The following is a 57671-nucleotide window of genomic DNA, read 5'->3' on the forward strand; positions in this document are numbered from 1 at the left end:
CACCAATCTCCAGAACAAAAAAAAGGAAACCGACACCTTGAATTATGTTTTGGCAAAACCCAATGGAGAATGGCTTGGTACAGGCTTTGGTGATACAAAGGAAACGTTGTTTCAGTATAAATTGAATTATAAATTTCCAGGAAAAGGAAAATATGAAATCGGGCTGACTCAGGCTATGAGGAATGACAACCTTCCGGGAATTGAAGATATTGGGGTAAAATTAGAAACGGCTAAACCGTAATCATAAATGGAAGAAAACAGAAAAAATACAGGAAATAAAGGGAAAACTTTCCCTCTGCCTCCCAAGCAAAAGAAAAATACCTCTTGGAAAAAATGGGTTTCATTTATTTGGATTGGGCTCATTGCAGTAGTATTAGGAATTTCAGGCCTTTTCTTCGCTGTTTCTCAAGGTTTCCTTGGAGAAATGCCGGATGTAAAAGAACTTGAAAATCCGGATATCTTTGTCGCTTCTGAAATCATCTCTTCAGATGGCGTTACTCTGGGTAAGTTTGAAAAAGAAAAAACGCAGCCTATTGTTTACAAAGATCTTCCTCCCTATCTTATTTATGCATTACAAGCTAAAGAAGATGAACGTTTTAAAGAACATTCAGGAATTGACCTATACTCTATTGCCAGAGCCGTTGCATACGGAGGGGGGCGTGGAGGAGGTTCTACCATTACCCAACAGCTGGCAAAGCTCCTTTTCACGGGAACAGCTTCTCAAAACAAAGTAGAAAGAGCTTTCCAAAAGCTTAAAGAATGGGTAGTGGCAGTAAGTCTTGAAAAGAGATATACAAAGGAAGAAATCATCACCCTTTATTTCAACAAATTCGATTTCCTTTTCAATGCAAATGGTGTTGAAATGGCTTCCAGGGTCTATTTTAATAAAAAAACCTCGGAGCTTACCCTGCCTGAAGCGGCCACTTTTGTAGCCATGCTTGAAAACCCAAGAAAAAACAATCCTTACCGATACCCTGAAAAGGCAAAGGAAAGAAGGAATGTTGTATTGGATCAAATGCAGAAAACCGGATATATTGATGCTGCTACGTATGAAAAAGCAATCAATACTCCTGTGGAAGTAGACTTCCACCCTATTAAAAGTATCACTGACGGATATTCCGCGTATTATAAGTTTTACCTGAGAAAGGAAATTGACAAATACCTGGCAGGATATGAAAAAGAAACCGGCAAAAAACTAAACCTTTATAAAGACGGTTTAAAAATATATGTTACTCTTGATTCTAAAATGCAGAAGTATGCCGAAGAATCAATCAAAGAACACTTAACAGATCTTCAAAAGAGATTTGACGCTGAACAAAGAGGCAGAAAAAACAGACCATTCTACTATCTTACAGATAAACAGATCAGCCAGGTAATGCTTCAGGCCATGAAAAGAACCGGCCGATATAAGCTATTAAAAGCTGATGGTATGCCTGAGGATTCTATTATGATGGAGTTTAAAAAACCTATCAAAACATCCCGATTTACATGGAGTGGAGAGGAAGAAGTGGAAATGTCACCTTGGGATTCTATCAGATACCACAAGCAGATTGCACAGGCTGGACTAATGTCTATGGTTCCGGGAACCGGAGAAATCAAAGCCTGGGTAGGAGGTATCGATTGGCAGCACTTCCAATATGACCACATCAAACAAGGTAAGAGACAGGTAGGATCTACCTTCAAACCTTTCGTATATGCTACAGCGATCATGAAACTTGGAATGACCCCTTGTTCAACAGTTTCCAACGGAACTTATGATCACAATGGATGGCATGTACCGGGAAGAGGAGGAATGCTTACTTTAAAAGACGGTTTAGCACACTCTCAAAACCCGATTGCAGCAAGACTGATTGAGATGACGGGCGTAGACGCAGTAATCCAGACCGCTAGAGATCTTGGAGTAACGGAAGACATCCCAAGAAACAATACAATTGCCCTTGGTTCATCAGATATTACCATCTATGAAATGCTAGGTGCTTACAGTACTTTTGCCAATTATGGAAATCACAACAAACCGGAAATGATCTGGAGAATTGAAGATGCCAACGGAAGAGTAATCAAAGAAGTAAATGTTGAGCCGAAAGAAGTCATGAACCCATTATACGCTTACACCATGATTGAATTGATGAAAGGTGTTGCACAGTACGGAACAGCTTCAGGAGAACTTGGAAGAAGAGGGATTTCAAAAGGTGTAGAGATTGCAGCCAAAACAGGTACCACACAGAACAACTCTGATGGATGGTTTATGGGGATTACTCCTAAGCTAGCAACCGGAGCATGGGTTGGATGGGAAGACAGAGCAACTCACTTCTTTGGAACCGGTGAAGGACAGGGAGCTAGAATGGCATTACCAATTTGGGCTATCTATATGAAAAAGGTATGGGCAGATAAAACCCTGGGAGTATCACCGGATGATAAGTTCATTAAACCTTCAGACTGGAAAGACGGTTGCTCAAACCTTAAGGGCTTAAGCGGAGGCTATGGAGATGATGGAAGTCTTCAAACAATCGACGAAATTAAAAACCCTAGAGCAGCAGACCCTACTCCTAAGAAAACTACAGAAAAGAAAGAGGAAAACATCAATGAGAATCTTCACTCTAACGATGAGGTAGATTTTAATAAATAAATTCTCTTTTAGAAATACACAAGACCTTTCAAATTATTGAAAGGTCTTTTCTTTTATAATTAATACCTTTGAGGTATGAATATCGAACGTATCAGACAGCCTTTCATCAAGAAATTTCCAGGGGATTTTTCCGGTAACCTTATACAGAGAAATACTCCCAAGGTTTTATTTGCTACCATTAGCCCAGCAGGATTTGATCATCCGAAATTAATAGCCTTCAACAAAACGCTTTCGGAAGAAATAGGACTAGGAGCTTTTGAAGAAAAAGATCTGGATTTTCTGGTTGGAAACAGACTTCCCGAAAACATTCAAACCTATGCCACAGCTTATGCCGGCCATCAGTTTGGAAACTGGGCAGGACAGCTTGGAGACGGAAGAGCGATTCTGGCCGGAGAAATTGAAAATGACTTAGGCAAAAAAACAGAACTGCAATGGAAAGGAGCTGGTGCAACCCCTTACTCGCGACATGCAGACGGAAGAGCCGTATTAAGATCTTCTGTACGGGAATACCTGATGAGTGAAGCAATGTATCATCTGGGAGTTCCTACTACAAGAGCCTTAAGTCTTGCTTTTACAGGAGAAGACGTGATTCGTGATATAATGTATAACGGAAATCCTCAACTGGAAAAAGGAGCTGTGGTCATACGAACCGCTGAAAGCTTTCTCCGTTTTGGACATTTTGAGCTCATGTCTGCCCAAGGGGAATATAAAACCTTACAGGAACTGGTAGATTTTACCATTGAGAATTATTTTCCTGAAGTGACCTCGTCAGGCATACAGAGATATAAAGATTTTTTTGAAAACGTCTGTACAAGAACTGCCAATTTAGCTGTTGAATGGTTCAGAGTAGGCTTTGTGCACGGAGTAATGAATACAGACAATATGTCTATCTTAGGATTAACCATAGATTACGGACCTTATTCGATGATGGATGAATACGATTTGAATTTTACTCCCAATACAACGGATCTTCCGGGAAGAAGATATGCTTTTGGAAAACAAGGTCAGATTGCCCAATGGAATCTCTGGCAGCTTGCCAATGCTCTTCATCCTTTAATTAAAGATGAGAAATTTTTAGAAGACACCTTAAATCATTTTGGAACCCGTTTCTGGAAAAGCCACGATACAATGCTTTGTGCAAAATTCGGTTTTGATGAGTTGCTTAAAGATGATGAAGATTTTTTTACCAACTGGCAGGGTTTGATGCAGGAATTACAGCTGGATTACACTTTATTTTTCAATTATCTAGAAAAATCAACTTCAACTGCTGATGTAAAAGACTTCTTTAACCGTGTTTCCTACAGTCTTCTAAATGATGAAAAACTGAAAAAACTGGAGGATTTTCTTACTACATACAACTCAAGGCTAAGCCTAAACACTGTTTCAAGGGAACAGTCTTTAGCTATAATGAAAAAAACAAACCCTAAATTCACATTAAGAAACTATCTTCTCTATGAATGTATTGAAGAGATCAGTATTGGGAAAACAAGCATGCTTGAAAAACTAACAGATGCACTAGAAAACCCTTATGAGGAAAGGCATCCGGAGTTTTCAGCCAAACGCCCAAACAGCTATGATGACATTACCGGATGTTCTACACTTTCCTGTAGTTCTTAGTGAAAAGCTAATATTTTTCTTTATTTGTTGAATATTCATTATGCTATTAAAATATTTTTCCTAATTTTAGAAAAAAAATATTCTCATGAAAAGAACTCTATTATCTTTTGCATTATTAGCAAGCTTTTATAGCAGCGCGCAGACAGTACTGTCTGAAAGTTTTGAAGGAACCTTCCCACCTACAGGATGGACAAGATCAGCAACTTTAGCCTCAAGACCATGGGGACCGTCTAATGTAGCTAGTACTTTCCCATCAAGTGGAGCAGCAGCAGTAACAACCTATTCCATTAATGGAACAACTTCTGCTGCAATAGACTATTCAGCATCAAACAATGTTGCCAACCTGATAAGCCCATCTTTCAGCTTGGTAGGAACAACAAATCCTGCATTAAAATTTAAAGTGGTAGTAGGATGGTCTTATATGATCGATTTAGACAACGGAAACCTCATTGCACAGATATCAACAAATGGTGGAACCACATGGACAACTCTTTGGGATGAAGATACAGAAGCAGGTTTCACAGATGATGGAGATGGAAACGAAGCTACAGATTTATACAACACTGTACAAGTTCAAAAAGATTTATCTGCTTATGCTGGACAGGCAAATGTTCAAATAAGATTCCAATACACAGCAACAGATGCTGATGCAGTTTCTTTAGATGACGTTCAGGTTCTTACCAGCGGTACATTAGCCACTCATGAAGCCGTTTCAAAAAAAGCATCTTTAGACATCTATCCTAATCCTACTAAAGGAGAAATCAATATCAAAACTGATAAAAAAATAAAAGCTACTTCGGTTTTTGATATGACAGGAAAATCATTACTACAGACAAATTCCGAAAATCCAAATATATCTTCATTCCCAAAAGGGACATACTTAGTAAAGGTGGTATTTACGGACGGAAGTACTTCTACAAGAAAAGTAGTAAAAAACTAAGCGATTTAAATTTATATAATCTTAGAAGCTCACCTAATATGGTGAGCTTTTTATTTCTACTTTTGCAAAAAATCTGACCCGTGTCTTTGATCAAAACAAAACTTATTCATTTTTTAAAGCTGGTATTTCCTTCCACTTATACAGAAGTGGCCGTTTTTTTATTTTTTATCACCTGCTATGGAATCCTCGGATCTTACATAGCCCTCAACTACAGAATAATATTTGACAGCAGAATTCCATGGGATGCGTACTTTAGTTTTGATAACAAATCCATTCTTATGACCGGAGGAAGCTTCGAGAGACACCCCCTGTCCTATTATTTTTTCAATTGGATCAGAGAATTTTCACTTTTTATTTCAGGAGGTAAAATGGATGCTAATTTCAGGCTTACACTGGCATGGCTTAGCAACATCATCATCACATTGAATATTGTTCAGGTTTTTAAATACTTAAAAAATATTATCAGACTTCCTTTATCACTTAATGTACTCATCATCCTGTTTTTTGGTGTTTTTTCAACGAATATCATCCTGTCATTCACTCCTGAAAACTTCACTTACACTCTATTCTTACTTAGCCTATACAACCACTATGCGGCCATCAAACTAAGAAAACAGGAAAAAACACCCACAGCAGCGTTATCACTGGCAGTCATTGGCATTGGAGGCCTTACTATAACCAATCTTGTCAAGGTTTTTATTCCGGTATTTTTTGAAAAAGGTCTTTTCAGGGATTGGAGAAAAGTAGGTAATGCAGTACTAAGGGGAGCTATCGCCATTATTTGCTACGCACTACTCTACCTGAACCGAATTGATTTTAAGTATCAGAATATCTTTTCAAAAACCAACCAACAGTATGAAAAATTCTCTAATGTAGAATCCATACCGACCTGGGATATGATCCTTTCTTTCTTTTTTGGCGGTAATATTTTATTCCCAAGTTTTATCATCTCTGATAAACACAATATGAAAGGCTTTTCCTTTAAAGCACTTTATATGGAGTCGTATTCATCAGTGTTTTCATATATTTTCGTAGGGATATTACTGGCACTGATAAGTTGGAGTTATTGTAAGAATTTTAAAAACAAATGGGTCCAGATTATTATGATCTCATTTTTTGTTGATATGATCATCCACTGTGTTATGAGATTCGGTCTTCACACCTCCTATATCTATGGAGGGCACTTTGTTTTTGTCTACCCACTGCTGATAGGATGGCTTTTCTATGCTTACAGATCATCACCCAGAATATCAGCATTTTTAACATTAACCGTTGCTCTGCTCTTTGTTTACCTACTAACCAACAACTGGTATAGAATGTCTGAGTTTTTCTGGTTCCTGGAAACCTATTACCAATAAAAAAGGCTGAGAATAGTTTCTCAGCCTTTTTAGTATTTGAAATCAAATCTCCCTTATTTTGCTTCTGCACAGAAAATTCTGTACTGTACGGCAACCGCAGATTTGAAATATTCTCTGATTCTTGAAAGGTCACCCGCAGCGCTTTGCTTTGTAAAGTAACTTCCAGCTAAAATTTTATAATTTGGTCTTAAAGAAGCATCCGTTTCCACCTTAAGATTGGGGAATCTTTTTCGGAAATAAGCCTTCACCTCATTAGCTTCCTCATTGCTTTTCACTGTTGTAATCTGAATTTTAAATCCTAAAATTCTAGGATTTTTTTTACAAATTTCAGCATTGGTAAGCTCTCGATTTGGAACATAAATTTTAGGTGGCTTCGTAATTCCTCCGGTAGAAATACCATTATCGGTATTATTAGAATCTTTAGTTGGAACATTGTTCGCAACTTTGGAACATTTACCTTCAATTCCTTCCAAGGCAGCATTAATTTTTGAATCCATTGTCATGACAAGCTCCGTTCCCGAAAGCGTGTCCTTTTTAACAACTTGCTGTGCTTCAATATTATAAAATCCTAATAATGATAATATTGAAAATATTTTGATCAGATTTCTCATTTAAACTTGTTTCCGCAAATTTATACAAATTAAAAAACTATACCAAACAGGTTATTTAGAATCAATACAAATTAACCTTAAATGACATTTTCCCCTTTTTATATGCCGTTAAATTAGTGTTAAAAATATTATTTTTGCGGGATTGATATGTTCAATAATTTTACTAACATAAGATAATTTAAATGATTAGTTGGAGAAAGCATTATAAAAAAACGTTGATCGCAATAGGCTTATTGCTATCAACCAGTGCTTCATTTTACGGGCAAGACGGCGATCCTAAAAACGGAGAGAAACTTTTCAAAGCGAATTGTACTGCATGCCACGCGCTGGACAAACAGGTTATTGGACCACCATTAAAAGGGGTTGTAGAACGTGTAAAGACAGAGGGCGGTGTAGACAAAGATTGGCTTCACAAGTGGATCAAAGACAACAAAGCTCTTAGAGCTTCTGGGGATAAATACGCCAATGAGATTTTTGAAAAGTATAATAAGACTGAGATGTTACAGTTTCCTAATCTTACAGAGAAGGATATTGATGACATTTTAGCTTTCACTACTAATCCTCCGGCTCCGGAAGAGAAAAAACCGGAAGCAACTCCTGCAACTGGCGCAGCCGCGGCAGCACCTGCAGACAAAACTACTACAAACATTGTCATCATTTCTCTTTTAGCGATTGCAGGTTTATTAGTTTGGATCTTGGTAAAACTAAGACAACTGGTAACACTGGGTCAGTCTGAAGAATTAGCGGGTCTTAATGAAACAAGAGTTCGTTCGTTCAAGGAAATGTATGAGAAGTTCCACTACGTAGGTAAGATAGCTTTAACTATTCTTGCTATTCTTGCAGCTTACGGAGTATGGAACTGGTTAATGTGGATCGGGGTGTACAAAGGGTACAAACCAGAACAACCTATCTATTTCTCTCACAAAATTCACGCTGGAGAACAGAAAATTGACTGTCAGTTATGTCACTCTAGTGCTAAATACGGGAAAGTATCTGAAATTCCTTCTATGAACGTTTGTATGAACTGTCACAGAACAATTTCTGAATACAACGCAGATCATTACATGGAGCCAGGAAAAGACAAGGCATTCTATGACGGAGAAATCCAGAAGATCTATGCTGCAACAGGTTGGGATCCTGCAAAACAACAGTACACAGGAAAAACACAGCCGGTTGAATGGACAAGAATCCACAACATGCCAGACTTCGTGTACTTCAACCACTCCCAACACGTAGTAGCTGGTGAGCAAGCAATCATCAATTCTTTCAACAAAAAGAATCCAGACAACAAAATTGATGTTGTATGTAAAGCTTGTCACGGAAAAATTGATACAATGAATGTTGTTCAAATGGCTAACGACTTTACTATGGGATGGTGTATTGAGTGCCACAGAACTACTGAAGTTGATATGAACAACGGTTATAATAAAGAGTACTTCAAGAATCTACATGACAAGTTGAAAAAACAATATCCTAAGGATGGAGGTAAAATCACTGTAGATGCTATTGGAGGTCTTGAGTGTGGTAAATGTCATTATTAATAACTAAAAAATTAGAAGTATAAATGGCTTCAAACAAAATACAATTCAGAAGTATTCATGAACTTAAAGATCCAGCTTTAAATAATAAGCTGGCTCAGAAAGAGTTTCAGGAAGAAATTCCGGTAGAAGATTTCCTTGGAGATGCTGAGAACAACGGATCAAGTACTTCAAGAAGAGATTTCCTAAAGCTTTTAGGATTCTCTACAGCAGCAGTTACATTAGCTGCCTGCGAAGCTCCGGTAATCAAAACAATTCCTTATGTGGTAAAGCCACATGATATTATTCCGGGAGTACCCAATTATTACGCTTCCACTTATTTTGATGGTTTCGACTTTGCCAGTGTTTTAGTAAAGACTCGTGAAGGTAGACCTATCAAAATTGATCCAAACCCAGCAGCTGGTGATTTAGGTAAAACTAACGCAAGAGCTCAGGCAAGTGTACTTTCTCTTTATGATAATGATAAAGTAAAGCAGCCTAAACTGGATGGTAAGGACGAAACTTTCGATAAAGTAGACAGCTTTGTTCTTAAAGGATTGGAAGATGCGAAAGCTGCAGGTAAAAAGATTGTGCTTTTGTCACACTCTTTTGCTTCACCAACTTTCAAAAAGCTATTTGCTGAATTCAAAGCAAAATATCCTACAGCAGAATTAGTAACCTATGATGCTTTCCCTTACTCTGCGTCTCTGGATGCAGCTCAGGAGGTATTCGGACAGAGAGCATTACCAGTATATGACCTTAAAGGTTCTGAATTGGTAGTTTCTTTCCAGGCTGATTTCTTAGGAGACTATAATGCTTCAAGCTTAGAAACTTCTTACGCAGCAGCAAGAAAACCAGGTCCAAACATGTTGAGACACATTCAGGTGGAATCCAATATGTCATTGACAGGTGCTAATGCTGACTCAAGATACAGATTAAAGCCAAGTGCTGTAAACAAAACTTTAGTTGAAGTTTACAATGCAATCGTAGGTGGTGGTACTTCTGATAAGACGGCTACTGAAATTGCTAATGAACTTAAAGCAAAAGGCAGCAAAGCTGTTGTTTTAGCTGACAGTTCTAAAGGAGCACAGGTTTTAGCACACTTAATCAACCAAAAATTAGGTTCAGTAGCTTTCACTGGTAAAGCGAACTTCCTGAAAGAATTTGATAAAGCAAGATATCAGGAATTCTTAGGATGGGTAAATGCAGGTCAGGTTGGCGTATTGATCGCAAACAATGTAGACCCTATCTACTCTCATCCAAAAGGAGAAGATTTCAAAAAATCTTTATCAAAAGTTGCTTGTGTAGTAGCTGTTGCTGATAAGAAAAATGAAATGTACAAAGCAGCAAAAGCTGTAATTCCTGTAGCTAACTGGCTAGAATCTTGGGGTGATATTGAACCTCAGACAGGCGTATATTCATTAATGCAGCCTACGATCCAGAAAATCTATAAATCAAGACAGATTGAAGAATCTTTATTGGTTTGGAAGAATGGAAAAAACAATGCTGCTAATAACTACTATGATTATTTAAAAGCTAGCTCAGCTTCTATCTTAGGTGCTACTTCTTTCAATAAGGCTTTATATAACGGTATTGTTACTTCTAACAACGCAACAACATTATCTTATGCAGGTGGAAACGCTGCACAGGCGGTTGCTGAATTAGGAAACTTTAAAGCTTCTGAATTAGAATTGGTATTATATACTAAGACTTCAATGGGAGATGGTACTCAGGCAAACAACCCTTGGTTGCAGGAATTACCGGATCCTCTTACCAGAATGTCTTGGGATAACTACTTGACAATTTCTCCTAAAGATGCAGAGAAATTTGCGATTGATAACGATCTTAATGCAAGAATGCAGTTGGATGGTTCTATCGTAAACCTTACTGTAAACGGAGTAACAATAAAAGATGTTCCTGTATTCATTCAACCTGGTCAGGCAGAAGGATCTGTAGGTCTAGCGCTTGGTTATGGTAAAAAGAACTCAGGAGCTACTGCAGATACAGGGGTAAATGCTTATCCATTATTTGATGGTTCTAACCTGGTTCTTTCAGGAGTTAAAATTGAAAAGACAGGAGAAGATCACGAATTTGCAGGTATCCAGCTTCAAAACACCTTAATGGGACGTTACGAAATTGCTAAGGAAGTTCCTTTAGCTGAATTCATCAACGTACCTTTTGATGACGAGCACAAAGGATGGAACAAGCCTTTGGAATACCACACAATCAGTGGAGCACTTCCAGCAAGAAAAATTGACCTTTGGGATGCTTTTGATGATACAGATGGTCCTCACTTCAACTTATCTATCGACTTAAACTCTTGTACAGGTTGTGGAGCTTGCGTTATTGCATGTCAGGCTGAAAACAACGTTCCTGTAGTAGGTAAAGAAGAGGTAAGAATGTCCAGAGATATGTATTGGTTAAGAATTGACCGTTACTATTCTTCAAGACAGAAAGTAGAGGTATATGAAGGATTAAAAGAAGGAATGGCTGTACCAGAATTATACGGTACTGCTTTCAATAAAGAAGGAGGTGCATTAAATCACCCTGCAGACAATCCGGATGTAATCTTCCAGCCTGTAATGTGTCAGCACTGTAACCACGCTCCATGTGAAACTGTATGTCCGGTTGCGGCTACTTCACACGGTAAGCAAGGTCAAAACCATATGGCTTACAACAGATGTATCGGTACCAGATATTGTGCAAACAACTGTCCGTACAAAGTAAGACGTTTTAACTGGTTTACGTATAACCTAAATGACAAGTTCGACTTCAACATGAACAACGATTTAGGAAGAATGGTACTTAACCCAGACGTAGTTGTAAGAACTAGAGGGGTAATGGAGAAATGTTCACTATGTATTCAGGAAACTCAGGCTACTATTTTAGCAGCTAAGAGAGACAACAGAAAAGTAACAGATGCTGAGTTTAAAAACTCTTGTGCTTGTGCTGCTGCTTGTTCTACTGGAGCAATGACGTTCGGAGACATGAATGACAAAGAATCTGAAGTTAGAGATTTATATTCTAGCAACAGAAGATATTATTTACTAGAGGAGATCGGAACCAAACCAAACGTGTTCTATCATACTAAAGTAAGAAACAGAGTAGAAAAATAAAGTTTAAATAATAAATAGGTAAAAAATGTCAGGACATTACGAAGCTCCGATAAGGGAACCTCTGATTATTGGTCACAAAACTTATCACGATATCACAGAAGATATTGCACGACCTATCGAAGAAAGAGCAGGTAAATTATGGTGGATTTCATTATATGCTGCGCTAGTTCTATTCATCTATGGATTCGGCTGTATCGCTTATACTATCGGGACAGGTATTGGAGCATGGGGGCTTAACAGAACTATTAACTGGGGTTGGGATATTACCAACTTCGTATGGTGGGTAGGTATCGGTCACGCCGGGACCCTAATCTCAGCAGTATTATTATTATTTAGACAGAGATGGAGAATGTCTGTAAACAGATCTGCAGAGGCGATGACGATCTTTGCGGTTGTACAGGCAGCAATCTTCCCTGTAATTCACATGGGTAGAGTTTGGGTTGGATACTGGGTATTCCCTTTACCAAACCAGTTCGGTTCTCTTTGGGGGAACTTTAACTCTCCTCTATTATGGGACGTATTTGCGATCTCAACTTATTTCTCAGTATCAACTGTATTCTGGTTTATGGGATTAATCCCTGACTTTGCAATGATCAGAGATAGAGCAAAAACTCCTTGGACTAAGAAGATTTATACTTTCTTAGCTTTCGGTTGGGGTGGTAAAGCAAAACACTGGCAGAGATTCGAAGAACTTTCTTTGGTTCTTGCAGGTTTAGCAACTCCACTTGTATTCTCGGTACACACAACGGTATCTTTTGACTTCGCAACTTCAGTTATTAAAGGATGGCACTCTACAATTTACCCTCCTTACTTCGTAGCTGGTGCGATCTTCTCAGGATTCGCAATGGTACAGACCCTATTGTTGATCGCTAGAAAAGTTTGTCACCTTGAAGATTATATTACCATGTATCATATCGAAATTATGAACATCGTAATCGTTTTAACAGGGGGTATGGTAACGGTAGCCTATGCTACTGAATATTTCATCGGATGGTATTCTGGATCAAGATTTGAAGACTTTACATACCTTTCACCAGGTGCTGCAGTAGGACCTTACTGGTGGGCTTTCTGGTCATTGATTATCTGTAACCTTGTTGTTCCTGCATCTTTCTGGTTCAAGAAAGCAAGAACCAATATTATCTGGACATTCATTGTTGCATTGATCATTAACATCGGTATGTGGTTTGAGCGTTTCGATATCATCGTTATCAACCTTTCAAGAGATTACTTACCAGGATCTTGGACTATGTTTAAACCAACGATCATTGATGTGGGTGTATACTTAGGAACAATCGGATTCTTCTCTGTATTATTCTTACTATACGCAAGAACATTCCCTGTAATTGCACAGGCTGAATTAAAATCGATTCTGAAAATTTCAGGTGAAACTTATAAAGCAAAAGAAGGAGATGAGCACCACTAAAATTGTATACGGACTTTATGCTGACGACGACGATTTAATGAACGGCGTTAAAGCATTCAACGATAAAGGAATCAAAATAAACGAAGTATATACTCCGTTTCCGGTTCACGGACTAGACAAAGCTTTAGGATTAAAGAAAACAAGAATTTCTGATGCGGCCTTTCTATATGCTCTTTATGGTGTTACTATCGGTGCTACGGTTACCTGGTATGTAATGAACCATGACTGGCCTCAGAATATTGGTGGTAAACCAGCTTTTGACTGGGCACACAATATGCCGGCATTCGTAGTTCCAATGTTCGAATTAATGGTATTCTGTGCAGCTCACATGATGTCTTTAACTTTCTTAGTTAGAAACAAAATGTATCCAGGAGCTCCTGCTCAGAACCCGGATCCAAGAACTACTGATGATAAATTCATGATGGAATTTGTAACTGAAGATGTAGAATCTGTAAAACAGTTACTTATTGAAACTGGAGTTGAAGAAATAACTGTTAAAGATGCTTAAAATGAAAAAGAATGTATTAAAAATTACAGCAGTTTTAGGTTTAACTACAGTTTTACTTAACTCTTGCGGACCAAAAGACAATGCACCATTGGTATATTTCCCGGACATGTATTTCCCGGTAGCTTATGACCCATTGATGAAAGCTCAGGATGCATACTCAGATCATGAGAATGAAATCCCTGCGTTTGTAAAAAACAGCTTTGCAACTGGTCTTGCTCCCGTAGAAGGTTCAGTGGCTCAAAATAAAGACGGAATCTTTGAAGAAGGTTTACTTCCTAAAAATGTAGATCAATACAATGCAGGATATGACGCTTCCAAGAAGATGACAACTTCTCCTCTTAATCCGGCAAACGCTGATAAAGATATTGAAAGAGGAAAAATGTTGTTTGACCGTACTTGTGCTGCATGTCACGGAACAGGAGGTGATGGACAAGGTCCAATCGTACAAACAGGTGCTTTCTCTGGTGTACCGAACTATGCTGATAGAGAAATTACTGTAGGATCTGTTCATTATGTATTAACAAACGGTAGAAATGCAATGGGATCTTATGCGGGACAATTGAACGCAGGAGACAGATGGAGAGTGGCAATGTATGTGATGAGTGCTTTCAAAAAAGGAGCAGCAGCACCGGCAGCAGCTACAGCAGCGGCGCCAGCAACTGAAACGACTACCGAAACTAAAAAATAAGAAAAGAAATGTATAGTTTTTCACCAAAATTAAAATCAACTTCTATAATACTTCTTGTTGTAGGTTTAGTTCTGTTTGGTATTGGTTTCTTTATGAATAAAGGACTTTCTACTGAGAAAATAGAACAAATGATGGAAGCTGTTCATGCTTCAGGTCATAATGCTCCTACCCACTCAAGTGAAATGGTTGGACCACAGGATCACGCAGCTCATTTAGAGCATGCTGAGCTTCAGGTTCACAACCAGCCATTAGCATCGCTGCACTTTGTAGCAGTCTTTTTCTTTGGAGTAAGTTGTGCTGTATTGTTTTTCTACTGTATTCAGCATGCTGCCCACGCTGGTTGGCCAATTATTATTACAAGAGTAATGGAAGCTATTGCTTCTTATATTCCTTACGGAGGTGCAATTCTGGTTATTATGATGATATTGAATATCACTCACAATGGCCACCTATTCCACTGGATGGATCCGGAATTAACGAATCCTGAATCTGCACACTTTGACGTAATTTTATTCGAAAAGAAAAGATTCTTAAATATACCTTTCTATGCTATCAGAACGATCATTTATGTAGTAGGTGCTTCATTCTTTGCATGGAAACTGAAAGCTCAGTCTAAAAAAGTAGATGAAACTAAATCTAAAGTTGAGTATCAAATGCTTTACAGATGGGCAGTAGGATATATTGCATTCTTCGGATTTGCTTCTGCTGCTTGGGCTTGGGACTGGTTGATGTCTATTGACCCTCACTGGTATTCTACAATGTATATCTGGTATTCAATGGTTAGCTGCCTTTCAAGTGGTATTGCTGTAATCATTCTATTAAGTGTTTATCTTAAGAAAAATGGTTTCTTACCACAGTTCAATGACAACCACTTACACGATTTAGGAGTATTCCTTTTCGCTACAAGTATGCTTTGGACATATACATGGTTCGCTCAGTTCATGCTTTACTGGTATGCCAACGTTCCGGAAGAGGTTAACTACTTCTTTGGAAGATTCCAACACTATGGAACTACATTCTTGCCAATGCTTATTGTAAACTTCTTATTACCACTATTGGTATTAGTGAGCAGCAGCATCAAGAGAAACTACAAAGTAGTAACGGTAATGGCTGTAGTAGTTATTTTAGGACACATCCTAGATTACTTCAACATGGTAATGCCTGGAACGGTAGGACCATACTGGAACACTCCTGAAGTATTCTTATTAATCTTGGGAGCTCTCCTATTCGTAGTTGGATTGTTTATGTTTACTGTACTTTCTGCTTTATCTAAATTGAAGCTGATCCCTACAGGAAACCCTTACTTACACGAATCTGAAATTTATGAGTATCCTTTCTAAGGACTTGTAACAAAATAAAATTATAAAAGACTGATTGTTAAACAATCAGTCTTTTTTTATGCCGTCAGCCCAATTGCTGCCCTTTTAAGATTCATTTCCTGCATATTCATAAGCCTGATGACTAACCCCAATAACAGTATTATGAAAAAAGTGTATCTGGTTTACCTGCTATTCTGTATGGTCTCCATTTTTACCCATGCCCAGACCATTACTTTCGTTTCCGAAAAAAGCAACATTCCTCTTCCAAAGGTTTCGGTTTTCGGCAGAGACGGTAGTATACTCGCCTACTCTGATATTGATGGGAAAATTGATAAACAATCCTTATCCCCGGCTCAGGAAAAATTCCAGCTGGTCTATAATAATTTTCTGGTGGCCACACTCTCCTATTCAGATTTTGACCAGCCTGTTATTAAGATCAATGATCAGGTAAAAGAAATAGAAACGGTAGTCATTAAAAATAATAAACCTGCAAAATATATCCTTATCAAAGGGAATTTTAATTCTTATGTTACGGTCAACAATAAACTGAATGCCTATGCCGATGGAATTGTAACCTATACTTTCGATAATAAAACGAAAAAGCTAAAAAGCAGTCATGTGGAACAATATCGAGTGTACAGACTTATAGATCCTAAGAAAGAAAAGAACCAGACCGCTTTTTGGGATTATGGAAGCTCATTAGGAATCCCCAATATGAAAAAAGTGGGAACCCTTGATGAATATAAAAAGAAAAACATAAAAATTAAGGAACTTAAAGGCAGCAGCAAAGATGAAATTGAGGTTACCGGTGAATACCTGCAGCAAAAAGAATTTGCCCTATTCGGATTCCGTTTTTTTGATCTGAGAGGAATTCAGAATATCGCTTTTGAAAAGAATTCTCAAAAAACACTCAAAGATCTACTGGAATTTAATGAAATCCTTTTTATTAAATTAAAACATAAAAGTGAGGAAAACTACAATCAGGTTATTTCCTACCAAAACTTTTATCCTTCAGAAATGAACTTCAGTGATAGTAATGATATGGATGAAGTAAAGTTTAATAAAGACTATAGCAACTATAAAACCCAGTATTGGCAGGATCCGTCATTCCCTAATATGCAGACTATCTTCAGTTCATTTTTTAAGGACGATTTGAAGGAAAAACAAAATAAAAAATAAAATCCACTATTAATAAAGGTTTTATTAAATTTGCAACAAACCAAATAAAAATGAAAAAGTTTTCTTTTCTACTTGTTTTCAGTCTGTTGCTTTTTACAGCATGTAAGAAAGATCATGTAGATGCTACGAATACTAAAACGCTGCAGTCAAGTATCAATGATATGACCTCCAGCTTATCAACCATTAAACAGATTAAGTTTAATGAAGCTCTTTATATTCTTAAGACATTCGGTGTAGAAGCAGATGGGGATGTGAACGAGCTAAAAGCACTTGGAAAACTGATTGACGGAAAAAAAGTGCCTGAAATCCTGACACTGGCAGACGAAATTGCACAGAAAAATGGAATCGAATGGGCAAGTACCAGCCCGCCTTCATTGGGAGAAATGAATATCTTCGGAGATGATAAAGCTAAAGAAAGTGATCCTAATGATGTAAAAGCAGGAGCACTAAGCCTTGTTACAAGACCCATGGGTGATGACGGAGCAGGAGCTCCTACCTCTATCCAGATCGTTCCAAGACTTGTAGATGCTGCAGGAAATCCGGTATCATTTACAGGAGCAGGGCTAGAGGCAACACTGGAGGTTTTCAGCAACGGAGTGAGACTTTCTACAGCCAAAAACCTGATGCAGGATAATAACTTTAAAGGATTTAATCTTAAATTCTCCTCTATTCCGGCGGCAAAAGTAGTTGATAATAAAATAGACATCACTGTTTCAGTAAAAACAACGGCAAAAACATTCAAGATGTCAAAAATAGGGCTTGATGTAAATGCTGCTGCCCTGAAAGTGCCTGCTGTTCCTAAAACGGATACTACAGCAGTAACTCAGCAGCCAAGCGCTGTGGTAGATCCAAATAATCCTTCAACTACACCCACCACTACAGAACCAGGTACTGCAACTCCAACAGCACCGGCAGCTCCAAAGCAACCTACCGCGGATCCTAAAAATACAGTAAGCAAGTTTTTGAATAGTGTAAGCTCTCAAAACTTAAAAGCAGCATATGATGCCTCCAATAACCCAAGCTGGGGAAGCTATGAGTCTTTCTCAAACCCTACTTCAGGTTTTGGATCTGTAAAAAATGTAAGCGTAAAGAACATCACGACAAGCGCTACCAATCCTAACGGAGCCAGTGTCAATGCAACGTATGACGTAACCGATAAAAACGGTAAAACGACTTCATTAAAAGTAACTTTCGGACTTAAAAATGTAAACGGAGACTGGAAAATTTCCAGCTATAAAATAAACCCATAAATGGCTTCAGCAGAACTGATCAAAAGACTAGAAGAAACAATTGAAAATTTCCCTGACTTTCCAATACCAGGAATACAGTTTAAGGATATTTCACCCATTTTTTTAGACCCAAAACTATATGAAGATGTAATAGCCGATTTGGTTACCTTCAGCAAAGGAAAAATAGACGCTGTATGCGGAATAGAAAGCCGAGGTTACCTTTTTGGAATCGCCATTGCAGTAGCACTGGAAGTACCTTTTATTCTCATCAGAAAAAAAGGAAAACTTCCGCCCCCAATTATTTCAGAGAAATATGACCTGGAATATGGTACTGCTGAAATAGAAACCCGTGAAGGGCAAATCAAGAAAGGACAGAGAATACTGATACATGACGATTTACTGGCTACCGGAGGGACTACTGAAGCAGCAGCCAAATTGGTGGAAAAGCAAGGAGCAATCGCTTCTCAGTTCAGTTTCCTTATTGGTTTAAAAGGCCTGGGAGGAAATGAAAAACTTGAAAAGTTCGGTGCCGAGATCTATCATATCTTAGAATACTAAGGACTTTATAGCATAAATTATCCGACTCCGCTCTGCAGGACAACATCAACAAAAGGTTGGTTTAAAAAAGTCTTGCAGAGCGGAGTCGAAGCATTTTTATGATAAACAGATACTATTTCATAACATTTGCATAATAATACTGATAAAGTATTTTGTAAATCATTCAGAAACAATTAAATTTGCAGTTCAATTTTTAAAAACTTATGGCAAAATTGGGAAAGAATGCTCAGAATGAGCAAGAAGGTAAAGAAACGGTTGAGTTCTTTAAAGACCTTGACAGAGAGGCTTTAAACACTGAGAGATTTCTTGAAAAATATTCAAAACCTTTAGGGATTGTATTTGGAGTTTTAATCTTAGGAGTTTTAGGATTCTTCGGATACAAGCAATTTGTAGTTGCTCCTAAGAATGTTGAAGCTGTAAAAAGTTTCCTTGCTGCTCAAAAAAACCTGGTAGAAGGTAAAGATAAAGAAGCTTTAGGTGGAAAATCTGCTGCAAATCCTGGTTTTGTAGGTACATACAATGATTATTCCGGGACTAGTGTAGGACAACTTTCTGCTTACAATGCCGGATTATTGAAATTTAAAGAAGGAAAATTCCAGGAATCTTACGACCTTTTAGATAAGTTTTCATCTGATAACAAAACGTTAATGGCAATGAAATACGGAGCTATGGCGGATGCTAAATCAGGTCTTAACAAAAACGATGAGGCTTTAGCTTTATTGGATAAGGCAGCAACAGCGTCTAATGATCCTTACACTACTTATTTCTTCACAAGAAAAGCAGGGATCGTAGCATTAGGATTAAAGAAAAATCCGGAAGCTAAAAAATACTTCTCAGCAATTGACGAGAAATATCAGGACTATGACAACGGAATGTCTGATTCTTATATTGAAATGACTAAATATTATTAAAAATGGCAACAGTTAATCTTTCCGATTACAAGCCACTTCATATAACTAATGCCGAAGATTTTTCTATCGGCATTGTTTTTTCTGAGTGGAATGACTTTGTAACGTACAATCTTCGTGATGCAGCTTTAGAAATACTTGAAAAAGAAGGGGTAAAACCTGAAAACATCAAACTTTTTCCTGTTCCCGGAGCTTTTGAATTGAACTATGCAAGCATGCAGCTTTGCAAAGAAAGAAAATATGATGCAGTGATATCCATCGGATGCGTGATCCGTGGGGAAACCCCTCACTTCGACTATGTGTGCTCTGCAGTAGCACAGGGAATCAAAGACTGTAACATCATGACGGATACTCCTACAATATTCTGCGTATTGACTGACGACACCAAAGAACAGTCTATTGCCAGAAGTGGTGGTGACTTAGGAAACAAAGGCGTTGAAGCAGCAGTAACCGCTTTAAGAATGATTGATTTCAAAAAGAAATTATCAGATAAAAAAGGAAATATCGGATTCGGACATTCCTAATTTGATTCCCCCTTCACGATATACAGGACTATTTTTAATAGTCCTTTTTTATTGAATTGATGCAAAAACATATAGAACAGTTGAAAAATAAATAGGCTGAAAATTTATTTTTTCAATTCATAAATCTTACTCATAAACGCTATATTTTTATTTTTTTCTGTTAAAACTTAGACACAAAAACTATCTTTGTGTAAACTACTATAGACAGTATCTCTATGTTTTTAAAAAAAATAAAACCGTTCCTATATTTAGGAGTTTTCTATCTTATTATTTCGTTAATAATAAGAACAGTATTCTTTTTTCACCCTATTACCACAGCTAGTTTTGGGTTTTTTGAAATAATAAAAGTCTTGTTAGTTGGTCTTTTGAATGATTTCTTTGTCTTCATACTGGCCAGTGCATTACTGGCGCTCTACTTTTTATTTCTCTCCAATTCAAAATATAAAAAGCCCTACGGCTATATTATTTTTGGGATATTAGTCTTGTTTTTCCTTTATATATGGCTCATTCCGAACAATATTTTCAAGCAGTACGGAGGTTCTGTAACAGAAGTTGCGCTAGCGTTTGTAGGAATAAAGACTTTTTTCTTTGGGCTCATGCTCTTCCTTCCCACTCAAAGGATTAAGATTCGTAACACATTATACTTTATTACCCTTTTATTATATGTACTTTCCATCATCTTTAATGGAGTAAGTGAATACTTCTTCTATAATGAATTCGGAGTACGTTATAACTTCATAGCAGTAGATTATCTGATTTACACCAATGAAGTGATTGGGAATATTATGGAAAGCTACCCTGTAGTTCCATTATTTTCAGCAATACTTATAGTAACCTTATCTATTACCTGGTTCATTTATAAAAAAACAAAAAATGAGCTTCTGGAACTTCCCAATTTCAAAGAAAAAATGATTTTGCTGGGCTCCTATGCTGTTCTTTGTGGAATTAGCTTATTAGTGATCCCATCATTAATGCAGATAAAGTCTGACAATGTTTTTGCGGATGAAATTGAAGCGAATGGAATTCCTAAGTTCTATTGGGCCTTTACCCATAATGAGCTCGATTATTTCCAGTTTTATTCACAGATCAATCAACAGCAGGCAGAAAAGAATTTCTTAAGCCAGTATTCGCCGCCTGTACTGGCAAGGAATATTGTGGCTGAACAGCCCGAGCTAAAGAAAAATGTAGTCCTGATTTCCATAGAAAGTCTTTCTGCAGATTTTATGGAGCATTATGGAAATACTCAAAAAATCACCCCGTTCTTAGACAGTCTGGCAGAGAAGTCATTGATGTTCACGAATCTCTATGCTACAGGAAACAGAACCGTACGCGGTCTGGAAGCTTTAACTCTTTGTATTCCTCCTACAGCAGGAGAAAGTATTATTAAAAGAGATGATAACAAAAACAAATTTACAACAGGAAATGTTTTCAAGTCTAAGGGCTATGATGTTAAGTTTCTCTATGGAGGATACAGCTATTTTGATAATATGCAGGACTTCTTCGGAGGAAACGGGTATGGTATTGTAGACCGAAATAATTTTAAACCTGAAGAAATCAGTTTTGCCAATGTTTGGGGTGTTGCTGATGAAGATATGGCTAAAAAAGCAATCCAGGTGATGAATGCCGAAGCAAAATCAGGAAAACCGTTTTTTAATCATTGGATGACCGTTTCCAATCACAGACCCTTCACTTACCCTGATGGAAGAATTGATATTCCGGGGACATCAAAATCCCGTGAAGGTGGTGTAAAATATACAGATTATTCCCTTAAACTGTTCTTTGATATGGCTAAAAAGCAGGATTGGTACAAAAATACAGTCTTTGTTATCATTGCTGACCATTGTGCTTCCAGTGCAGGGAAAACAGAACTCCCAATGGATAAATACAGAATTCCTGCAATGGTCTTCTCGGAAGGATTTATCGAGCCTCAAAAGTTTAATTCACTGATGTCTCAGATCGATATAATGCCTACTGTTTTAGGACTTCTGAATTTCAGTTATCAGTCTAAGTTTCTGGGTCAGGATGTTTTCAAAAAAGAATTCCAGCCTAAAGCGTATGTTGCCACCTATCAGGATCTGGGCTTTATAAAAGACGGACATCTAACGGTAATTTCTCCGGTGAAAAAGGCAAAACAATATTCTTTAGAACTGGAAAAAAGTGATCTTGCACCGGAATTTAAGCTGTATTATAACGAAAAACTATTGAAGAATACCGATCAGAAACTGATAGATGAAACGATTTCAGCCTATCAGTCTACCTCCTATTGGCTAAAAACAAAACAGCTGAACAGATAAAAACTTGATATATTTTTAAAATATTGATTGATATAGTTTTAACTTAAATTAATTAAATTTACCCATAAAATTATTAGTATGAAATGGACAGACGACAGAGGCGGAAACGTTGATGACCGCCGTGGTTCCGGAGGCGGAGGAGGTGGTATGATCGTAGGCGGCGGACTCGGAACTTTAATTATAGCAGCAATTGTGTTCTTTTTAGGAGGAGACCCTTCCGGTATATTGAATTCCGGCAGCGTACAGTCTTCAGGAAATTCCGGTGAAAAAAGAGAACTTACGGCCAATGAAAAACAGATCGGTGAAATGGTCGATATGATGGCCAAATGGAATATTTTAACCTGGGATCAGATCTTTAAAGAAAATGGGATGACCTATTCTGCACCAGAAGTAGTCCTTTTTGAAAATACGACAAGATCTGCATGTGGTGTGGCAGAATCTGCAATGGGACCTTTCTATTGCCCGGCTGATCAGAAAGTATATATGGACATGAGTTTCTTCAATGAACTTCAACAGAGATTTGGAGCAAAGGTTACCGAATTTACAGTGGCTTATGTTCTTGCTCATGAAGTAGGACATCATGTACAAACTCTTTTGGGTACAACACAAAAAGTAGATGCCCTCAGAAGAAGCGGAAGATATTCAGAAGCAGAGATGAACAGAGTCTCTGTGGCTACAGAGTTACAAGCCGATTTTTATGCCGGAGTCTGGGCCAAGAAAACAGATGACTCCAAACATATTCTGGAACCTGGAGATATACAGTCTGCTATAGATGCAGCACAGGCTGTGGGAGATGACAATATCCAAAAAAGAGCTCAGGGGTATGTTAATCAGGAAAGTTTTACCCACGGATCATCAGCACAACGTAAAGAATGGTTTATGAAGGGGTATAATAGTGGTGATATCAGACAAGGAGACACTTTCAACCAGCTTTTAAAATAAACTGACAGAATAAAAATAAAAAAATCCCTGAAGAAAATTTCTTCAGGGATTTTTATTTATTGTAATTCAATGGGATTACTATTTTTCTTAGCTTCTTCTTTTACCCTCTCTTCCATTCTTTTTTTCATATCAGCAGGATTTTGGTTTCCACCTCCGCCCGGGCCTCTTCCTCCTCCAACTCTCATCGTAGTGGCGAATCCACCTTGTCCTCCGCTTTGACTCATAAAGGCCGCAGGATCAGATTTGAACTTCTGCTGCTGCTTTATAAAATCAGTTCTTTTCACTTTTATCGGAGTTCCAAACTGGTTCAGGACAGGAAATTCAGCAATTTTAAAATTTTTCATCAAATCGAAAGAATAATCTCCTTTATCATCTTCTACTTTTACAATCAGTCCCGGAAGCCCGCCGAACTTATAGGGGCCATCCTGATATGGAAGATCCGTAGTAAACCAGGCAGTCCATTTTCTTCCGGCAAAATCAGTTTCAGCTTTTTGAACTTTATACTCCCCAATTTTTGTAGTTTCTGAGGAAATTTTCCAGTTCAGAGGTCTGTCTTCTTCATAAGAATAGCTATCCCTTCCTATTCTGTCTTTCAGGTAAGTCTTCTGATTCGTTTTATCTTTTTCTACAGAATAGCTGATATTCGTTCTCAAATTTTCCATCTGATCCCTACTCACACTTCCTCTTCCGCCACCTCCCTGAAATGCTTTTTGCATAATAGAGTCCCTTTTGATTCTGTTTTCAGAGTAAAAGACTGATTTTTCAGGAGAAATATCCAAATAGGCGTTTTCAGTTTTAATATCCGCTTTATTTTCTGCATCAGGTTTCATAGTTACCTGATACACAAATCTGTTGGTTTGTGCAGAGACATGCTGTATAAAGAATGCCAAAGCAATAATACCTAATTTTTTCATTTATATTTTTTTATTTTAATTCAATAGGATTTTGGATTGAGCCACTTCCAAAAGAAAAATGTTCTGCTCCTTGATTTTGCTGTACAGGAGAATCCTGATGATTTCCACCCATACCTCCACGCATTCCTCCGCCCGGGTGGCCACCGCCTCTCATTCCTCCTCCGTGTCTTCCTTCTCTATTAAAACCCATATTCTCGCCGCCATTATTTCCAGCCATAGATTTTCTGTTTTTATTAGACTCTAGTTCCAAAGCTGCTTTATCTCCGTGGAAATTAGTTCTTGTACTTTGTTTTGCATCAGCATGTATAGGCTCCTCAAAAGCATCCTTAATCTGGATTTTCTTAACAAGATCGAACTTAAAATCTCCTTTATCATCTTCCAGTTTCACAATCAACCCCGGTAATCCCGAGAATTTGTACGGACCATCAGAAATAGCAATATCTTTCGTAAACCAGGCAGTCCAACTCCTTCCTCCAAAATTGACAACAGCTTTTTGAGCAGGATATCCATTCTGTTTTTCTACAGTTTGGGTTATTTCCCATTTCAAAGGTCTGTCTTCCTGATAATAAATTTGTTTACCGGCAGCTTTCTCATAATAATATACTTTTTGCTCCGGAATATTCTTTGAAACAAAATATTCAAAAAAAGTAGGTTCAATATGTCTCTTCCCTTCCTGTTTTGGAAAATCTTTATCTCCTTTTCTATTATTTTCTTTTATTTCCGATCTAAAAGAATTTAAAAGAGAATCTTTTTTCAATTTATTTTCACTGACAAATAAAGAACGGTTTCCTTTAATATCTAAAAAAGTTTTTTCAATTTTCATGCTCACCAGATTAATTGAATCCGGGTTCACAGAAGTTTCATAGATATACCTTGTAGTCTGTCCATAAGACGCTACCATTAAAAACAATACAAAAAAAATTAATACTTTTTGTTTCATTGTTCATTTTATTTATAGATGAAAAATAGAATTCAAGGTTAAAAGTATTCAGGTCTTTGAGAGAAAATTTATACATCTTTAACACTAATCCCAGGAATTAAAATGTCGTATTAAGATCAGAATCATTAAAATAGATATCTTCGATTTGAGATTGCGGAAATTAGTTCGTATTTTTGCCTAATTAAATCATTCTAAATAAATACAATGATAAAAGTATCAGATTACGCAAAGGAAAAAGCCATTCAGCTGATGACAGAAGGTGGTTTTAACCCTGCTGAAGATTATATAAGAGTTGGTGTTAAAAGCGGCGGATGCTCTGGTTTAGAGTATGTTTTAAAGTTTGACAACCAAAAAACAGACACAGATCAGATTTTTGAAGATAATGACATTAAAATTGTTATTGATAAAAAATCTATCTTATACTTAGCAGGAACAACTCTTGAGTACTCAGGAGGATTGAACGGAAAAGGGTTTGTATTTAACAACCCGAATGCATCCAGAACATGTGGATGTGGAGAATCATTTAGTCTTTAGAGAAAAGACATTAGATACTAGAAATCAGAAATCAACCTGAAATCTAAAATCTGAAATAAAAAAAAATAATGAGTAAATATACTGAAGACGATTTAAGAGTCGATCTAGAAAATAAAAAATATGAATTCGGTTGGGAAACGAAGATTGATTATGAAGACTTCCCAATTGGTTTGAATGAGGATATCGTCCGTGCTATCTCTGCAAAAAAAGAAGAGCCTGAATGGATGACTGAATGGCGTTTGGAATCTTTCAAAATCTGGCTAAAAATGGTGGAGCCCGAGTGGGCAAACATCAAATATGAAAAGCCGGATTTTCAAGCAATCCGTTACTATGCTGCTCCAAAGGCAAAACCTGAATTGGAAAGCCTTGACGAAGTGGACCCGGAATTATTGAAAACTTTCGCAAAGCTAGGGATTAATATCGAAGAGCAGAAAAGACTTTCAGGAGTAGCTGTAGATATTGTAATAGACTCAGTTTCTGTGAAAACCACTTTCCAGGATACATTGGCTGAAAAAGGAATTATTTTCTGTTCTATTTCTGAGGCCATTAAAAACCATCCTGATTTAGTAAGAAAATATCTTGGAAAAGTAGTTCCAAGAGGAGATAACTTTTATGCAGCATTGAATTCCGCAGTATTTTCTGACGGAAGTTTCTGCTATATTCCTAAGGGAGTAAGATGCCCAATGGAACTTTCCACGTATTTCCGTATCAACCAGGCAGGAACAGGCCAGTTTGAAAGAACTCTTGTCATTGCTGATGAAGGAAGTTATGTTTCTTATCTTGAAGGATGTACTGCGCCGTCAAGAGATGAAAACCAGCTTCACGCTGCGGTTGTAGAGCTTATTGCAATGGATGATGCAGAGATCAAATACTCAACTGTTCAGAACTGGTATCCGGGTAATGAAGAAGGAAAAGGAGGTGTTTTCAACTTTGTGACAAAAAGAGGACTTTGCGAAAGAAATGCAAAAATTTCTTGGACACAGGTGGAAACAGGTTCTGCAGTAACATGGAAATATCCATCTTGTATTCTGAAAGGTGACGGATCAATCGGAGAGTTCTACTCTATCGCTGTGACAAACAATCACCAATATGCAGATACAGGTACAAAAATGATCCACATTGGAAAAAATACCAAGTCAACGATCATTTCAAAAGGTATTTCTGCAGGAAAATCTCAAAACTCATACAGAGGATTGGTAAAAGTAATGCCTACTGCTAAAGGGGCAAGAAACTTCTCTCAATGTGACTCTTTATTGATGGGTAATGAATGTGGGGCACATACCTTCCCTTATATTGAAATCAAAGATCCTACGGCACAGCTCGAGCACGAAGCAACGACTTCGAAAATCGGAGAAGATCAGATTTTCTACTGTAACCAAAGAGGTATTGATACGGAAAGAGCAATTGCCCTGATCGTTAATGGTTTCAGCAAAGAAGTTTTAAATAAACTTCCAATGGAATTTGCTATCGAAGCACAGAAATTATTAGAAATTTCATTAGAAGGTTCAGTTGGATAGTCCACTGAGAAAATGGTCTCTATGAAAAAGTTTTTATTGTTATTTTTTGGATTCATTTTCTTGGCCTTTTCTGCTCAGGAAAAGACGGGATTTCAACTTTCAAGTCATATTCTTGACATTTCGCAGGGACAACCTGCAGGAAATGTAAAAATTGAACTGGAGAAATATAATGAAACAACCCAGCAATGGGTTTCTATAGGTAAAAAGCAAACTGATAATAATGGCAGGGTTTCAGATTTTTTACCATACCAAAAGAGCAATAATTACGGAAAATACAAACTCGTATTCTTTGTAGAAGATTATTATAAAAACAAAAAAATAGAAAGCTTCTATCCGTCTATTGAGGTAATATTCCAGATAAAAAATAACGAACATTATCATGTTCCTATTACTTTATCACCATTTGGATATTCCACATACAGAGGAAGCTAATACAATTATAAAAAGAAAAAGTTAGCAAGAATGTTACAAATAAAAGACCTTCACGCCAAAATTGAAGATGGCGCAGAAATATTAAAAGGTATTAATCTTGAAATAAAGCCGGGCGAAGTTCACGCTATCATGGGGCCAAACGGAGCTGGTAAATCCACACTTTCTTCTGTAATCGCAGGAAAAGAGGATTATGAAGTAACTGGTGGAGAAATCCTTTTCCAGGGTGAAGATATCAGTGAAGATGCTCCTGAAGACAGAGCTCACAAAGGAATCTTCCTTTCTTTCCAGTATCCAGTGGAAATTCCGGGAGTTTCTGTAACGAACTTTATCAAGGCTGCTTTAAACGAAACCAGAAAAGCAAACGGACTGGGAGAGATGCCGGCAAAAGAAATGCTTGCTCTCATTCGTGAAAAGTCTGAAAAATTAGGGATCAAAAAAGATTTCCTTTCAAGATCATTAAACGAGGGATTCTCCGGAGGTGAAAAGAAAAGAAATGAGATCTTCCAGATGATGATGCTTAATCCTAAACTGGCTATTCTTGATGAAACAGATTCAGGATTAGACATTGATGCATTAAGAATTGTAGCAGATGGGGTGAATCACTTTAAAAATGAAGGAAATGCAGTTCTTTTGATTACACACTATCAAAGATTGCTTAACTATATTCAACCTGACTTTGTTCACGTTTTAGCCAATGGAAAAATCATCAAAACAGGTGATAAATCTTTAGCGTTAGAACTTGAAGAAAAGGGTTACGACTGGCTGCTTAACTAATTTGAAGTTTGCGATTTGAGATTTGAAATTATGGCAACTATAAATAATTTTGAAGATTTAGAAATATGGAAAAGATCCAGAGAATTATGCCAGAAAGTTTTCATCTCACTCGTACAAAATTCAAATTGCAGTCTAAACATTAAAAATCAAATAGACCGTTCATCGGCTTCTGTAATGGATAACATTGCAGAAGGTTTTGAAAGGGAGGGAAATAAAGAATTTATCAATTTTCTATCTATGTCAAAAGGTTCATGTGGTGAAGTAAGATCTCAATTAATCAGAGCATTTGATAGAAATTTTATTACCGAAAATGAATTTAATGATTTGAAAAAGGATTATACGGATTTATCAAAGATGATTTCCGGCTTTATAAGATATTTAAAAACTATCGAACATAATGGCAATAAATTTAACCATCCGTAATTTCAAATCTCAAATCTCAAATTTCAAATAAACAATGAGTTTAAACGAACAAATTTTAAATAATCATAACGAATTTCTCAGTACACTTCGTCACCGTTTTTTGGATGAAACGAGAGTTCAGGCTTTAGGAAAGTTTGCAGAAACAGGTTTTCCTACCAAAAAAGACGAAGAGTTTAAATATACCAACCTAAGGGAGATCACTGAGAAAGACTACAATTTCTTTCCAAAAGAGAACCATAACATCACCAAAGAGCAGTTTGACCAACTGCATTTAGGAGAAGAAAATTTTGACTGGATCGTTTTTGTAAACGGGCAGCTTCATAAGGAACTTTCTAAGGTTTCTATTGAAAATGCAGAGTTCCTTTCATTCAATTATGCATTGAATGACGAGCAGCATAAAGAAGTTTTCGATCAGTACTTTAACAGCATTGCAGCTAAGGATTTGGCTTTCACCAATTTAAATCTTGCTTACTGCAAATATGGATTCTTTTTAAAAGTTCCTAAAAATGTGGTGATTGAAAAACCTATTCATATTTTCTATATTTCTCAGAATCAGGAAGAAAATACATTCTACAATACAAGAAACCTATTGATTGTAGAAGAGGGAGCAAAAGTGGAAGTGATTGAAAGTCACCATAATTTTGACAGTACTTATGTATTGACCAATTCCGTAACGGAGATCTTTACTTATCCAAATGCAAAAGCAGATTGGCATAAACTTCAGAACGATAACAATACCTCATATCTTATTGATAATACCTTTGCAAAACAGGAGAAAGACAGCTTAACCACTGTAAATACATTCTCTTTTGGAGGTAAATTGGTAAGAAATAACCTGGATTTCATTCATAATGGATCAAATATCAATTCATTCATGAACGGAATTACCATCATCGGAAAAGACCAGCTGGTAGACCACCATACCGCAGTTCACCACAATTTTCCAAACTGTGAAAGTTATCAGAACTACAAGGGTATCTTTGATGGCAATGCCCACGGAGTTTTCAACGGGAAAGTTTTTGTTGACAAAATTGCCCAGAAAACGAATGCCTATCAGCAAAACAACAATGTTTTATTAAGTGAAGGGGCAAGTATTGATACAAAACCTCAGTTGGAGATCTTTGCAGATGACGTAAAATGTTCTCACGGATGTACAGTAGGTCAGCTTAATGAAGACGCCCTGTTTTATCTGAGAGCAAGAGGTATCTCTAAAAAAGAAGCACAGGCACTTCTTTTATATGCATTTGCGAATGATGCGATGCAGAATATCGACATTGAGCCTTTAAAAGAAAAAATTTCAAAGCTATTGGCGGAGAAATTAGAAGTTGATTTAGAATTTTAAGACTTATATAATTGATACATAAGAAAGCACTTCAAATTGAAGTGCTTTCTTATTATGTATAGTGATTAAGATTATTTCTTAAGCCAACCCTGGTTATCCTTGTTCTCTGAACGTTTCTTTCCGTTATCGATATTATAGGCCAACCCTACCCCTAACGTTTGTTTTAGCTGGGTTTTCTTGATCTGGTTGTGGTCATATAATAAATCAAGTGTTACATTGGTAGAAATATATTTATTGATCTTCATATTAAGGACTCCACTATATCCAAGAACCAATCTGTCCGGATGATCTAAATAGTTTGAAAAAACAGACCCCGTATTGATCAGGCTGATATTCTCCATGATTTTCAGCTTGTAAATAGCTGTTCCCAGGAAACCGAATTGAAAAAGCGAAGAATCTCCATCGTTTTTAAGGCCATAAGTTCCTGCTTTTTGAAGATCTTTATCCAGAACAAAAGTCCATCTTGCGTTGGCAGGGCGAAGGGTCATCGTAAAATTATCGTTAGGACGGTAGGTAACACCTGCTCCTAAATTTAAATACCCCGGTGCAAAAAAGTTTGATATTTTCTTGGCATCAGGATTGTTCCCATCCTCATATCCCGGAGCAAATTGAGTCTGAAGACTAGCTCCCATAGAATAGTACCAGTTTTTGGCAAATTCTCTACCATAGTTAGTAGAAAGATTGATAACATCCTGGGTTTTTCTTACCCCCGTACCCTGGGTATTATTTTGGCCATATCCAAGGATAATAATGTTTTCCCAAAGATCTTTACCTTTCTCGTAAGTCAGGTTGTAATTGACACCGGCAAGCCATCCCACGTTGTTGGCTCCACCTCCTACCCAATTGGAAAAGGCAGCCTGATTAAGCATTAATGTGTTTTGCCCCTGAATAGACCAGGCTTTAACAGTATCAGCTGCAGGAGCTGCAGTTTTAGTTTCCTGTGCTGCCACAATAGCCCCAAAAGAAATGGAAGCCATCAATAAAAGTTTTTTCATAATTAATTATTTTCCTTACAAATGTATAAATAATAATTTACGCCCCGGTAATATTCACTTTAATTTGAATTTAACAAGGTTCAAATATCACGTGTAACTAGTTAAAAATAAGATATTTAAAAACTTAACTCTCAGAAAAAACAGAGTCTAAACTTAAAACTACTTAAGTTGACCTCACCATCATCCACAAAAAAAGCACTCCGGTTTGGAGTACTTTTTACTGCTCTATATTTTTATTACCTATTTCTTAATCCACCACTGGCTGTCTTTACGGTCAGAGCGCTTCACCCCATTATCCAGCGTATAGGCAAAGCCAATTCCCAGGGTTTGTTTTAGCTGGGTTTTCTCTATTTGGTTATGATCATACAGCAAATCTAAACTTATATTGGAGGAAATATACTTATTAACTTTCAGGTTTAAAAGAGCTCCGTACGCAAGCACCAACCTATCAGGACGGTCAAGATAATTGGAAAAGACAGAAGCCGTATTCGTTAAATGAATATCTTCCATAATTTTCACTTTATATATTGCCGTTCCCAAAAAACCGAACTGCAATAGTGAAGAATCACCATCATTTTTCAGACCGTAATTTCCTGCCAGCTGAAGACTTTTATCTAATACAAACGTCCATCTGGCGTTGGTAGGACGTAAAGTTACCGTCAAATCATCGTTGGGCCTGTAGGTAATACCCATACCGACGTTTACATATCCCGGGGCCATGAAATTTGAAATTTTCTTTGCCTCAGGATTATTGCCATCTTCATATCCTGGAGCAAACTGTGACTGTATGCCTGCTCCCAAAGAGAAATACCAACTCTTGGAAAATTTTCTCCCGTAGTTGGTAGAGACATTTAAAACGTCCTGAGTTTTTCTTATTCCTAAACCTTTGGTATCATTTTGTCCATATCCCATGATAACGATATTCTCCCAAAGGTCATTTTCTTTTTCATAGGTCATATTGTAATTGATGCCCGCAAGCCAACCTACATTATTCGCTCCACCACCTACCCAGTTGGAAAAGGCAGCCTGATTAAGCATTACTGTATTTTTTCCTAACACTGACCAGTATTTTACTGTGTCTACCACTACAGAATCTTTTTTCAATTCTTCTTGTGCACTTACATAAATCCCTATGAAAAAGGAAAGAATTAATAAAAACCGCTTCATTTTCTAAAAATTTTCAATGCAAAAATATTAAATATAATTTTTTTTAAAGGTTAATTGATCTTCAAAAAATTCATTTTTCATCAGATTTTAGCCTCAATAATGTAGTGTATAAATAAATTCAATGCCAAAATACTCGTTTCATAAAATAAAATTGATACCTTTTGTCTTAAAATCAGGTAAGTAGAATATGATTCATCGACAAATTTTCCGAAATTTATCGTTGGCTTTTGATTTGACATAAAATCTACATGTTTAAAAATGTACTTTCCAAAAGAGCGATTATATACCCCTTGCTGATGCTTTCAGTAATGTGGTTCGGATACTTTTTACAGATGCTCGGCTTTTTTGGAAGTTGCTTTGGGGCTATTATCCCTTTAGTACCCGAAGGATTGTTGGGGGTGATTACATCTCCCCTTTTACATGGAAATATAGATCATATCATAGGAAACTCCATTCCTATTGCTGCCCTGATGTTTCTGCTGTACCAGTTTTATCCTTTAGTAGCCAATAAGGTCTTTATTATCGGCTGGCTGGCAACAGGGCTTTTGGTCTGGCTGCTTCCCCCTATCGACATTCTTACCGGTGATTATATGTACACCTGTACCATAGGAGCCAGTGGTGTGGTATACGTTCTTGCTTTTTTCCTTTTCTTCAGCGGAGTATTTAAATGGAATACAAAGCTGCTTACCATATCATTGCTTGTCGTATTGTATTATGGAAGTTTAATTTGGGGAATGCTTCCTGAGGAGCTGTTCTATACGATGCAGGAGCCGAGTAAAATCTCCTGGCAGGCTCACCTTTCCGGTGCAGTCGTAGGAAGTATTATTGCTTTTGCTTTTAAAAATGTAGGCGAAAAAAAGAAAAAATATATCTGGGAATTTCCTAATTATTATAGTGAAAAGGATGACAAATTGTGGCAGGAATATAAAGAAAACCATCCTGAAGATTTTCTGGAATTACCTTATAAAAAGAGAGATGATATCTGGAATCATTTGGAGGAATTAAGAAAGAAGTAAAAGCTTATTTTTACTACATTTGAAAAAAAACACACATGATTTCCGAAGAATATTTATATGCCGTCGCTCTCCGCGAATGCAGCCAGATTGGTGACATTAATTTTTATAAACTTGTCCGGGCTTTTGGAAGTGCAGAAGAAGCATGGAAAAGGAGCAAAAAAGAATATAAAAAACTGGAAGGAATGGGATCAAAAACCGTTTCTGACATAGGAAATAAAGAACATCTGGATTTTGCAGAAAAAGAATTAAAATTTTGCGAAAAAAATAATATCCAGATCAAACTCAGACATCTTAAAGAAATTCCCCAACACCTTCATGAATGTCAGGATGCTCCTGCCATAGTCTATCAAAAGGGGAAGCTTGATGATTCACTTCGCAAGGTAAGCATAGTAGGAACCCGGAATATGACCACTTATGGCCGGCAATTTATTCATGATTTCTTTGAAGCTACCCGTTCTGCTCCATTTTTATCCGTAAGTGGTCTTGCATTGGGAGTAGATAAAGAGGTGCATGAACAATCTATTCACTACCGAAAACCCACCGTAGCAGTACTTGCTCATGGTTTTCAGTTTTTATATCCGGCCAACAACAGAAAACTGTCAGAAAAAATTCTTCAGGAGGGAGGAGTATTGCTTACCGAATTCAGCTCAACCAGAAAACCGGACCGGGAAAATTTCATTCAAAGGAACAGAATTGTGGCAGGAATTTCCCCTTCCACCATTGTTGTAGAAACGGGATTCGGAGGAGGATCTGTGAGTACGGCAACTTTTGCCAATGACTACAACAGGGATGTTTTTGCGCTTCCGGGAAAAATTACTGACGCTTACAGCCAAGGTTGTAATCAATTGATTTTCCATCATAAAGCAACTGCTATTTCAACCCTGAAAGACCTTATCAATCTACTGGGATTGAATGATCCTCCGGAGAAAATCGAAGAGCTTTTCCCATACAGTGAATCTGCCATACAATTAACTGATATTCAACAGACAATATATCAATACATAAAAGAGAATCCACAGATATCTTTAGACGATCTTTCGCTGGGAATTGAAATTTCCTCACACAAAATTTTACCAATCATTTTAGAATTGGAGCTTTTAGGGAAAGTAAAATCATTTTCCGGGAGGCAATTTATCGCAATTTAAGAATTAACGATTTCTTAATATTGCATTATTTCATACATAACATTTCATTTTTAATAAAATTTAATAGCAAATTATTAATTTAATAATATTCTGAAACATTATTATTTAATTTTCAACAATGTTAAAATAGAGTGTTGTGAATCTTGAAAAAAAAATTAAATTTGTTGACAATAATATTCAACCTTAATATATGGAACAATATAATATTGACCAGAAAATCCAAGAGTTTATTGCAAAAATTGAAGCAAAAAATCCTAACGAACCGGAATTTTTACAGGCTGTAAAAGAAGTTGCCGTAACAGTAATTCCGTTCATTGCTACCAAAAAAGAATATACCGGAATGAAGCTGCTTGAAAGAATGGCTGAAGCTGAAAGAATCATTATTTTCAGAGTTCCATGGGTTGATGACAAAGGAGAGATCCAGGTTAACAGAGGTTTCAGAATTCAGATGAACTCTGCTATTGGACCATACAAAGGGGGAATTCGTTTCCATCCTACAGTTAACTTATCTGTTCTTAAATTCTTAGCTTTCGAGCAGGTATTCAAAAACTCATTAACAACCCTTCCAATGGGTGGTGGTAAAGGAGGTTCAGATTTTGACCCACAAGGTAAATCTGATATGGAAGTAATGCGTTTCTGCCAGGCTTTCATGACAGAGTTATGTAAGCACATTGGTCCTGAAACGGATGTACCTGCTGGAGATATCGGTGTAGGAGCAAGAGAAATCGGATACCTATTCGGACAATATAAGAAAGTTAGAAACGAATTTACAGGAGTTCTTACCGGAAAAGGTCTTGCTTACGGAGGTTCATTGATCCGTCCTGAAGCTACCGGATATGGTGTAGTATACTTCGCTGAGCAGATGCTTAAGACGATCGGACAAGATTTCAAAGGTAAAACAGTAACGGTATCAGGTTTCGGAAACGTAGCTTGGGGAGTTATCAAAAAAGCAACTGAACTAGGTGCTAAAGTGGTAACTATCTCAGGACCGGACGGATACATCTATGATAAAGACGGTATTAGCGGAGAGAAAATTGATTATTTATTAGAATTAAGATCTTCAGGAAACAACAGAGCTGAAGATTATGCTAAAAAATATCCTTCTGCTGAATTCCACGCTGGGAAACGTCCTTGGGACATCAAGTGTGATGTTGCCTTCCCTTCTGCAACTCAGAATGAATTAGATTTAGAAGACGCTAAGAAATTGGTTGAAAGCGGATGTCTTTGTGTAACTGAAGCAGCTAACATGCCTTCTACACTGGATGCCATCAACTATTTCCTTGATAATAAAGTATTATTCTCTCCTGGTAAGGCTTCCAACGCTGGAGGTGTTGCTACCTCAGGACTGGAGATGACTCAAAACTCTATCCGTTTAAACTGGACTTCTGAAGAAGTAGACGCAAGATTAAAGGAGATCATGATCGGTATCCACAAAGCTTGTAGAGACTACGGAAAAGACGAAGACGGTTATGTAAACTACGTAAAAGGTGCAAATATTGCCGGCTTCGTAAAAGTAGCAGAAGCAATGTTGGCTCAGGGAGTTGTATAACATAAAAATATAAGGTTGGGAAAAAATCCCGACCTTTTTTGATACAGCCTGTTCCCGGGATAATGGGAAAAAAGTAAAAAGTGAAAGGAGAAAGTGCTGCTATATGCAGCACTTTTTTTATTTTTATTTTATGACAAACACCTTCAAAAATACCAACGAATATTTCCTGTTGTTTCCGGAAGAAACTCAGGAGAAATTAGAGGAACTGAGAAAAAACATCCTTGCTCAGTCTCCTGACCTGGAAGAGTATATAGGCTACCAAATGCCGGCTTTCAAATATAAAGGAAAGCCATTGGTCTATTTTGCAGCATATAAGAATCATATTGGCTTTTACCCTGGTGCTGAAGGGATAAAAACCTTTGAGAAGGATTTTAAAGAAGGAAATTACAAGTTTTCGAAAGGAGCGGTACAGTTTCCCATTACAAAGGATTTACCTCTTGATTTAATCCGAAGGATAGTAGCATTCAGAATCATAGAAATCGATCAAAAAAAATCCTGAAATACTAGATTTCAGGATTCCTTCTGGTGTTTACTAAAATGTTTTACTTTTTCTTTTTACTTTTCTTCTCTTCTTTAGTTGCTTCTGCAGGCTTAGTCGCTTCCGCAGTGCTTCCCGTACTTACTGTAGCATCCGCTGCAGGAGTAGCCGTAGAAGCATCGGCTGTAGTTGTTTGTTTTTGCCCGCTGGTTGTTGATGAGGTACTCCAGTCTGTGGTAGTCTGTGGACTCTGTTGTTGTGTTTGAGTTGTCGTTTGGTTACTAGTAGTAGTTTCGGCTGGCTTCTGTGTTTGTGTTTGAGCCGATACTGCGATTACTCCGACTAATGTAAACGCTGCCGTTAAAAATAACTTTTTCATAATGTAATATTTAAATGATTGTTTAAACTAAACGACACATCATTTATAAAATTATCCATAAAGGTCTTATTTAACGTACTTTATAATTATTTAAGAGGATTTAGTAAAATATCCTATTTCGTAATGTTTTTCATCATTTTTTCTACAAATTCAAAAGCAGCCGGACAGATCACTGTATTTTTCAGCATCAGATGATTGATCTGGTAAATCTTTTTACGATCGGTATGAGGGTATTCTCTGCAGGCTTTCGGCCTTACTTCATAGATAGAGCAGGTATTGTCATTATTCAGAAAAAAACATGGAAGATTCTGCAGTACTTTGTCGTTATCTTCATCCACCCTCAGAAATTTCGCTTCAAAATCCGCCTGCTTCATTCGCAGGTGTTTTGCTATACGTTCAATATCCTTTTCAGTATATAAAGGTCCGGTTGTTTTACAGCAATTGGCACATTGCAAACAGTCTATCTCTTCAAAAACTTCTTCATGGGTTTCCTGAACCACATAATCCAGATTTTTGGGAGGTTTCTTCTTTAATCCATCCAAAAACTTTTTATGTTCTTTCTGCTTTTGTAAAGCCTGTTTTTTATAAAAATCTAAGTCCATTTATTCTTTATTTCTTACCGAAGCGGTAAGTTCTTCCTTTTGATATTCATTAATTTTATCCAGATCTAAAATTGTTGTCTGATTATCTTTATTCGGATAATACATGGGAACAAATCTGGCTCCGTAAATAATTTCTCCCGTCACATAGGAAGACCTCTGAACGACTGTATTGGAGAAAACTTCATCAAACGCACGAACCTGAACAATAAGCTCGATATCTGTAGCATTAAAATCTTCTTCTGAAAATCCATAAAACGGTGAATTTTCATCTATTTTATGAACTACCGTCCAGTTTAATGCCAGGGTATTGATTTTGCTTAAATGGGTCTCTAATCTATAAAAATTGCTTTTGGGAACACCATTCTCAATCACTTCAATTGCAGCGGACACTATAACATCAGCGTCCGTAAGGGCATTGTTTTTATATGGTGCAAGTCTGAACATCAATGCTGCGGCATCCTGAAAAGGGGCAATGACAGCAATATCAGAAAATCTTAAATAAGCCCTGGGTCTTGAGAATCTCCCGTAAAAAAGTCCGGTAGCGATGGCAAAGGTAAGCAATCCTAAAAAAGCCTCGAAAGTAGCCACTAAACTGGCCATAAAACCCACAGGGGCAATTCTCCCATACCCTACTGTTGTAAATGTCTGTGAACTGAAGAAGAACACGTCAATAAATTCGTTAAGGGGATCACTCTTATCTATTCCTGTGAGATGTTCTACTCCAATGATATAATAGATCATTGCAAATACCAGATTAATCAGGATATAGGCTACAACCAGATAGGAAATAAAGCGGAAGGATGACAAGTTCAGCATCGTATGATACCAACTTAACCTATTGAAAACGTTCACCCCGGTTCTCTGAACATTCGGGAGCCCATCTTTATTGATAAATCTTCCTGATGCATTACTTCCGAAGCCACTGTTTTCCGTATTTTTCTGACGGATTTTTTTTCTGAATCCTCTTGTCATTTTCTGTATTTTTTCTCAGTTAAAGAACCTCAGGAATTTTTGAATCAGCAAATCTTCTGTTCGTCTTTACTTCGGTACAAAGATAAAATATTGTTTTCATGAAATTTATCAATCTTATGATTTGATTTTTAAATTGATTTTGCAGTACATTTGAAATATGAAAAAGCTGGAGTCAAGAGAAGATATTGAGCACCTTGTCAATTCATTTTACACCAAAGTTGTTAAAGATGAAACTATTGGATTCTTTTTTAATGATATTGCCAAAGTAAATTGGGATCAGCATCTTCCGAAAATGTATTCTTTTTGGGAATCTATTCTTTTTGGACAGATGACGTATAAAGGAAATCCCATGGGTGTACATTTCCCCATCAATGAGCTGCAGGCTATGGAACAAAAACACTTTGATCAATGGCTGAAACTCTGGCGAACCACTATTGAAGAAAACTTTGTGGGTGAAAATGCCGACATGGCCATCTACAAATCTGAAAACATTGCCAAATTAATGGCATTTAAAATGGAATTAGCCAGAAGACTCTAGTACAATTCCAAGTTTGGAATAAAATTTCAGCGAAGAGCTTTACCCATAAAGAATTCCCCTTTTCTTAAGGAACAATTACCGTAAAGATATAGGCTGCCAGATTGACTAAAAGAACGGTTCCGTACAGGATATTTGTTTTTCCCCTGCTCAACGAAAGCATGACAATAAATACGGATAAAGAAAGCAGGATAATATCTTTTTTGTCCAATCCCAGTACCAATGGGATGTCATACATGATGCATACCGCTGACACCGCCGGAATCGTCAACCCTATACTTGCCAGCGCCGAACCTAACGCCAGATTTAAACTTGACTGTATCTGATTCGCTCTCGCAGCACGTATGGCGGCAACTCCTTCAGGAAGAAGCACTACAGCAGCAATAATTACCCCTACCAAAGACTTTGGAGCTCCCAGACTCTGTACCATCTCTTCAATCGTATTCGAAAGTCCTTTTGCCATTAAAACGACAATGATAAGACAAATCACCAAAAAGGCAAAGCTTATGAATGTCTTCGTTAATGTGGGAATATAATGTTCTTCAGGATGCTCATCAGGAACGATGAAATAGCTTCTATGGCGTACTGTCTGTACCATCAGGAATACTCCGTAAATAGCGAGACAGGCAATGGAAATAAAAATAAGCTGTGCTTCATTATAAAAAGGACCATTGACACTGGAAGTAAAATTAGGAAGCACAAGGGTCAGCACCAGAATGGAAACGATACTCACCAGGTAAGTGGTGGCAGAAGTTCTTGCAAAGAACTGTTCATGGTATTTTACGCCGCCTACCAGAATACATATACCTAAAATTCCATTCAGGATAAGCATTACTGCGGCAAAAACGGTATCTCTGGCCAGCGTGATCGCCTGATCTCCGCCGGCTACCATCAGTGAGATGATGAGTGCCACTTCAATAATGGTGATACATAAAGCCAGAATGATACTTCCAAAAGGCTCTCCTACTTTATGAGCGACAACCTCGGCATGATGTACTGCCGATAAAACGCTTCCAATAAGAAAAATCCCCGCAATGATGTCATATATAACACCACCTCCCATGAGTCCGGAAAAATAGTAACCGACCGTAAGGACAGGAAAAATATAAGTATAATGTAAAAGTTCTTTGAATCTCATAAAGTGATTACAAAATACGAAAAATCTATAAAATTCGGAAGGTTAAAAGGAAATATTAATGATATTTTAATGAGCCCACAGGGTAAAGTCCTGAAAATCCGTCAGCATATGAAACAAAAGCCCAACGGCCGCAATTCTGACATTCCCTTTAAAAAACAGCATCAAAACATATACTGCAATTGCATAATAGGAATGTAAAATATGAAAACCTATACTGTTTCTTGATGGATCAAATACGGGATTGGCAAAAAGGTGATCCATATCTACAAGCATCGTAGCCAGCATAATAAGATATGCCTTTTTCCAGTTTTTACGAAAAAAAATCAGCGCAATAAACACCGGAAAAACCAGGTGTAAAAAATAATGAGTGATTTGTTTTAGCAAGAGAACTTCTGATGGAGCCATTAATATAGGGTCATTTTTAGGATGAAAGATTTTACCATCGCAAAATTAAGGGTAATTTTCCATTCTTCGCCTTTACTTTGACCCAATAATTTTGAGCTTCATTACCATAAAAGACATAATCTATATCAGAAATGATTCTTTTTTCAGTTTTACTTAGCGTACTTAAAGAAGAGAACAGCATTTCACTGTTTCTGATGAAGACATAGTTTTTTTCAAGTTTTGGAGACTGCTGTATTGGTTTTCTGGTAGACCTTACAACAATTCCGGCAGTATCTCTACTGGCATTATTGGGCTGAAAAGGAATAGCTGTGAATTGATCCTGGGCATTGATCCATTTTTTAGTTTGAAAATACACCCAGGTTTTTTCAGGAACCCGGCTTTGAAAATCAATAATATAGTTCGGCTGTATAATCTTCTGATACGCTTTTGTTTCAATCTCGTTAAAGTTATCATCATAACCATACGTGATAATGGTATCATTTACCTGCTCAAGATCTGCAGTTACCTTAACATGGTTGATCTGTAGTGAATCTCCTTTATTTACACCAAAAAAATGAGTATAGTTTTTTATGTTGTCAGCATTTAATTCTGCTTCTAAAAAATGATTTTCCTGCTGTAATTTCGAGACAATCGCATTGACTATTTCCGGATTAGAGTTGTTTTTTATTTCAATTTCATCATCTTTCAGCTCAATGGAAAAATTTTGGATTTTCTGCCCTGCAAGAAAAGAAATACTCCCTGCTGTATTTTGAATAAACTGATCTGCATTTAAAATGCTTTTGAAGGAAGTCTGAAAAACCTGTTTGTCTATGAGTCCAAGACCTGAACCGGAGGTTCCTACAATACAGTTTTCACCTTCTATACTTAGAAAAATATGATCCTTTTGGAAAATATTCTTTCCTTTACTGACAAACTTTTGCTGCTTTAAAAACGCAGTAAATTTCTGCGGGTCTTTAAGTTCTATGATACTATACCATTCTGAAGCCCGCCCGCCTTTAAGGTGGAAAATCTGTAAAAAATCAGGGATTTTAATTCCCGAATCTTTTAGGGAAGCTGAAGTTTTCCCTTTTGTTTTACTACCCCATTGTGAAGGGTGCGTGATCAGGCTGAAAATATATTGCCTCGTCAGATTCTTTACGTCTATTAAAATAACTGCATCAGCGTTTTCAGGAATAAACCTGAGCTTCTTGTCCTTATAGAAAAGTACAAAATAAACGGTAACAGCCAGCAACAGAATTAACGGGGCAATAACTTTCTTTTTATTCATCTACAATACCGGTGTTTTTTTCTCTGAATCTTTTATTTTAAAAATCTCATTAAACAGATCAAAGAAATACATCAGACTGTTTTCAGAAGAATTTTTAATATTATAGTCCATTTCTGTTTGTATGCTCTCACCTTTCACTTCGGTTTTATAATACAGTTCTCCTACATTTTTTCTAAACAGATCCACTGTTTTTCTTTCTGAAGGACTTTTAAACTCTTTATCTAAACCGATTAGAAGTTTCTGAAGATCCAACCTTCCCGACAAAGGATATCTGGATGAATCTTTTGCCCATTTTCTGGAAACTTCAGACTGACTGTTAGTAGTGATATTATCCTGAGAACTCGTAAGATAGACCACACCATCTTTTACAATAAAGAACAACTGATCAAGATATCCTTCTTTTTTATCGTCTTTAAAAGCGTAAAAGTTTCCTACTTTCGAGAAGTTTTTAGCCAGCTTTTTATTCGTTGTCAATACATTGAAAATACGGTTCCAGTAGCCTTCATTCTCTGTAGCAAATGCAAACGTGAAATTAGGAACTGCTACATCTTTGGTTTTCTTAACCTCCTTTTCGTTATAGTCCTCATCATATTCATAATCAGTATAGTCTACTTTTTTCGATTTCAGCTCATTCAAAACAAAAATTCCGTTTCCTGGGGCTATTTTAGTAATGGCTTCTTCATCCAAAACAATTTTCATCGTTTCCATGATCAGCTCTACTTCATTTTTATATTTCGCATCTCCCGAATCCTGAATAAGACTGTATATGGCATCAAAAACTTTCCCTCCGTTTACATTAACGGCATAGTACCCGATACTCTTTTCATTGATAAGGTCCAGCAGCTTTCTGTTCTTTTTTCCTTTATAAATTGACGAAATATTTTTTTGCATCTCAGCATTTTTATGCTGGTAATTATTCACCAGCTTTACTTTATCCTTGTCAAAGTATAAGTTATAAGCAGAGTTTGAGTTGTACATATTCTGGAAAACCTGTCCAAAATCGTAGCGTTTCATCGCTTTACCGTAGATTCCGTCATTAACGATTTTTCCGTAGTCCGTATAGACGAAAACATCAGAATTCGCATCTTTGAAAGTCAACATTTCTTTAGAAGCTTCCACTTCCAGGTTGGAGCTGAAATATCTGTCAAAATGAGCTTCAGCATATTTTTTTACAATCTTGAAATTCTCTCTGCGGATAGAATCCTGTTCTTTTTGGTAAGCTTTATCAGACTCAGAGTCATCATACTCCGGACCATAATTTTCCTCTACTTCTGGTTCCGGACTCAAAACATTCTCTTTTTCTTTAGGATACTGATGGTGTTTTTGCAGGTATTTGATATCCTTCTGAATTCTTGCAATCTCCGTGTTATTATCTTTGATGCTTTCTCTCAGGTATTTAATATCTTCTTTGAGAATTTTTATTTCGTCTTTATAATCAAACGGCTTTTCCAATTCTTCGGCATAGACTGTGTCAACAACAGCACTATCAACCGCGATGGCAACACTGTCCGCAACTGTTGCCGCTTCATCTTTCCAAAGGTCTTTATAGGGTTTAGTGTAGCTGATCATGCTAAGAACTGCACGGCTTCCATTCCATGCAACAAAAATATCATCATCTATATCAACGTAAGAGTAATTATTTTTTTGGGACGTTTCCTGTCCTTTTTTCTTCACGGAATTAATGAATTCCTGAAATTTTTCTTTATTATCGATGATAAAATGAGTATGATAGGTCTTGATAGAATCATTAAAACTGGCATAGTGATACTGAACAGCATCATATTTAATTCCGGTTTTAGAATAATCCGTCCATGAAGGCTTTTCTTTGCTCTTTTTGCTTAGCTCATGCAGCAAAGGATTAAGTTTATTCCAATTGATTTTGTTATTAAGTTGTTTCCCATTGACTTCCATATAAAATACGACATCATTCGGAACTTTCATACTATTTTGGGCTAAAGCCATGGTAAAACCAAAGACTAAGAAAATAATTTTCTGTATTTTTAAAACTATAGATTTCATGGTTGAATGTTAGAAATTTATTGGAAAAGAATTGTATTTTGTAATTGTTTTTTCTGAAGAATTACATCTAAGATATCAGCGTCCATTTTTATGGCCTTTTTATTTGGAGAAAGCTGATAAGCGGTATTGGTCTGAGATTTCACAGCACTTTCAAACTGCATTACAGAAGTATATTTAGCACCATTAAAGACTTCTCTGTCGGCTTTACTCATCTTGTCGTAATCCGTTTTGAATGTATTCACTTTGTTTCTCGTCAATACCTTTTTCTCAAGATTCTGACTGTAGATCTGTGTAGGGATCATTTTACCCAGTATATTCTGAGCTTTCAGCTTCTCTAGCCCGGCATTGATGTTTTCAATTTTCTTGAAATTACAGCTCAGCTTGATGATATAATTATCAAAGTCCATCGAAGTCTTCACATTAGTGATTCCCGGTGTTCCTTTAAAAATTTTAGCGGCTTCATTGATTTTATTTTCAATTTCTGACTTCTTGGGAACTTTTTTTCCATTAATCGTTTCCATTTTAGAAATTGAAGCGAGTCGTGTCTTGCTTTTGCTCGCATTAAGAATAATAGTATACTCCCCTGTTCCGTCAGCTTTTAGATTAATCTTGTCTAAAATATCAAAACAACTTGTCAGCAATAGTAAAGGCAAAAACAGAATACATAGCTTAAGAATATTTTTCATGTTTGGGTTTAAGACAACAAAACTACTCAATTTCGGCCTTAAATCCTTACAGTCTTTGATTTTTTGGACATAAATAGCTGTTTTCAGGTAGTTTTTTAAGACATACAATGATGCTATTATTGTTTCCGTTTTTTTCAGATTTGTCCTTTCAAATAATTCTGGCGAAGATCCTCGTCCAGCTTTTCAATAGCATACCGAAGGCAAGTTCTCGGCATTTCTTTATAATACAGATTCAGATAACTGATTAATTCTCTTTCATTTTTATTCCCCATTTCCCTTAATAGCCATCCGTTTGCTTTATGCATCAGATCATGGGTATGTTTCAGGTTTCTGGTCACCAATTCTTTGGTAAGATCAAATGATCCTTTTTTTACGTAATGCATAGTTCCCACTACGGCAATTCTCTTATGCCACATTTCTTCAGATTCTGAAAGGTCTCTCAGAAGGTATTCTTTCTGATTTTCGAAGGCATATCTGCCCAGAATTTTATAGCAGCTTGAGTCCACCAGATCCCAATTGTTAACATAGGGAAGATGATGAAGATAGAAAACCACTATTTCATCTTTCATTGCCTGATCTTTTGTTTTTTCAAACTTTGAAATCAGCATAAAGAGAGCCGTGAGCCTGTGTTCGTGATATTCCGAGGCCAACAGCTCGCTTAATTCCTTTAAGTTGATTTTTGAATAGTATTCTTTAGCTACAGACCTTTGATCCGGAACCGTCACTCCTAAAAACAAATCTCCTTCTCCATATTCTCCCTTTCCGGTTTTGAAGAATCTTGGAAAAAATTCAGCTTTCTCAGGAATTGATAAAACGGCTAATGCCTCCTGTATTTCTTTGACAATACTACTCATATTGAACTGCTGTTAGTGTGACATATTAAGCTTTGTCTTCCTGCACCACCGCCTCCTGTTCTTCTTCTTCCTTTGCGATCTTATTAGGATTGGCAACTTTGGCAATAGTAAGCCCCTGAACAATAATAGAGAATACTACCACGCAATATGTGATACTTAGAATGATCTCACTGTATTCGCTTTTAGGAATAGACATCGCCAGTGCGATAGACACCCCACCACGGATTCCTCCCCAAACCAGTACTTTTACGGTCTGCGGACTAAAGCTTCGCCTCAAAGAGGTGAATTTCGTAGGTCCCCAGATGGAAATAAACCGGGCAAACAAAACCACGACAATGGCTAATACTCCTGGAATCATAAAGTGTTTCAGATCTTTAATCATCAAAAGTTCGAACCCGATAAACAGGAATAATACAGCATTCAGGATCTCATCAATCAGTTCCCAGAATTTAATCAAATAATCCTGCGTAACAGATTTCATTTTGAAACTCCTGTTAAAATTCCCCATAAATAATCCTGCCGCAACCATCGTCAACGGACCGGAAATATGCATTTGTCTTGCAATAAGATAACCACCCATCACCACAGAAAGCGTTACCAATACGGAAATAATATAATCATCCACTTCACGCATCAGCCTGGAAGTAACCCATCCCAGTAAAACCCCAAGTAAAATGCCTCCTCCCGCTTCATGAAGCAAAAGCAATCCGATATTTTCAACACTTAAATCCACTTCTTTTCCGACTGCCAGCTGTAAAACCACTGTAAAGACTACAACCGCCATACCGTCATTGAAAAGAGATTCACCGGCTACTTTTGTTTCGAGTGATTTGGAAACCTTAGCCTGTTTCAGAACACTCAGAACTGCTACAGGATCCGTAGGAGAAATTAATGCTCCAAATACCAGACAGAAAATAAAAGGAAGTTTAATTCCTACATAGGGCAGTAAGTAAAACATTCCAAAACCTACAACAAAAGTGGAAATGACAACACCCGCCGTAGAAAATATCAATACCGGCCTAAACTGCTCCTTAAGATCATTGATGTTAATATGAATTCCTCCTGCAAAAAGAAGAAAATTAAGCATTGCTCCCATCAGAACCTCTGTAAAATCAATACTGTTCATCAGGTTGTGAAGATGTCCGAAGGTTCTTGGAAGAACCGATTCTCCGAACAACACCAGGAAAATAGAAACCACAATGGCAATAACCATTATTCCGATGGTACTTGGAAGTTTAAGGAACCTATAGTTAAGATAGGCGAATATTGATGCTAATACGATTAATGCTGAGAATGAATAATATAACTCCACTAAGTGTTTTTTAAATTAATTAATTTATGAATCTAAATAAAGTACTTTGATATAGGTTTTAACCCCTTCTTTTTCCCAGATGTCAAACATTCCGTCTTTGGAAGGTTTTGAACCTCTGGTATAATCCTGCCCAATTTTCAAAATATTCAGCAAAATATATTCGTCTCCCACGGAATTAACCAGATAAGCCGTTTTTTCAGATTTACCATCTCCGGAGCTTTTTATTCCATCCGCTAATGAACGGAACTGATTCAAGTGGTGCATAAAATTGTTTCCATCTTTGATAGAATCATAAGCTCTGAGAAGAATCAGCAGAATATCGAGATTGGTAGGATCTGTACCATACAAGGCTTTCCCCTGCTTTATACAGTCTTCAAAATTATTTTGTTTAAAAGCTTCTGCCAGGCTCTTAAAGCGGTCATCCGAGGTGATAATTTTATCCGTTCTAAAATTCCTTCCATAGTAAAGATACTGAGATTCTATACTGTCTAAAGATCTTGGAAGTCCCTTGTACTTAAAAATAAGTTTTTCATAATTGTACGGGGAATCATTCTTGTTTAGACTTTTCTCAATAGCTTTCATATCAATTTTTGATTTCTGACTGAAGCCAAAAACCGAAAAAAATATGAATAGAAGAAAAAAGGGATATTTCATCAATTCTTGTTTTCTTCGTCGTCGTTATCGAAATACTCGAAAAGGAAATCGTTGTATGGGAATCTGGAAATATGAATTTTCATAACCTCATCGTAAATCATCTTCTTCATTTCCGGGAAGTTTTCTTTCGTCAGTGCAGAGATAAAAACAGTAGGGTATTTGGATTTTGCCATCCATGTTTTTTCCCATTCTTCAAGAGAAATATTTCTCTTTGTACCCGGAGTCAGATCATCTTCATCCTTTTTCTCATAGCTGAAATCATCAATTTTATTGAAAACCATGATCATTGGTTTTTGATGAGCGTTGATTTCCATTAGGATATGATTCACAGATTCTATATGGTCTTCGAAACTTTCGTGAGAAATATCTACAACATGAATCAAAAGATCCGCTTCACGTACCTCATCCAATGTGGATTTGAACGATTCTACCAGCTGAGTGGGTAGTTTTCTGATAAACCCTACGGTATCGGTAAGTAAAAACGGTAAATTGCCAATCACAACCTTTCGTACGGTAGTATCCAGCGTTGCAAATAATTTATTTTCAGCAAAAACTTCAGATTTTGACAGGGAATTCATCAGGGTAGACTTTCCCACATTGGTGTATCCCACTAAAGCTGCACGAACTACTTTTCCACGGTTATTACGCTGGGTAGCCATTTGCCTGTCAATCGTTTTCAGCTTATCTTTCAATAAGGTAATCCTGTCACGGATGATACGACGGTCAGTTTCAATTTCCGTTTCACCGGGACCTCTCATCCCGATACCTCCTTTTTGACGCTCAAGGTGAGTCCACATTCTTGTCAAACGGGGCAAAAGATACTGATACTGTGCCAATTCCACCTGAGTTCTTGCGTATGAGGTTTGTGCCCGCTGAGCAAAAATATCAAGAATAAGGTTGGTACGGTCCAAAATTTTAACTTCCATCTCTCTTTCCAGGTTTTTAAGCTGGGAAGGAGAAAGTTCATCATCAAAAATGACAGTTCCTATTTCATTTTCTTTTACGTATTCTTTTATCTCAATTGCTTTTCCGCTTCCGATGAAGGTTTTGGAATCAGGTTGGGTTAATTTTTGAGTGAAGCGTTTCTGTACGGTTGCTCCTGCTGTGAAAGCCAAAAACTCCAGTTCGTCCATATACTCCAGTAGTTTTTCTTCATCCTGGTGCTGTGTAATAAGACCCACCAAGACTGCTTTCTCATAATTATGTTCTTTCTTTTCTAACATGAAATTCTATCTATGTTTATGATTTTTACAAGATAATATTTTTCAGAAAAAAAACAAAATCAAATTTTATTTAATAACACTTTTTAATATAATTTTAAGTCCGCTATAGTATTGTTTCATAAAAATCAATAACTTTATGTAATAATTTTAAGATTTTAAAATCTTAAAATTAAAATAGTTAGACTAATTGCCAGAAGATCATGATTACACAAATTAAGTGTATGATTATTGATGATGATGAACTGGATAAGCTGGTTCTTCAGCATTATATCAGACCGTATGAAAATATAGAAATTGTCGCTTCTTTCGATTCGGCAGAAAAAGCAATTCCCTATCTCGACCTTCCCATTGACCTTCTTATTATCGAAACCAACTTAAAGGGAATGAGTGGTCCGGAATTCAGAAAACTGGCCCATAAAATACCTGCCTGTATTTTTGTGAGCTCCCATCCTGAGCTGGCCGCTACTGTTTTTGAAATCGACACCCTGGACTTTATAACCAAACCCCTAACAGCAGAACGGTTTCATTACTCCATGCAGAGGCTTTTTGATTTTTTCAAAGTAAAAGAAAAGTGTGATTGTTATGATGCCCTATTTGGGGAAAATTTTATTAAGATAAAAGAAGGTGGCCATATTTCTCAGATCAGAAAAACAGATGTTTTGTATCTGGAAGCCTTGAAAGACTATACCCGGATTATCACACTGGAAAAAAATCACTGTATCCTCGATTCTTTAGGAAACCTGCTTCTTAAAAACTTCTTTGATTCTTTTGTGAGAATACACCGCAGCTATGCCGTACCCAGACATCTTATCCGGGGAAAAAGCTGCCATGAAATAGAATTAACCCACCACATCAAGCTTCCGATAGGCAGGGCTTATAAAAATAACCTCTCCTTTTTCGAGCCCTAAAAACACAGACTTTCTTCAACAATAATTCACAAAACGCCATTGGTCGATTATTTCTGCCGTTGGTCTATTTTTCTATAATCCGATGTGCATAGGTGGTAATTTAGTCTTCCCAAATTTGCCCTTAAAAAAACTTTTTACTAATCACCTAAAAACTGCTATTCATGAAAAAAAAATCTATTTATTGCCTCACCTTGCTTATATTTTCTGTCGTCATCTTTCGGGCCCAGTCAGCACTTTTGGCTACCGGAGCGGATGCGTCATCAGGCAATGGTTCTGTATCTTACAGTATAGGCCAGACTGCATACCTCAATAAAGGTACTCCCATTCAGCTTCTTGAAGGGGTACAGCAGGGGTTCGAAATCACCACACTTTCCTCCCAGGAAGCTTCATCAGATCAAAAAGATCAGAAAGACATTCTTATTTACCCTAATCCTTTTAAAGAATATTTGTATCTGGATTTTACCACAAACGATTATAAGAATTCAGAATATCAGTTATTCGATTCTCAGGGCAAACTGATCAAAAAAGATATGATTTTACAATCAAAATCTGAGCTTAATTTCTCTGCTCTGCCTTCTGCCATGTATATTATCAGAATTAGCAGGAATGGAGAAAACATTAAAACTTTTAAAATCATTAAAAAATAAATGCCATGAAAAAAATATTACTACTGTCCTGGATTCTCTTAGGCTTCTTTATGGGGCTTTCACAGGCTCCTGAAAAAATGAGTTATCAGGCCGTCATGAGAAATGGTGTCGGACAACTGCTAAGCAATCAGGCCATCGCTGTCAAGGTAAGTATACTGCAGGGTTCTCCTGCCGGAGCAGAGGTTTATTCTGAACGACTTACCGGAAATACCAATACCAATGGTCTTATCAGCCTTGAAATAGGAACGGGAACCATTATTACAGGAACATTTGCTTCGATCAACTGGTCATCAGGAAACTATTATTTAAAAACTGAAACCGACCCTGCGGGAGGAACCAATTATACCATTACAGGAACCAGCCAACTGCTAAGTGTTCCGTACGCTATGTATGCCAAGACCGCAGGAAACAGTGGCGGTACCTTTACCATTCCTTATACCAATACGGTAAATAATGCTTCTACTTTGTTTTCATTAACGAATGATGGAGATGGAACTTCTTTAGAAGGGACTAATAATACAGCCACTTCAAGTATTGCTGCAGTAAGAGGAATTGTGACCAGTACGGGTCCCGGAGGTTTTTCTTCAGGGGTACGCGGTATCAATAACGGAACCGGAGGCCTTGGAGTAGGAGTTTGGGGAAGCCAAAACGGAAGCGGATGGGGTGTTTATGGTGTTACTCCCAATGGATTAGGGGTGTATGGAAATTCCAGTGGAAATGGATATGGGGTATATGCAAACAGCAATACAGGAACGGGACTTTCTGCGACCAGTAACAACGGAATTCCTGCTAACATTGCGATCTTCAATAATGCGAATAACAATAATGTTCTTAATGCTTCTACCCTAGGAAATGGAACGGTCATCAATGTGACAACCTCCGGAAACGGAACCGGTGTTTTCAGTTCAACAGGAAGTGGCTTTGCAGTACACGGTATCACGTCTGCCCAGACTTCTGCAGGGATTATAGGAGATAATAGCGGAGCCGGTGAAGCAGTGGTAGGAAGAACAACCAGTGATATTGCCGGAGCTGTAGTGGGTAGAAATGACGGAGGTGGATATGGGGTAAGAGGATTTATTGCCACCAATGCCACGGGAACCGGTATAGGAGTTTATGGGCAGGTAGGTTTAAATAACAGTACAGGCCGTGCAGGCCGATTTGAAAATCTGAACCAAACCAATACAACCAATAATACGTTTGAGGTAGAAACTAATGGCAATGGAAACATCCCTGACAATACACAGGGGAATGCAGCCTCTTTTCTTGTCAACAACACCAATAGCGTTGGAGCGGCAGTAAGAGGACAAGTCAACACTATTTTCGGAAACTTTGGAGCAGCAGGTGTTTTCGGTATTTCTTCCGGAACAGGAGGTTTTGCCGGTTTATTTCACGCTTCTAATCCTTCAGGTAATGGAGCCGCACTGGTTGCTATTACGGATGGTAACGGAAATGCAATTACCGCTAATGCGAGCAAAAACGGTAATGGTGTTGAAACCAATATTGATGGTAACGGAAATGCATTGTATGCCTGGGTTCCATCTTTTGCAACCGGACGTGCCGGACGGTTCAATATTTTTAATGATGCCAATACCAGTGATGTAATTACCGTAACCACAGTAGGAAATGGTACTGCAGGAAACTTCAAAGTGGATAAAAGCCAAGGAACTTCTCCGGCAGTAAAAGGGGAGGTCAATTCGATATTCGCCAATTTCGGGACAGCCGGTATTTATGGTTTATCATCCGGAACCGGAGGATACGGAGGTTTATTTTACTCATCAAACGCTTCAGGAAATGGACCCGCTTTACTAGCTTTAACAGAAGGAAACGGAAATGGGATTACGGCCAATGCCGGTGGAACGGGTGATGGTATTGAAGCCTCTTGTGATGGAAATGGTAATGCGATCTCAGGTTTTATACCCAATTTTGGTACAGGTAAAGCAGGGAGATTTGCGAACTTCAATAACAGTAACGGCCAGCCGGTAGTACATGTAACCACTACGGGGACGGGCTCTACCTTACTTATTAATCATCAGGGACCATCCGGTGATATTGCCGTCTACCAGAGTGCTTCAACCAATGTAGCCAGAATCAACAAAGCCGGAAGAGGATTTTTTAACGGAGGAACACAAGCCAGTGGGGCTGACGTTGCCGAAGCATTTGATGTGGAGGGAAAAATTTCCGAATATGAAACCGGAGATATATTAGTGATCTCAGTAAATTCTGACAGAACCGTAGAAAAATCATCAAAACCCTACTCTAACCTTGTTGCCGGTGTATATGCTACCAAACCGGGAGTACTTCTTACGGAAGAGCATATTGATACCGATATCTCAGATAAAGTTCCTATGGGTGTAATCGGGGTAATTCCCACTAAAGTATGCCTGGAAAACGGAAAGATAAAAAGAGGCGACCTTTTGGTGACTTCTTCAACACCGGGAGTAGCCATGAAAGCCAGCCTTAAAAAGGTAAAAATAGGGCAAGTGATCGGAAAATCCCTTCAGGATTATGATCAGAAAGAAATTGGAAAAATTCAGGTATTAGTCAACATAAAATAAACCGTCATGAAAATAGTATATATCACATTGTTATTATTCTTAAGCTCCGTTATCTATGCCCAGGAAAATAAACAGGCAGCACCGACAGAAGATCAGGCTCAGGTTTTAAAACAGGCAAAGGAACAGGAAGCAAAGACAGTAAAAGACAATCAGGAAAAAACAGAGAAAAAAACTTCCTCAACGGCTCTGGTTTCAGATCAGGGACTGGAAGTAAAAAAACAGGAAGCAAAACCTAAGGCACCATCTGGTTCCGGGAAGTTACTTCCCAATACAGCAAGCCTTGAAGAAATAAAAACGACAATTCCCAACAGACAGGCATCCCGTAATACAACGAATTCTAGGAACACAAATAATACAGCAGGACTACCCAATACTGCAACACTGGAGCAAATAAAAAAAACAATTCCAAAAAACTGATAACTTAAAAGCTAATAACCTATCTAGATTTTTCAAACAAAAGAAGTCCGCCAATCCGGCGGACTTTTATATATTGGTAATGATAATTAAGATTAATCCCAATCAGCAGCTACAAACTTCATTGTATTTCCTTTCTCATCAGAAAGTGTCAGAAAATGTCCTTCTACAGTGTATTTGGTCATCGTATCAAATTTCTTTTGAAAAGAAATTTCCAGCTCCATATTCTGACAGGCCATCATGGTACTCACTCCATTTGATATTTTTACTTTTCCTCCTTTTTTAAATTCTAAAGCAAAAGACATTCTGTTGCATCCCATGTAAGCACTTCCCTGAATTTTACCATCTTCCATCTTCCCGATGAGGTTAATTTCCGCTTTATTGGCAATCAGCTGATCTTTAGAAAAACCATCTAAAGAAATCAGCATCCATTGTCTCTGAAGGGCAGGATTTTTATCCGGTATAGCAGAACAATTTAAAACAAGACCCAGAAATAAAACGGTAAAAAGTGATACTAGTATTTTTTTCATGCGCATTATCATTCCATTTTCATACCAATCTGGGACTGAATATCGTAAAAATTAGTAAATTAGCGACACAAAAATTATATTATAAAATGAAAAGACTATTTCTACTATTCACTTTCTTGCTGAGCTTTGCTCAGATGAGGGCGGATGAGGGGATGTGGCTGCTAATGCTCATCAAAAGACTTAACGGTGTTGATATGCAAAAAGAAGGTCTACACCTGACGCCTGAAGAAATTTATTCAGTAAATAATTCAAGCTTAAAAGATGCTATTGTAAGCTTTGGAGGTTTCTGTACTGGTGAAATTGTTTCTGACAAAGGACTGATATTTACCAATCACCACTGTGGTTATGGCGCTGTGGCGGCTGCTTCTACACCAGAAAAAGACTATTTGAAGAATGGTTTCTGGGCAATGAAACAAAAAGACGAATTTAATGCAAAGGATCTTTATGTAAGATTTTTAGTAAGAATGGATGATGCTACGCAGAGAATCAATTCTAAACTAAACAACAATATGACCGGAGCAGAGAGAAAAGCTGTTATTGATGCTGAAACAAAAGCAATCCAGACAGAAAACTCTGAAAACGGAAAATATACTGTAGTGGTAAGAGATTTCTTTAACGGAAATGAATTTTATTATTTCGTATATCAGGATTATAAAGATATCAGATTAGTAGGTGCTCCACCTTCCTCATTAGGAAAATTCGGTGGTGATACTGATAACTGGGAGTGGCCAAGACATACTGCTGACTTCACAGTCTTCAGAGTATATGCTGATGCTGCAGGAAATCCTGCTGAATATTCTCCAAGCAACACTCCTTTGAAGCCTAAGCATTTCCTTCCGGTTTCTCTTAAGGGAATTAAGCCTGGAGATTTCTCAATGATCTTAGGATACCCTGGTAGAACTAACCGTTACCTGACTTCTTACGGAATTCAGCAAATGGTAAACAAAGACTATCCGGCATGGGTAGAGGCTTCTAAAGTGGCTATGGACGTAATGAAAAAGTATATGGATAAGGATAAGGCGACTCAGCTTAACTATGCTTCTCAATATGCTTCTGTAGCGAACTACTGGAAAAACAGACAGGGAACTATTGATGCCGTAGATAAAAACGGAACCATCTCTGACAAACAGAAGATTGAAGATACTTATAAAAAATGGGCTGCAATGCCAGGAAACGATGCTTATGATGGTGTCCTGGAGGATATTGGTGCTTATTACACGCAGGTTTCAGACAGAAATGTTGAGAGAAACTATGCTTCACAGTTTGCAAGAAACACAAAATATATCTCTCTTGCTTTACAGGTAGGTTCTGCTCTTAAGGCTTATGCTGCTCAGGATATGCAGGGAAGATTAGCGATGAAAGCTAAAACAGAAGCTGCAATCAAAGGTGCTTATGAAAACTTCAATCCTTCTTTGGAAGGAGAGATGCTTGCCGCTATGACAAGTCTTTACCAGGCAAGAGTTAAAAATAAAGATGTAGCTTCTGCTACTATTTTAGGATTAGACGCTAAAACGGTTTCTAACCTTGCTTATTCTTCAATTTTTGCTAACAAAACTTCTGCTACGAACTTCTTATTGAATCCGGATGCATTAAAGCTTGATGCTGATCCACTTTGGAAAACAGCTAACGGAATCATGGCAGATCAAAAAATGAGCACTGAAAGATATGTTAAGGTAGATGATAATTTTGCAAAAAATAACCGTCTGTTCTTAGCTGGATTAATGAAGGCTATGCCTGAGAAAAAATTCTATCCGGATGCTAACTCTACTATGAGATTAACTTATGGTACTGTAGATAAACTTCCTATCAGAAATGACAGAAATTATTTCGGTATTACAGATAACTATTATACAGACATGACTGGTCTTGTAGGAAAATACAAGAAGGGTGATGAAGAGTTTGATCTTCCTCAAAGAGTGATCGACCTTTATAACCTTAAGGATTTCGGACAGTATGCAGATGCTGCAGGTTATATGCCTGTAAACTTCCTTTCTAACAACGATATTACAGGAGGTAACTCTGGTTCTCCGGTAATTGACGGTGACGGAAACCTTATCGGTATTGCTTTCGACGGAAACAGCGAGGCATTAAGCGGAGATATCGTATTTGAACAGGAATGGCAGAAAACAATCAACGTAGATGTTCGTTTTGTTCTTTGGACAATTGACAAATATGCTGGTGCCAGAAGATTAGTGGATGAGCTAAAGCTTGTAAGAAGTGAAAACACTCCTGCTGATACAAAATCTAAAAACTCAGGTACGACTACAGCACCTAAGAAAATAAAGAAAAAATAATCTCTTTTGATCTATTTTTAAAACCGTGAAATTTAGTTTTCGCGGTTTTTTTATTTTTGAATAATAAATCTTTCATCATGATTCCTAAAACAATAGAGTTTACAGCCACCATTCAACAAAATGGAGAAATGAATGCCGCCTATGTAGAGTTTCCTTTTTCTACTGAAGATGTATTTGGAAAAAAAGGACTGGTCAGGATCAAGGCTGTTTTTGACGGTCAGGTAGAATACCGGGGAAGCCTTGCCAAAATGAAAACCGACTGCCACCTCTTAGGACTAACCCAGGAAGTAAGGAAGCAGCTTGGAAAAACTTTTGGAGATGAGGTTTCCGTTTCTCTTATGGAAGATAAGGAGGAAAGAATTATAGCCATTGCAGAAGACATTGCTTTTATCTTTAATGAAAACCCTAAAGCCAAAACAATATTCGACAGCATGAGCTACACTCACAAGAAGGAATACATCCGCTGGATTGAAGAAGCTAAGAAGCCTGAAACAAGAGAAAATAGAAAGATCAAAATGATACAGATGATCTTAGACGGTAAAAAGGGAATATAGCATACGCCTCCTTTTCTTTATCTCAAATTTTTAATTCTGCTTCCAGATACTGCACTCCCCCACCATTGGTAACGGTGATGAATCCGTCATAATGAGCAATTCTCACCCCCAGTTCATTGGTAACTTCTTTGAAGTATCCCGTTTTTTCTGTATTGTCGGGCATTATATTTTTTTGCCATAAAAACGTGGCAGACTGGCCCCTTTTATTTTGAAATACCAATGAGCCCAACGTACTTCCCAATCCGAATGATTTAATATCTACCACCGCGCTTTCATTGGCTACAAAATCTTTAGTTAAAACAATAAAATTATCCATTTAATATTTTTTTGATTATAAGTTAATTCTTAGGTCAAGAGGTGCATTCATACATCTATTTTGTCCTGCTGCAAATATTGTCCTGCCTAACGACAAAACTCGACGTATTATTTACTAAAGGTCAACTCATAAGAAAATAATTATTTTTTTGTCAGGATGTTAGAAAGTCTTCGACTATAGTTTTAGCACAGTTATAACTATAAAAAATTATCTTATGAAAAAGAACTTTTTAAAATGTACAGCAGCAGGTCTTATCGCTGCATTTAGTCTTTATTCATGTAACGATTCTGATGATGACATGATGGGAAATGTGTCCTTTCAGAGAAGTATTACTTTTGAGAATGTTGTCACCCCTAAGGACTTTGTAGAAAGTGGCAGCTTTCAGGGAACGGGACAGCCGGTGATCTTACCGGGACAATCGGTTTCTATTAAATTCAGCGCAGGAAAAGCTCAGTCTTTAATGTTTTCAACTATGTATGGTGCTTCCAAAGACTGGTTCTTTGCCTCTAAGCAACCCGGAATACAATTATTTGATAATAATGGGAATGCCATAGCTGGCGATGTTTCGTCAGAAGTACTTTTATGGGATAATGGAACCAAAGACAATATGACGGGATTAGCGGAAAGCAAACCTATTATGCAGGTTCCTAATGTCATTGCATCACAACTGATGAAGCTGAATCTTGCTTATAATGATGTAACGTCTGAGTTTACCCTAACCATTACCAATACTTCCGGTGGAACCGCTCATGAAACACCTTTTTCTCCCGGAGTCTGGGCTGTTTCCAATTATAATGGTTCTCAGCTATTAAACAGTACCCCGT

55 protein-coding genes (2 of these 55 only partly in view) are annotated in these 57671 nt (G+C 37.3%); 36 read left to right on the forward strand and 19 right to left on the reverse strand.

Translation table 11 applies throughout. From position 1 onward, the window contains the following. The 5 genes from DRF57_RS02595 to DRF57_RS02615 all read left to right on the forward strand — a co-directional run. Positions 1–241: the 3' portion of a gliding motility lipoprotein GldH gene (locus DRF57_RS02595; RefSeq protein WP_047484653.1), read on the forward strand. Its footprint begins 224 nt before the window's first position; only the last 241 of its 465 coding nucleotides appear in the window; its start codon lies off the left edge, out of view; it ends in the stop codon at positions 239–241. A 6-nt stretch (positions 242–247) separates the two neighbouring features. Next, the gene (locus DRF57_RS02600) at positions 248–2626 is read left to right on the forward strand and encodes a transglycosylase domain-containing protein (protein WP_047484651.1); all 2379 of its coding nucleotides are present in this window, start codon (positions 248–250) and stop codon (positions 2624–2626) included. A gap of 75 nt (positions 2627–2701) precedes the next feature. Then, positions 2702–4243 carry a protein adenylyltransferase SelO gene (locus tag DRF57_RS02605; protein WP_115916761.1) on the forward strand — a complete coding sequence of 514 codons (1542 nt, stop codon included), beginning with the start codon at positions 2702–2704 and terminating at the stop codon, positions 4241–4243. A gap of 85 nt (positions 4244–4328) precedes the next feature. Continuing rightward, positions 4329–5183 (forward strand): T9SS type A sorting domain-containing protein, encoded by an 855-nt coding sequence (locus DRF57_RS02610; RefSeq protein WP_115916763.1) that lies wholly within the window; start codon positions 4329–4331, stop codon positions 5181–5183. A gap of 80 nt (positions 5184–5263) precedes the next feature. Continuing rightward, positions 5264–6541, forward strand: coding sequence for a DUF6080 domain-containing protein (locus DRF57_RS02615; protein ID WP_228450305.1), 1278 nt, complete (start codon positions 5264–5266; stop codon positions 6539–6541). Between the two features lie 53 nt (positions 6542–6594). On the opposite strand, the gene DRF57_RS02620 is transcribed toward DRF57_RS02615, so the two are convergent. Beyond that, on the reverse strand, positions 6595–7152 hold the full coding sequence (locus DRF57_RS02620) for an SPOR domain-containing protein (RefSeq protein ID WP_115916765.1): 558 nt from the start codon (positions 7150–7152) through the stop codon (positions 6595–6597). Between the two features lie 182 nt (positions 7153–7334). On the opposite strand from DRF57_RS02620, the gene DRF57_RS02625 reads away from it, so the two are divergent. The 13 genes from DRF57_RS02625 to ypfJ all read left to right on the forward strand — a co-directional run bounded on the left by DRF57_RS02625 (position 7335) and on the right by ypfJ (position 23357). Continuing rightward, on the forward strand, positions 7335–8693 hold the full coding sequence (locus DRF57_RS02625) for a c-type cytochrome (protein WP_047484643.1): 1359 nt from the start codon (positions 7335–7337) through the stop codon (positions 8691–8693). A 23-nt stretch (positions 8694–8716) separates the two neighbouring features. Further along, a complete protein-coding gene (locus DRF57_RS02630) occupies positions 8717–11785 on the forward strand; it encodes a TAT-variant-translocated molybdopterin oxidoreductase (protein WP_115916767.1) in 3069 nt (1022 codons plus the stop codon). A gap of 25 nt (positions 11786–11810) precedes the next feature. Then, positions 11811–13208, forward strand: a complete 1398-nt coding sequence (gene nrfD / locus DRF57_RS02635; RefSeq protein ID WP_047484639.1) for an NrfD/PsrC family molybdoenzyme membrane anchor subunit — start codon at positions 11811–11813, stop codon at positions 13206–13208. Next, positions 13195–13716: a DUF3341 domain-containing protein gene (locus DRF57_RS02640; RefSeq protein WP_047484637.1), complete on the forward strand. Its 522-nt coding sequence runs from the start codon at positions 13195–13197 to the stop codon at positions 13714–13716. The genes nrfD and DRF57_RS02640 overlap by 14 nt, the downstream gene beginning before the upstream one ends. Beyond that, positions 13709–14404, forward strand: a complete 696-nt coding sequence (locus DRF57_RS02645; protein WP_047484635.1) for a c-type cytochrome — start codon at positions 13709–13711, stop codon at positions 14402–14404. The genes DRF57_RS02640 and DRF57_RS02645 overlap by 8 nt, the downstream gene beginning before the upstream one ends. A gap of 8 nt (positions 14405–14412) precedes the next feature. After that, the gene (locus DRF57_RS02650) at positions 14413–15744 is read left to right on the forward strand and encodes a hypothetical protein (protein ID WP_047484633.1); all 1332 of its coding nucleotides are present in this window, start codon (positions 14413–14415) and stop codon (positions 15742–15744) included. A 141-nt stretch (positions 15745–15885) separates the two neighbouring features. After that, positions 15886–16902, forward strand: coding sequence for a hypothetical protein (locus DRF57_RS02655; protein ID WP_047484632.1), 1017 nt, complete (start codon positions 15886–15888; stop codon positions 16900–16902). Positions 16903–16952: 50 nt separating this feature from the next. Continuing rightward, entirely contained in the window at positions 16953–18152 is a 1200-nt protein-coding gene (locus DRF57_RS02660) for an NTF2-like N-terminal transpeptidase (RefSeq protein ID WP_047484630.1), read from the forward strand. Next, a complete protein-coding gene (locus tag DRF57_RS02665; protein WP_047484628.1) occupies positions 18153–18689 on the forward strand; it encodes an adenine phosphoribosyltransferase in 537 nt (178 codons plus the stop codon). It abuts the gene before it with no gap. Positions 18690–18892: 203 nt separating this feature from the next. After that, positions 18893–19600: a YfgM family protein gene (locus DRF57_RS02670; protein ID WP_047484625.1), complete on the forward strand. Its 708-nt coding sequence runs from the start codon at positions 18893–18895 to the stop codon at positions 19598–19600. A gap of 2 nt (positions 19601–19602) precedes the next feature. Beyond that, on the forward strand, positions 19603–20121 hold the full coding sequence (gene ribH / locus DRF57_RS02675) for a 6,7-dimethyl-8-ribityllumazine synthase (RefSeq protein WP_034734563.1): 519 nt from the start codon (positions 19603–19605) through the stop codon (positions 20119–20121). Between the two features lie 215 nt (positions 20122–20336). Continuing rightward, the gene (locus DRF57_RS02680) at positions 20337–22415 is read left to right on the forward strand and encodes an LTA synthase family protein (protein ID WP_115916769.1); all 2079 of its coding nucleotides are present in this window, start codon (positions 20337–20339) and stop codon (positions 22413–22415) included. Positions 22416–22493: 78 nt separating this feature from the next. Continuing rightward, complete coding sequence (gene ypfJ / locus DRF57_RS02685; RefSeq protein ID WP_047484620.1) at positions 22494–23357, forward strand: KPN_02809 family neutral zinc metallopeptidase; 864 nt, start codon at positions 22494–22496, stop codon at positions 23355–23357. A 56-nt stretch (positions 23358–23413) separates the two neighbouring features. Here ypfJ and DRF57_RS02690 read toward each other — a convergent pair whose 3' ends face one another. Beyond that, positions 23414–24271 (reverse strand): GLPGLI family protein, encoded by an 858-nt coding sequence (locus DRF57_RS02690; RefSeq protein WP_084086397.1) that lies wholly within the window; start codon positions 24269–24271, stop codon positions 23414–23416. A gap of 10 nt (positions 24272–24281) precedes the next feature. Further along, on the reverse strand, positions 24282–25211 hold the full coding sequence (locus DRF57_RS02695) for a GLPGLI family protein (protein WP_115916771.1): 930 nt from the start codon (positions 25209–25211) through the stop codon (positions 24282–24284). A gap of 204 nt (positions 25212–25415) precedes the next feature. Between DRF57_RS02695 and DRF57_RS02700 the strand changes: the two genes are divergently transcribed. From DRF57_RS02700 to sufD, 6 genes are all read left to right on the forward strand, one after another. Next, on the forward strand, positions 25416–25745 hold the full coding sequence (locus tag DRF57_RS02700; RefSeq protein WP_115916773.1) for a HesB/IscA family protein: 330 nt from the start codon (positions 25416–25418) through the stop codon (positions 25743–25745). A 68-nt stretch (positions 25746–25813) separates the two neighbouring features. After that, entirely contained in the window at positions 25814–27262 is a 1449-nt protein-coding gene (sufB, locus tag DRF57_RS02705) for a Fe-S cluster assembly protein SufB (RefSeq protein ID WP_047484614.1), read from the forward strand. 21 nt (positions 27263–27283) lie between these two features. Continuing rightward, a complete protein-coding gene (gene uraH / locus DRF57_RS02710) occupies positions 27284–27694 on the forward strand; it encodes a hydroxyisourate hydrolase (protein ID WP_084086621.1) in 411 nt (136 codons plus the stop codon). A gap of 30 nt (positions 27695–27724) precedes the next feature. Further along, the gene (sufC, locus tag DRF57_RS02715) at positions 27725–28468 is read left to right on the forward strand and encodes a Fe-S cluster assembly ATPase SufC (RefSeq protein WP_047484612.1); all 744 of its coding nucleotides are present in this window, start codon (positions 27725–27727) and stop codon (positions 28466–28468) included. A 30-nt stretch (positions 28469–28498) separates the two neighbouring features. Next, complete coding sequence (locus DRF57_RS02720) at positions 28499–28891, forward strand: four helix bundle protein (protein ID WP_047484610.1); 393 nt, start codon at positions 28499–28501, stop codon at positions 28889–28891. A 34-nt stretch (positions 28892–28925) separates the two neighbouring features. Continuing rightward, on the forward strand, positions 28926–30233 hold the full coding sequence (gene sufD, locus DRF57_RS02725) for a Fe-S cluster assembly protein SufD (protein WP_047484608.1): 1308 nt from the start codon (positions 28926–28928) through the stop codon (positions 30231–30233). Positions 30234–30304: 71 nt separating this feature from the next. Here the strand turns inward: sufD and DRF57_RS02730 are convergent, their stop codons facing one another. Beyond that, entirely contained in the window at positions 30305–31228 is a 924-nt protein-coding gene (locus tag DRF57_RS02730; protein ID WP_047484606.1) for a DUF3078 domain-containing protein, read from the reverse strand. A 240-nt stretch (positions 31229–31468) separates the two neighbouring features. Continuing rightward, positions 31469–32395, reverse strand: coding sequence for a DUF3078 domain-containing protein (locus DRF57_RS02735; protein WP_084086394.1), 927 nt, complete (start codon positions 32393–32395; stop codon positions 31469–31471). A gap of 248 nt (positions 32396–32643) precedes the next feature. Here DRF57_RS02735 and DRF57_RS02740 point away from each other — a divergent pair, with 248 nt between their 5' ends. The 4 genes from DRF57_RS02740 to DRF57_RS02755 all read left to right on the forward strand — a co-directional run bounded on the left by DRF57_RS02740 (position 32644) and on the right by DRF57_RS02755 (position 36604). Continuing rightward, positions 32644–33411 carry a rhomboid family intramembrane serine protease gene (locus DRF57_RS02740; RefSeq protein WP_115916775.1) on the forward strand — a complete coding sequence of 256 codons (768 nt, stop codon included), beginning with the start codon at positions 32644–32646 and terminating at the stop codon, positions 33409–33411. Between the two features lie 35 nt (positions 33412–33446). Further along, positions 33447–34556, forward strand: coding sequence for a DNA-processing protein DprA (gene dprA, locus DRF57_RS02745; protein WP_115916777.1), 1110 nt, complete (start codon positions 33447–33449; stop codon positions 34554–34556). A 190-nt stretch (positions 34557–34746) separates the two neighbouring features. Beyond that, complete coding sequence (gene gdhA, locus DRF57_RS02750; RefSeq protein WP_047484598.1) at positions 34747–36105, forward strand: NADP-specific glutamate dehydrogenase; 1359 nt, start codon at positions 34747–34749, stop codon at positions 36103–36105. A gap of 130 nt (positions 36106–36235) precedes the next feature. Continuing rightward, complete coding sequence (locus tag DRF57_RS02755) at positions 36236–36604, forward strand: iron chaperone (protein ID WP_047484596.1); 369 nt, start codon at positions 36236–36238, stop codon at positions 36602–36604. A 43-nt stretch (positions 36605–36647) separates the two neighbouring features. On the opposite strand, the gene DRF57_RS02760 is transcribed toward DRF57_RS02755, so the two are convergent. From DRF57_RS02760 to DRF57_RS02770, 3 genes are all read right to left on the reverse strand, one after another. Continuing rightward, positions 36648–36962 carry a hypothetical protein gene (locus tag DRF57_RS02760; protein WP_047484594.1) on the reverse strand — a complete coding sequence of 105 codons (315 nt, stop codon included), beginning with the start codon at positions 36960–36962 and terminating at the stop codon, positions 36648–36650. A gap of 113 nt (positions 36963–37075) precedes the next feature. Continuing rightward, positions 37076–37564 carry a YkgJ family cysteine cluster protein gene (locus DRF57_RS02765; RefSeq protein WP_047484592.1) on the reverse strand — a complete coding sequence of 163 codons (489 nt, stop codon included), beginning with the start codon at positions 37562–37564 and terminating at the stop codon, positions 37076–37078. Next, positions 37565–38536, reverse strand: a complete 972-nt coding sequence (locus tag DRF57_RS02770; RefSeq protein ID WP_047484590.1) for an ion channel — start codon at positions 38534–38536, stop codon at positions 37565–37567. A 157-nt stretch (positions 38537–38693) separates the two neighbouring features. Between DRF57_RS02770 and DRF57_RS02775 the strand changes: the two genes are divergently transcribed. Further along, positions 38694–39074, forward strand: a complete 381-nt coding sequence (locus tag DRF57_RS02775; RefSeq protein WP_047484588.1) for a group III truncated hemoglobin — start codon at positions 38694–38696, stop codon at positions 39072–39074. A gap of 64 nt (positions 39075–39138) precedes the next feature. On the opposite strand, the gene DRF57_RS02780 is transcribed toward DRF57_RS02775, so the two are convergent. From DRF57_RS02780 to hflX, 9 genes are all read right to left on the reverse strand, one after another. Beyond that, a complete protein-coding gene (locus DRF57_RS02780) occupies positions 39139–40209 on the reverse strand; it encodes a calcium:proton antiporter (protein WP_047484586.1) in 1071 nt (356 codons plus the stop codon). Between the two features lie 66 nt (positions 40210–40275). Beyond that, positions 40276–40614: a DUF6122 family protein gene (locus tag DRF57_RS02785; RefSeq protein WP_174772363.1), complete on the reverse strand. Its 339-nt coding sequence runs from the start codon at positions 40612–40614 to the stop codon at positions 40276–40278. A gap of 31 nt (positions 40615–40645) precedes the next feature. After that, on the reverse strand, positions 40646–41881 hold the full coding sequence (locus DRF57_RS02790; protein WP_115916779.1) for a hypothetical protein: 1236 nt from the start codon (positions 41879–41881) through the stop codon (positions 40646–40648). Continuing rightward, positions 41882–43900, reverse strand: a complete 2019-nt coding sequence (locus tag DRF57_RS02795; RefSeq protein WP_115916781.1) for a hypothetical protein — start codon at positions 43898–43900, stop codon at positions 41882–41884. Between the two features lie 17 nt (positions 43901–43917). Next, positions 43918–44586, reverse strand: a complete 669-nt coding sequence (locus DRF57_RS02800) for a hypothetical protein (RefSeq protein WP_115916783.1) — start codon at positions 44584–44586, stop codon at positions 43918–43920. 134 nt (positions 44587–44720) lie between these two features. Next, on the reverse strand, positions 44721–45440 hold the full coding sequence (locus tag DRF57_RS02805; protein ID WP_084086386.1) for a DNA alkylation repair protein: 720 nt from the start codon (positions 45438–45440) through the stop codon (positions 44721–44723). Between the two features lie 25 nt (positions 45441–45465). Next, entirely contained in the window at positions 45466–46752 is a 1287-nt protein-coding gene (locus DRF57_RS02810) for a cation:proton antiporter (RefSeq protein ID WP_084086385.1), read from the reverse strand. 24 nt (positions 46753–46776) lie between these two features. Then, positions 46777–47334 carry a DUF4919 domain-containing protein gene (locus tag DRF57_RS02815; RefSeq protein ID WP_228450308.1) on the reverse strand — a complete coding sequence of 186 codons (558 nt, stop codon included), beginning with the start codon at positions 47332–47334 and terminating at the stop codon, positions 46777–46779. 71 nt (positions 47335–47405) lie between these two features. Then, on the reverse strand, positions 47406–48629 hold the full coding sequence (gene hflX, locus DRF57_RS02820) for a GTPase HflX (protein ID WP_047484572.1): 1224 nt from the start codon (positions 48627–48629) through the stop codon (positions 47406–47408). A 200-nt stretch (positions 48630–48829) separates the two neighbouring features. On the opposite strand from hflX, the gene DRF57_RS02825 reads away from it, so the two are divergent. The 4 genes from DRF57_RS02825 (at position 48830) to DRF57_RS02840 (ending at position 53156) form a co-directional block, all read left to right on the forward strand. Beyond that, positions 48830–49537, forward strand: coding sequence for a LytR/AlgR family response regulator transcription factor (locus tag DRF57_RS02825; protein ID WP_228406168.1), 708 nt, complete (start codon positions 48830–48832; stop codon positions 49535–49537). A gap of 161 nt (positions 49538–49698) precedes the next feature. Beyond that, positions 49699–50184: a T9SS type A sorting domain-containing protein gene (locus tag DRF57_RS02830; protein ID WP_115916787.1), complete on the forward strand. Its 486-nt coding sequence runs from the start codon at positions 49699–49701 to the stop codon at positions 50182–50184. Between the two features lie 5 nt (positions 50185–50189). After that, entirely contained in the window at positions 50190–52739 is a 2550-nt protein-coding gene (locus DRF57_RS02835; protein WP_115916789.1) for a beta strand repeat-containing protein, read from the forward strand. Between the two features lie 6 nt (positions 52740–52745). Beyond that, positions 52746–53156 carry a hypothetical protein gene (locus tag DRF57_RS02840; protein ID WP_115916791.1) on the forward strand — a complete coding sequence of 137 codons (411 nt, stop codon included), beginning with the start codon at positions 52746–52748 and terminating at the stop codon, positions 53154–53156. A gap of 92 nt (positions 53157–53248) precedes the next feature. On the opposite strand, the gene DRF57_RS02845 is transcribed toward DRF57_RS02840, so the two are convergent. Further along, positions 53249–53683 carry an META domain-containing protein gene (locus DRF57_RS02845; RefSeq protein WP_228450310.1) on the reverse strand — a complete coding sequence of 145 codons (435 nt, stop codon included), beginning with the start codon at positions 53681–53683 and terminating at the stop codon, positions 53249–53251. Between the two features lie 86 nt (positions 53684–53769). On the opposite strand from DRF57_RS02845, the gene DRF57_RS02850 reads away from it, so the two are divergent. Together DRF57_RS02850 and DRF57_RS02855 are read left to right on the forward strand one after the other, a co-directional pair. After that, positions 53770–55977 carry a S46 family peptidase gene (locus DRF57_RS02850; protein WP_084086379.1) on the forward strand — a complete coding sequence of 736 codons (2208 nt, stop codon included), beginning with the start codon at positions 53770–53772 and terminating at the stop codon, positions 55975–55977. Between the two features lie 77 nt (positions 55978–56054). Next, positions 56055–56531 (forward strand): YdeI/OmpD-associated family protein, encoded by a 477-nt coding sequence (locus tag DRF57_RS02855; RefSeq protein ID WP_115916792.1) that lies wholly within the window; start codon positions 56055–56057, stop codon positions 56529–56531. A 22-nt stretch (positions 56532–56553) separates the two neighbouring features. Here DRF57_RS02855 and DRF57_RS02860 read toward each other — a convergent pair whose 3' ends face one another. Beyond that, positions 56554–56847, reverse strand: coding sequence for a hypothetical protein (locus DRF57_RS02860; protein WP_047484560.1), 294 nt, complete (start codon positions 56845–56847; stop codon positions 56554–56556). Between the two features lie 214 nt (positions 56848–57061). On the opposite strand from DRF57_RS02860, the gene DRF57_RS02865 reads away from it, so the two are divergent. Continuing rightward, positions 57062–57671, forward strand: partial view of a spondin domain-containing protein gene (locus DRF57_RS02865; protein WP_115916794.1) — the 5' portion only. Its footprint extends 608 nt past the window's final position; 610 of the gene's 1218 nt are visible here — the first part of the coding sequence; its start codon is at positions 57062–57064; its stop codon lies beyond the right edge, outside the window.

The organism is Chryseobacterium rhizosphaerae (assembly GCF_003385455.1).
In the GTDB taxonomy this organism is placed as follows: domain Bacteria; phylum Bacteroidota; class Bacteroidia; order Flavobacteriales; family Weeksellaceae; genus Chryseobacterium; species Chryseobacterium rhizosphaerae.

Excerpts from the sequence above, each read along its gene's own strand:
- DRF57_RS02700 (WP_115916773.1), top strand. The coding sequence starts at position 25,416 with ATGATAAAAGTATCAGATTACGCAAAGGAAAAAGCCATTCAGCTGATG.
- uraH (WP_084086621.1), top strand. The coding sequence starts at position 27,284 with ATGAAAAAGTTTTTATTGTTATTTTTTGGATTCATTTTCTTGGCCTTT.
- nrfD (WP_047484639.1), top strand. The coding sequence starts at position 11,811 with ATGTCAGGACATTACGAAGCTCCGATAAGGGAACCTCTGATTATTGGT.
- DRF57_RS02660 (WP_047484630.1), top strand. The coding sequence starts at position 16,953 with ATGAAAAAGTTTTCTTTTCTACTTGTTTTCAGTCTGTTGCTTTTTACA.
- DRF57_RS02840 (WP_115916791.1), top strand. The coding sequence starts at position 52,746 with ATGAAAATAGTATATATCACATTGTTATTATTCTTAAGCTCCGTTATC.
- DRF57_RS02805 (WP_084086386.1), bottom strand. The coding sequence starts at position 45,440 with ATGAGTAGTATTGTCAAAGAAATACAGGAGGCATTAGCCGTTTTATCA.
- DRF57_RS02815 (WP_228450308.1), bottom strand. The coding sequence starts at position 47,334 with ATGAAAGCTATTGAGAAAAGTCTAAACAAGAATGATTCCCCGTACAAT.
- ribH (WP_034734563.1), top strand. The coding sequence starts at position 19,603 with ATGGCAACAGTTAATCTTTCCGATTACAAGCCACTTCATATAACTAAT.
- DRF57_RS02655 (WP_047484632.1), top strand. The coding sequence starts at position 15,886 with ATGAAAAAAGTGTATCTGGTTTACCTGCTATTCTGTATGGTCTCCATT.
- DRF57_RS02740 (WP_115916775.1), top strand. The coding sequence starts at position 32,644 with ATGTTTAAAAATGTACTTTCCAAAAGAGCGATTATATACCCCTTGCTG.
- DRF57_RS02630 (WP_115916767.1), top strand. The coding sequence starts at position 8,717 with ATGGCTTCAAACAAAATACAATTCAGAAGTATTCATGAACTTAAAGAT.
- DRF57_RS02605 (WP_115916761.1), top strand. The coding sequence starts at position 2,702 with ATGAATATCGAACGTATCAGACAGCCTTTCATCAAGAAATTTCCAGGG.
- DRF57_RS02835 (WP_115916789.1), top strand. The coding sequence starts at position 50,190 with ATGAAAAAAATATTACTACTGTCCTGGATTCTCTTAGGCTTCTTTATG.
- dprA (WP_115916777.1), top strand. The coding sequence starts at position 33,447 with ATGATTTCCGAAGAATATTTATATGCCGTCGCTCTCCGCGAATGCAGC.
- DRF57_RS02775 (WP_047484588.1), top strand. The coding sequence starts at position 38,694 with ATGAAAAAGCTGGAGTCAAGAGAAGATATTGAGCACCTTGTCAATTCA.
- DRF57_RS02790 (WP_115916779.1), bottom strand. The coding sequence starts at position 41,881 with ATGAATAAAAAGAAAGTTATTGCCCCGTTAATTCTGTTGCTGGCTGTT.
- DRF57_RS02600 (WP_047484651.1), top strand. The coding sequence starts at position 248 with ATGGAAGAAAACAGAAAAAATACAGGAAATAAAGGGAAAACTTTCCCT.
- sufC (WP_047484612.1), top strand. The coding sequence starts at position 27,725 with ATGTTACAAATAAAAGACCTTCACGCCAAAATTGAAGATGGCGCAGAA.
- DRF57_RS02645 (WP_047484635.1), top strand. The coding sequence starts at position 13,709 with ATGCTTAAAATGAAAAAGAATGTATTAAAAATTACAGCAGTTTTAGGT.
- DRF57_RS02760 (WP_047484594.1), bottom strand. The coding sequence starts at position 36,962 with ATGAAAAAGTTATTTTTAACGGCAGCGTTTACATTAGTCGGAGTAATC.
- sufB (WP_047484614.1), top strand. The coding sequence starts at position 25,814 with ATGAGTAAATATACTGAAGACGATTTAAGAGTCGATCTAGAAAATAAA.
- DRF57_RS02665 (WP_047484628.1), top strand. The coding sequence starts at position 18,153 with ATGGCTTCAGCAGAACTGATCAAAAGACTAGAAGAAACAATTGAAAAT.
- DRF57_RS02625 (WP_047484643.1), top strand. The coding sequence starts at position 7,335 with ATGATTAGTTGGAGAAAGCATTATAAAAAAACGTTGATCGCAATAGGC.
- DRF57_RS02730 (WP_047484606.1), bottom strand. The coding sequence starts at position 31,228 with ATGAAAAAACTTTTATTGATGGCTTCCATTTCTTTTGGGGCTATTGTG.
- DRF57_RS02610 (WP_115916763.1), top strand. The coding sequence starts at position 4,329 with ATGAAAAGAACTCTATTATCTTTTGCATTATTAGCAAGCTTTTATAGC.
- DRF57_RS02830 (WP_115916787.1), top strand. The coding sequence starts at position 49,699 with ATGAAAAAAAAATCTATTTATTGCCTCACCTTGCTTATATTTTCTGTC.
- DRF57_RS02640 (WP_047484637.1), top strand. The coding sequence starts at position 13,195 with ATGAGCACCACTAAAATTGTATACGGACTTTATGCTGACGACGACGAT.
- DRF57_RS02800 (WP_115916783.1), bottom strand. The coding sequence starts at position 44,586 with ATGAAAAATATTCTTAAGCTATGTATTCTGTTTTTGCCTTTACTATTG.
- DRF57_RS02770 (WP_047484590.1), bottom strand. The coding sequence starts at position 38,536 with ATGACAAGAGGATTCAGAAAAAAAATCCGTCAGAAAAATACGGAAAAC.
- DRF57_RS02855 (WP_115916792.1), top strand. The coding sequence starts at position 56,055 with ATGATTCCTAAAACAATAGAGTTTACAGCCACCATTCAACAAAATGGA.
- DRF57_RS02735 (WP_084086394.1), bottom strand. The coding sequence starts at position 32,395 with ATGAAGCGGTTTTTATTAATTCTTTCCTTTTTCATAGGGATTTATGTA.
- DRF57_RS02680 (WP_115916769.1), top strand. The coding sequence starts at position 20,337 with ATGTTTTTAAAAAAAATAAAACCGTTCCTATATTTAGGAGTTTTCTAT.
- ypfJ (WP_047484620.1), top strand. The coding sequence starts at position 22,494 with ATGAAATGGACAGACGACAGAGGCGGAAACGTTGATGACCGCCGTGGT.
- sufD (WP_047484608.1), top strand. The coding sequence starts at position 28,926 with ATGAGTTTAAACGAACAAATTTTAAATAATCATAACGAATTTCTCAGT.
- DRF57_RS02755 (WP_047484596.1), top strand. The coding sequence starts at position 36,236 with ATGACAAACACCTTCAAAAATACCAACGAATATTTCCTGTTGTTTCCG.
- DRF57_RS02720 (WP_047484610.1), top strand. The coding sequence starts at position 28,499 with ATGGCAACTATAAATAATTTTGAAGATTTAGAAATATGGAAAAGATCC.
- DRF57_RS02690 (WP_084086397.1), bottom strand. The coding sequence starts at position 24,271 with ATGAAAAAATTAGGTATTATTGCTTTGGCATTCTTTATACAGCATGTC.
- gdhA (WP_047484598.1), top strand. The coding sequence starts at position 34,747 with ATGGAACAATATAATATTGACCAGAAAATCCAAGAGTTTATTGCAAAA.
- DRF57_RS02780 (WP_047484586.1), bottom strand. The coding sequence starts at position 40,209 with ATGAGATTCAAAGAACTTTTACATTATACTTATATTTTTCCTGTCCTT.
- DRF57_RS02850 (WP_084086379.1), top strand. The coding sequence starts at position 53,770 with ATGAAAAGACTATTTCTACTATTCACTTTCTTGCTGAGCTTTGCTCAG.
- DRF57_RS02860 (WP_047484560.1), bottom strand. The coding sequence starts at position 56,847 with ATGGATAATTTTATTGTTTTAACTAAAGATTTTGTAGCCAATGAAAGC.
- DRF57_RS02670 (WP_047484625.1), top strand. The coding sequence starts at position 18,893 with ATGGCAAAATTGGGAAAGAATGCTCAGAATGAGCAAGAAGGTAAAGAA.
- DRF57_RS02785 (WP_174772363.1), bottom strand. The coding sequence starts at position 40,614 with ATGGCTCCATCAGAAGTTCTCTTGCTAAAACAAATCACTCATTATTTT.
- DRF57_RS02765 (WP_047484592.1), bottom strand. The coding sequence starts at position 37,564 with ATGGACTTAGATTTTTATAAAAAACAGGCTTTACAAAAGCAGAAAGAA.
- DRF57_RS02825 (WP_228406168.1), top strand. The coding sequence starts at position 48,830 with ATGATTACACAAATTAAGTGTATGATTATTGATGATGATGAACTGGAT.
- DRF57_RS02695 (WP_115916771.1), bottom strand. The coding sequence starts at position 25,211 with ATGAAACAAAAAGTATTAATTTTTTTTGTATTGTTTTTAATGGTAGCG.
- DRF57_RS02795 (WP_115916781.1), bottom strand. The coding sequence starts at position 43,900 with ATGAAATCTATAGTTTTAAAAATACAGAAAATTATTTTCTTAGTCTTT.
- DRF57_RS02650 (WP_047484633.1), top strand. The coding sequence starts at position 14,413 with ATGTATAGTTTTTCACCAAAATTAAAATCAACTTCTATAATACTTCTT.
- DRF57_RS02845 (WP_228450310.1), bottom strand. The coding sequence starts at position 53,683 with ATGAAAAAAATACTAGTATCACTTTTTACCGTTTTATTTCTGGGTCTT.
- hflX (WP_047484572.1), bottom strand. The coding sequence starts at position 48,629 with ATGTTAGAAAAGAAAGAACATAATTATGAGAAAGCAGTCTTGGTGGGT.
- DRF57_RS02620 (WP_115916765.1), bottom strand. The coding sequence starts at position 7,152 with ATGAGAAATCTGATCAAAATATTTTCAATATTATCATTATTAGGATTT.